Genomic DNA, 55,156 nt, shown 5'->3' on the forward strand with positions numbered 1-55,156 from the left:
TTGCCGGGTAGCTATGGTCGGACGGGATAACCGCTGAAAGCATCTAAGCGGGAAGCCCCCTTCAAGATGAGACATCCCTGAGGCCTAGAGCCTCCTGAAGGGCCCAGCGAGACCAGCTGGTGGATAGGCACGGTGTGGAAGCGCTGCAAGGCGTTGAGCTAACGTGTACTAATGGCCCGTGAGGCTTGACCCTATAACACCCAAGGGGTCTGGTCGTGATGATAACGTGAAGAAAGTTGAGTAAGCTCAACGAAATGCCGGATATGCAGCGTGTGGCCCAAACAACAGCGAGGGCGGCAGGCAATGAGACGATCACAAAACAGCATGATATACATTACCCGTTACGCCTGACGACCATAGCATGCGTGAACCACCTGATCCCTTGCCGAACTCAGAAGTGAAACCGCTTAGCGCCGATGGTAGTGTGGGGTCTCCCCATGCGAGAGTAGGTCATCGTCAGGCACTTATTTAACAAGAAACCCAGCCACCCGGCTGGGTTTTTTGTGTGCGTGAAAGAAAATAAATAGAGCTGAATAAATGCTATGATGCGCCCCAATTAATTAGGCAGCCCTCACCGTTTGTGATGGGCGGAATCGAGGTGAAGTGGTGAGCGAAACGGTACCTACGTCATGGTTAGTTTATTGCCGTCCAGGGTTTGAAAATGATGCGTTAGCTGAAATGCAGCATCATGCAGCATTAAACGACGTAGCCTGTGAGGCATCTTACGGCGAGGGGTGGGTAAGCTTAACGCGTCTCGATGGCGAGCCGGTGAATGAGTTACATCGTCAAGCAGCCTTTAAAAAGCTAATTTTTGCACGCCAAAGCTTAGCGGCGTTGCCCGCTCTCACTCTTTCACGAGATGATCGCCTTACCGCTATTTTGGAGCAGGTAAAGGCTAGTCGATGGAACTTTGAGGAAATTTGGCACGAAACGCCGGATACCAATGATGGCAAAGCACTGGCTGGGCTGATTAAGGCGCTTACCAAGCCGCTGGAAAGTATGTTGAAAAAGCGGGGTGCGTTAAGGCGCAGCGCGGGCGCACGACGTTTACATATTTTCTGGACTGACGGTGATCAAGTGCAGCTAGCGATGAGCTTTCCAGGCAATCGTAGCGATTTGATTAATGGTATTCGTCGGTTGCGTTTTCCCTCTCGTGCGCCTAGCCGCTCAACGCTAAAGCTGGAAGAGGCATGGCATGAGTTTATTCCTAGAGATGAGTGGGATGAACGGTTAGCACCGCATATGCAAGCAGCTGATTTAGGTGCCGCCCCAGGTGGCTGGACATGGCAACTGGTTCAGCGCGGCATGTACGTTTATGCCATTGATAATGGCCCCATGGAATCGCAGTTGATGAAGACCGGCCAGATTGATCATCTCAAAGAGGATGGTTTTACCTGGGAGCCACCACAGCGCTTAGACTGGCTGGTCTGCGATATTGTCGATAAACCAGTGCGAGTGCTAGCCATGGTGGAACGTTGGCTGATCCGTAAATGGTGCAAGGAGGCAATCTTCAACCTCAAGTTACCCATGAAAAAGCGCTGGGATGAGGTAACACGTTGTCTAACGGCGTTGGAAGAGTCGCTGGAAAAAGCGGGCGTGCATGCGAACGTATCATGCCGTCACCTCTATCATGATCGGGAAGAGGTAACGGTGCATGTAAGGCTTAGGGATTAATACGAGTGAAATCTCAGGCTTAATAGCCAGGTTCGTAAATCCGGATAGTTTCATCTTCGGTTAATAGCGGTAAAATACGCTGCATGGCCATTGCCCGCGCTTCGCTTGAGTGCCACTCCTTCCAAGCGCGGAGGTCACGCCATTTGGTAATCATCAGTCGACGATCGGTATGACCAAGTTCTACCAGTGTTTCACCACCGATGAAGCCCCTTACGCCTAGGGAAACGCGCATTGCCTCCCGCGCTGCTTGCTCAAATTCTTCTTCAAGACCAGGCATAATTCGCCGTTCGATGATAACTTTAATCATACTTTCTGTTTCCTACATCGAGGATATTAATGGCTGATAATACGGGTACGTTACCCAGCTTTGACGTGGTATTGGACACCTCAGGACTCTACTGCCCAGAGCCGATTATGCTAATGCATAACAAAGTGCGCGACATGACATCAGGCCAAGTGCTCAAAGTGATTGCCACCGATCCCGCCACTACACGAGATGTGCCCAAGTTTTGTCAGTTTTTAGGGCACGAACTGCTTGAGCAGGACACCGCCTCTGAGAGTAACTACCTCTACTTTATTCGCTTAGCATAACCCTTAGAGATAGCGCGGGAACCCAAGCGAGGCTCAAATCAACATCATTGATGTTGGCCTCGCTCACAAGGCAGCACTAAGGCACTCGGCTAATCGCTTGCCACGACCATCATGGCTAGCGCCTCAAGCGTTGCCGGATCTTCTTCCAATATACGATTGGCGATATGGCGCTGGAAAAAGTAAACGGTTTGATGGCGAGCGTGAGCGCTGTAAAGGCACTTGTCCCCTAACAAAATCGGTGTCATCGCCGCTTTGTTCTCGTCGGCAAGGAGCGCGTCAAGGCTACCGTCGCTGTAGAGACGCCAGCCGTAAACAGGCTTCATATGCCAGGGTGAGTTGGGATGATTCATGCACAGCGCGTGGGTGCCCAGAGTATCGGGTATTTGCTGAATGAGAGTTACTTCTCCAGAAGCCTCATAATCAAAATATTCAGCAGCGGCGACTAGCTCATGGTACTTATGGTCCGGTGGTGAATCGAAAATTTCTTCCGTTTCAGGATCACGGTAACCCACGAAGTAGCCATTCTCCTGGCTGTTCAGATCATGGCAGGCCGCCAACGTTTCCATCCACGGCACCATGCCAAAGACGCTACCATCTTCTCTTAGCCCCCAGGCCAAAATAGGCATGCCGTAGTAAGTGTCGGGACTCGCAGCGAGTTGGTACACCATCTCTAGTCCATCTAGCTCCGGAGCTAAACGAACTAGGCACTTTTGCGCCTGCTGACGCTGACGCACAGTTTCCAGGTCGATGACCTGGGCAGAGCGGGGTGACAGGGATGCGCCCATTATGTCCCTCCTTATGCTGCGTGGTCATGACATTGGCGAAGCAAGTTTGGCTTGCTTCATTGTTATCCTTGCTTATCCAACTTACCTATCAACCAATAGCACAAGTTGCTCATAAGGTTAAGGGTTCTGCGCTTTTTAATTATCTTAACAAGTTGGAAAGCGAGCTCGTAGCGCTTGATGCTCGGTGAGCGCTTGCTGAAACTGGCCCCAGGGCGCTTGGGCGTTTTCCAGCGAAAGCCAGCGTGCCTGATAGCGCTGAATCGCTATTGGCTTGTCTACCGGCTGCACGTCAATTAAGCGGTTGATCGCTGTTAGCCACTGCTGGGCAGTGTTTGCCAAGCGTTCAAGCGACTGTGGCTCCCAGCGGCTCAAGCAACTTGTGGCATCTTTCTGCTGAGCTAATAATGCGTTCGCTTCGGTTAAGCGTTGAGTGGCGAGTAGCAGGGCGCGCAACACTTCGGCGGTCAATGGCTGCTCTTGTAGGGTTTTTAAATGATTTTCGAGGGCAGAGGAGTCTTGCTGCCAATCGAGGTCAAACTGGTGATCCGTCATTTGTTGAAGATAATTAATGGCTTCAAGCTGCCTTGCAATAGTGTTTTCATCGACGTTAGCTAAAGGCTGGCTTGCGCGCGCAAAGCTTTTCACCCATTCGCTGGAATCAAAAATAGCGTTCCAACTGACGGCGGGTAACTGAGCCGTTTTAGTGATCGTCAGCTGTTGAAGGCGCGTTCGGTCTTCATCGCTTAACTGTTCGGGAACATCGCTGTTCCAGCAGGTGCTAAGCCGTTGCCATAGTGTTCGCTCATATAACCACTGCTGGCTAGGAAGTGCTACTCGGCCGAGTTGATTGTTACGTGCCGCTATAAGAGAAGTAATTCGACATTCGCGTAATGCATAAATATTCAGCATGCTATCCCTTGTTTCGGGGATGTCAATAAGCCGAGCAGAGCGCTCAGGGAAATCGCCAATATTCATGGGGTCAGCTCGCTCAATGCCTGTCTGGTCGAGGTCATTCGCAAGCTGCTGATGGTAGGAGTGCCACTGCTGCTCAGCAGGGTGATCGCCACAGCCAGCCAGTAAGGTACTTAGGGTTAGTGTTATAAAAAGATTGCCCCACCAAGCCATGTTTACCCCTTAACGCTGATACGCCGCAAACGCCAGGCAAGTAGCAGGGCCGCAGTGCTCAAGCCCGCAATCAAACCCATCCAATAGCCATGAACCCCAAGTGGAGCAACCATGCTGCCCACGCCACGGGAACCCAGCCAGTGGCCGCCGCCCAAGCCTACAATCCAGTAGGAGAGTACCGTTATCACCATCACGATGCGGGTATCTTTATAGCCGCGTAAAGCGCCTGCCAGATTGACTTGTAGCGAGTCAGAGAGTTGGAAGATAACGGCCAAGGCAATGATGGAAAGTGCCAGCGACTGTATCTCACTGTTCGAGGTATAAAGCGCAATGACAGGAATTGCGCTAAACCACAGCAAGAGGCTGTTGATAATTGCGACGATCACACTGATAACAATGCCGTTCCAGGCGACCTGCCGGGCTAAGGTCAAACGCTGCTGGCCAAGCGTGTTACCCACCCGTACGGTCAGCGCCATACTCAGCGACATGGGCAGCATAAACAGAATGGAGGTGAAGCTGAGTGCTATTTGGTGAGCCCCCACCGTGACTTCACCAAAGCTGGCAATAAAGAGTGCAATGAGCGTGAACAGGGTCACTTCGACAAAAATAGCCACACCAATGGGAACGCCCACCACCACTAATTCACGTATGCCTAGCCATTGGGGCGGTGTCATTTTTTGCCAAATCGCAACGCTTTTATAAGTGCTTCCCCTGCGCGTGTAGTAGGCCATCGCGAGTGCCATCGTCCACATGGAGAGCGCCGTCGCAATGCCGCAGCCAAAAGCGCCTAAGGCAGGCAGCTGTTGCAAGCTAGTGGGAATCCAGCCGCCAAATAAATCAACCAAGCCATCGCCGCCGTAGATCAAGAGGTAGTTGGCAGGAATATTCACGCTTAAGCCGACCAAGCTTATCCATAGCGCCGGGCGGGTGTGATTCATGCCATCGGAAAACGCTCTAAGCGCCTGAAAAAGGGCGATCCCCGGCATACCAAAGGCGACAGCTGACAGATAGGCGGCAGACTGGCTGGCAACGGCAGGGGGCACATTCATTAATTCAAATATCGGCATGACGGTCGACCAGAGCAGTAAGGCCGCGACAACACCTAGCAGCAGGGCAACCCAGAGCGCCTGGTGCACTGCTGGGCGAATAGCGGTTTGGCGCTGTCCACCCAGCAAATGTGCCACAATTGGTGTGAGCCCCATCAGGGTGCCCGTCATAAACAGCATCAATGGCATCCAGAGACTGGATCCTACCGAGACGGCAGCGAGTGACGTTGCATCATGTCGGCCTGTCATCATGACATCAACAACACTCATCCCTGCTTGAGCCAGCTGAGCTCCGCAAATGGGTAATGCCAAGTAGACCAGAGCGCGAGTTTCTGGCCAATACACCGATTTAACTTGTTGAGTGAAATCGCCCAATGAGAAGGCTCCTGATCGACGAATTAAGCTATAAAAAAGCGGTAGGTTAGCAGGGAAGCCTATGCCTTGCTGCCCTGTATTTAGTTTGCCTCTGTGAGGCAGTTATACTTTCTCAAACGGCAATGATAAACGAGGTCAATTTGAATCACGTGCAGGATCGATGGACGCTGGCTGATATTACCGCGCTCTTTGATGGCATTTTTGCAGAGCATTATCAAACACGCCTAATTCGGGGGGACGATGAACCCCTCTATCGGCCTGCTGATAGCGAAACACCGTACCATCAAGTTATTTTTGCGCGGGGCTATTATGCCAGTGCGTTACACGAAATTAGCCACTGGTGTATTGCGGGAGAAAAGCGTCGTCAATTAGAAGATTACGGCTATTGGTATTCGCCGGATGGGCGTAATGCTGGGCAACAAGCTGCTTTTGAGAGCGCAGAGGTTGCTCCCCAAGCGTTAGAGTACCTATTTGCCCAGGCGTGTGGCCGTCATTTCCATGTCAGCGTGGACAATCTGGGCGGCGATACAGACGTGGATCGGGAAGCTTTCCAACAGCGCGTTATGGTTCGGGCAGCGCGCTACCAAGATGAAGGCTTACCCCTACGTGCCAAAGCCTTTTGCCATGCATTGAACGCTTACTATCAACAAGGGCTGAAGCTTGAAACAGCCATTGTTCAAGGACTTGATAGGTTGCTATGCACACGACTATGTTGAAGTTGTCTACTATGTAGGGGTTACGAATCATAAGGAGGGAATCTCATGACTCAGCACAATACAAACGGATCAGCCAAGGATGTGGTTGATATCCTAACCACAGATCATCAGGAAATGATGGCGCTGGCAGGCCAAATTAAAGGCTCAAATGACCCACAGTGGCGTAGAGATACGGCGGATACCTTGATCGCTGAGGTAATGCGCCATGCCATTGCCGAGGAAATGTACGTTTATCCGGCAATAGAAAAATACATACCGAATGGAACCGAAGAGGTTGAGCATGACAAACAAGAGCACGATGAAATTGTTCAAGTAATGAAACAGCTGGAAGATTGTAATGCTGTCGATCCGGTTTTCATGACGCAGCTCGAAAAGTTAGAAGGATTGTTAAGTCACCATGCAGACGACGAGGAGTCACAGCAATTTCCTAAGATGCGCACCCGTATGTCCGGTGACCAACTCATTGAACTAGGTGAAAAATTAGAACAGGCCAAAACACTGGCGCCGACTCGTCCACATCCCAACGCTCCTCATTCAGAACTCTTCCATAAGAGTGTGGGGGCGGGTGTAGGCATGGTTGACAGGCTTAGAGACAAGCTCACGGGGCGGAAAATGAAGTAAATACAAGCTTAATTTAGGTGCTGGTGACCGCAGACAGTTTTTTAGACGGCTTTTGCTAGATAGTTTTCCTGAAAAGGTAAAGGGTAGCAATGCGCCACTTAGTGGCGCTTTAGTTTACCTGCTTCAACTCGTGGGTAATGTCAGTCATGCTGTGGTAGTGATGGTCGCTAAACTGCTTCAGCAGTTGTATTTCCTGCTTACTCGCATTTCGATAGGCATGATTGATTAGCTGCTCACGCGTGGCTGGAAAGCTTATTCCATCGAACAGGCTAGCAAAGCGAGCTGCGGATGGGGCTTGCATGGCACGCTGGCCGCCAGTCTTGCTTGGCTGGTTGTGGGGCACGTCATCATGAGTACGCAGTTCTCCGAAGGCACGCGCGACCTCGGCAGCATCGCGATACTCCTGGTCGGGTAATTGCCGCACGATGTCATACACCTCTTGCTCATCGTCACTCAGTGCATCGACGAGTTCGCTGCGTGTTTTCGGGAATTCAATCCCTTTCAGCGCTTTTTCAATATCAGCCGCAGAGACCGCCTGTTTTGGGTGAGAAGTGAGCATATGCCGCTCGTAAAGTGATTTTTGCTCGAACTCAGCCCCGCATATTTCGCAAGTAAACTGTGCCATCAGCGTATCTCCCCCAGCGCTTTTTGGATATCTGCCATCGTTGCGTACTTTCGGCTGGGAAATTCCTTTAATACGTCAATAACGTCATCTGTGGCATGGTTGGTTTTGGCCTGTTTAATCAGGTCCGCCTTGCTGCTCGGTAAATCGATGCCCTTGAGTGCCTTGGTAATGCCAGCCGCCGATGCCGAATCAGTGGCTGTCTTGCCACCGCGCTCACCGCCTGTGCTGCGATCGCCTTCGGGTTCCTTGGCTTCTGGCTGCATGTGCGGCTCGGTGAGCTCGCCACCTTCCAGCGCTTCATTGGGCCACTCGCGCTTTTTCAGCCCTAACGTCTTGAATAGGGCTGCCTTGCCGGTGATGGAAATTTGCTCTTCGGCGAGGTTGTCATGCGCTCCGATGAGCAGAAGTTGAGCATCTTCGTAGTCGAGCAGCCTGCTATCGTCAATATCCAGCCAGCGTTTGTCGGCGAATTTCTCTATTAAGCGCTTGGGGTAGTTCGGTTTAGCGTCTGGAAAACCGGGGACATCAAGGGAGGGGTTGCGCACCGAGATGATATAACTTGCCTCGGCAAGAATCCCCAGTTCCGCCTGCGCTTTGCCGGGTTTCGTGGGGTTGGTGAGCCGATAAGCCAAACGCGAACTGTTGTGACGCTCAAAGATAGCGTAGCGCCCCTCTCCAACGGGAATGGCTTCGCCCTGTTCCTGCTCGCCACGGGTTTTGGTAGCGTACTCGAGCGGCGCTAGCGCCTCGCCAATGATTGTTGGCTTGCCTATCATGTCGTTCATCATCCACTCTCGTGCGGTAGACGATGGCTTGCCATGGCTAATCTTAGGCATGCGCTTTTTGCCCACCAGGAATAATCGAGCGGTGTCTTTATCGTCTGGCGTTAGCACTAAGTAAAGGCGCTGAACGTCTTCAATGTTTTCGACCCGCGGTGTATTGACCTTGGGCCGATAGAAAAAATAGATATCTCCCTTTTCAACATAATCCTTCATCTGTCACCTCCTGTGTAGAAATGGCTATGTCGTTAAGATGGAGTCCTCAAAAGCGTGTCCTACAGCTACCTTTCTAAACAAAGCCTCATTATGGGTTAGCAGAGGATTTTCCTTCGTGCAAACGTATCCTAGGCTATTGGTAGCTAATGCCTAGTCCTCTTCAGTAAGGCGCTGGTGCATCGAGAGCATAACCTCAAGCTCATGTTCTGGACGCATCGGCTCTAAGCCCAGCTCGCTGAACGTTTCACGCCGCTGGCGATGCCATTCGCCAGGAGTGATTGAAGGGTAGAGCACCGATGCCGGGGCTAGCTCTACGAAAGGATCCAGCCCATAGGTATCAAACAGCCGTGCCAGTGCCGCTTCGTCGTCGCCGTTGTCGCTGGTATACAGCGTGGCGGAGAAGTGGTCGTTCTCAAGTTCGCGAATCACTTCCAGAGGACTAACCCCCAGGCTCTCCAGCTCTTCCATGCTGTAGGCGCCCAGGGCATTGGTGTCTTCCTTGATCCAGCTATCATCCGGCTGAATTAATGTTTGCTTCACTCGGCCATCGGGCAGCGACCAAGCAATGGCGAGCGGTAAGCCATCGTCTTCGCCCGTTTCAATGGCAATAAACCCAGGATAATCGGCCACGCTAGTACTCCTATTATGATTCTGCGGGAAGACGGAAAAAACGCTTGGCAGTTTGGGTGGTGGCGTTGCCTAGTTCAGTTTCGTTGATGCCGTGCCACTGAGCAATCTCGCGCACTATCCAAGGTAACAAAGCGGGTTCATGGCGGCGCCCTTTGAGTTTTGTAGGCAAGTTACGGGGTAACAAATAAGGGCAGTCGGTTTCAACCATTAAACGTTCAAGAGGAATATCACTCACCAATGATCGCAGGTGATGACCGCGCCGCTCATCGCAAATCCAGCCCGTTAACCCTATATGCAAGTCTAGGTCGAGATAACCAAATAGCGTATCGCGGTCAGCAGTGAAACAGTGAACCACCGCGTGGCTGATGTCGTCTCGCCACGTATGCAGAATTTCGCGCATCCGCTGGCCTGCATCGCGCTCGTGTAAAAACAGCGGCAACCCGCTTTCGACCGCGAGCGCCAGCTGCGCTTCAAACGCACGCTCCTGCTCCTGGGGCGTCGAGAAGTTGCGATTAAAATCCAGCCCACACTCGCCCACAGCCACTACTTCCGGTAAGGCATGCAGGGCCGCCATGGCGCGCTCAAGACCTGCATCCCACTGGCTGGCGTCATGAGGGTGTACACCCGCCGTGGCGTACAGGCCAGGATACTGTTTGGCCAACTCGACGGCTTGCTCGGCGTGGGCAAGATCGGTACCGGTAACGATCATGCTCGTTACCTGCGCTGCCAGGGCACGTTGTATAACCGCCTCAAGATCACGTCCAAAGCTTTCGTGGGTTAAGTTAGCGCCGATATCCACCAAAGGGGTACTAGGCCGAAACTGTAGTGCTTCGGGTAAAAAATCATCGGCATACGCAGTGGTCAAAGGTGTCTCCCATTCAATATGCAAAGGCACCATTGTAACGGTATGCGCGAGCATCGACTAATGCATCAACGTTCCCCTACCAGCGCGCTCATGCGTTACACTGTGCGCCTCACGATTAAGGAGGACACCGCGTGACCCTGTTACGACTCGAACAGCTGCAACTCGCCTACGGCACCCATGTACTACTCAATCGCGCCGACCTGACGGTTGAAAAAGGCGAGCGGCTGGCGCTGGTCGGGCGCAATGGCACCGGCAAGTCCACTCTGCTGAAGCTGGTAGCGGGGGATATCCTGCCCGACGATGGCTCCATCTGGCGCGCACCTGGTCTCAAGATTGGCGTGTTGGCTCAGGAGTTACCCGAGTCATCTGGCTTGACCATTTTCGATATGGTCGCCCAAGGGCTTCCAGAAGCCGGAGAGCTGCTCTCCGAGTACGACCATCTGATCAATGATCCCGACCCTGATATGGATCGCATGGCGACCCTGCAAACGCGCCTGGAAGCCATTGATGGCTGGTCGTATCACCAGCGTATCGATACGGTGCTCACGCGCTTAGGCTTGCCCCCTGAGGCTGAAATGAGCTCGCTCTCCGGTGGCTGGCGCCGCCGAGTAGCGCTGGCGCGCGCTCTGGTTGCTGAGCCCGACCTGCTGCTGCTTGATGAGCCTACCAACCATTTGGACTTAGACACCATTGCCTGGTTGGAAGAGCAACTGCTGGCCTTTAATGGCGCAGTACTGCTGATTACGCACGATAGGGCGTTTCTTTCCAAGCTAGCGACCAATATTCTGGAGCTGGACCGTGGCCAGCTAGGGCGCTACCCCGGCAAGTACGAAGAGTATCAGGCCCGTAAGCAGCATGAGCTTGAAGTGGAAGCACGGGAGAACGCTGAATTCGATAAAAAACTCGCTCAAGAGGAAGCCTGGATTCGTCAGGGCGTTAAAGCACGGCGTACCCGCAACGAAGGCCGGGTTCGTGCGCTGGAAGCGATGCGTAACGAACGCAGCCAGCGCCGTGAACGCCAGGGTAATGCCAACTTAACGGTGGATCGCGGCGAGCGCACCGGTAAGCGCGTTGTGGAGCTGCAAGGCGTCACCCAGCGCTTTGGCGATGACGTAATACTGCGTGATATTAACCTTGAAGTACTGCGCGGCGACCGTATCGGTTTCCTGGGGCGCAACGGCGCGGGCAAGACAACCCTATTGAAAATCCTGCTGGGCGAGCTGGAACCCACTGAAGGCAAGGTGCAGATGGGCACCAATCTAAAAGTGGCCTATTTCGATCAGCTGCGTGCCGGGCTGGAGCTTGATAAAACCGTGTATGACAACGTTGCTCAGGGCAGTGATCGCGTCAGCGTGGGCGGTAAAGATCGCCATGTGATGAGTTACCTGCAGGACTTTCTGTTCACACCTGAGCGGGTACGCCAACCGGTGAAAGCGCTCTCTGGTGGTGAGTCCAACCGCCTGCTGCTTGCCAAGTTGTTTACTCAGCCAGCTAACGTGCTGGTACTCGATGAGCCGACCAACGACCTCGACATGGAAACTTTGGAGTTGCTTGAAGAGCTGCTTCTCGATTTCGATGGCACGCTACTGCTGGTTTCCCACGACCGTACCTTTATGGATAACGTGGTAACCAGCATGCTCGCCTTTGAAGGCGATGGCGTGGTGCGTGAATACGTGGGCGGCTATACCGATTGGATTCGCCAGGGCGGCAAGTTACCTCCAGCGCCTTGGGAAGGGGCGGCGCGTCAGCGTACTGAACCCACCTCAGAAACGCCTAAAAAGGTGGCCGAAGCTCCTGCTGCCCCGGCTAAGAAAAGCGTTAAGCTCTCCTACAACTTGCAGCGTGAGTTAGATGCGCTGCCCGCTGAAATAGAACGCCTTGAGAGTGAAGTAGAGGCGCTAGAGAGCGAGATTGGTGACCCAGCGTTTTATCAGCAAGAAGCAGAAGCCGTTACGGCTAAACTTCAGTCCCTTGAGAAAGTGCAGAAAACGCTAGAAGTAGCCATGGAGCGTTGGATGGAGCTGGAAGCGATGGCCGCTGGGGAATAGATGTAGCAACGATAAAAGGCGCCGAATGGGCGCCTTTTTCGTAGCGATATAAAGAAAGGGTCTACTCGTCGCTTTTTTCGCCTTTTTTGCCCACGCGTACCGCAAGAACATCGCACTGAGCGCCGTGCAGCACGCCGGTAGAGGTTGAACCTAGCAGTAACGCAAAACCATGGCGACCGTGGGAGCCCACTACGATCAAGTCCACATCATGCTCTTCGGCAAACCGGTGGATTTCGGTATCGGGCATACCCACGACAACATGCTGGTCAGCCTCAGCAATATGCGGCGCGGCAATTTCGGCTAAGCGTTTTTTGGCATGTTCATCCAACTGGTCTTGGATGCTGGTCAAATCCATCGGTATATCACCACCATAGGCAAACCCAAGCGGTTCCAGGGTATGCATAATGGAGATTTTGGCTTGATCGTTGCGGGCTGCGATTGCCACGGCACGTTCCAGGATCTTGTGGGAGTCTTTGGTTAAGTCAACGGCAACTAAAATGTGGTGATAGCTCATGGCATATCTCCTTAGCGTGGGTAACACTAGTTCACAAAGAATAATGGAGGCTCTTTGTTCAATGACCGTTACTTTAGATGGCGTGCCTTATTTTAACAATGATCCGTGTTTTAACCATGACGTGTATCAAAACAACGACCTGAGTCATGATGGTTAGAATAGCTTATACAGTGTGGCTCACGTTAAAGGAAATGTAGAGATGGAATGGCTAATTATTATAGCAATTTTGATGTTTGTCATCGCACCGGTGATGTGGCTAAAGCCCAGTCCACGCCAGAGGCGCCAGCAGACGTTGCGCACGCAAATTGCCAAGCAAGGCGTAACTATCAAACTGGAAAAACCACCGCTTCACCACTTTAAAGGGACGATGCCTGCCTACCGGTGGCACTATCCTCAGTCAGCACCTGGGCCGGATTTCCTTTTGGTCAGAGACAGCAATGCGAGTGAAGCTTTAGCACCGTATCATGCGGGCTGGCGGTGGCGCATAGCCCCTTTGCGGCCGCTTCCCGATAATGCCGAGATACCGTTAAAAGCACTGCTTGAGCGTTTGCCACAAGACGCGCTGGTGATACAGTCGACTCCCTACGCGCTGACCCTATGGTGGTGGGAGTCGCAAACCGCTGAACGATTCACGACATATTTGCCTGAGTTTAAGCAACTGATTGATACTCTTCAGGGCCATGTCGATCGGCCCAACGGTCAACCGCTCAAAGGGACAGAGCAGACTGCGCCAACCTCAAAGAATGATCATGAGGCTGGGCCGTCTTGATCCCGGGCCTGAATGGCTAACCCGTTGGCTTCAATCACCGCCAGCCATTCATTGAGCTGTTCAAGGTTCTCCTCGCTCAAGCCTGCAAACATCTCCTTACGCGCCTGCTGGGCAACACTGTCGATTTTTTCCAACAATGGCATAGCGGCTGGCGTCAGATAGATACGTTTGCTACGGCGGTCATTGTCACAGGCACGGCGTTCCACCAAACCTTGCTCTTCAAGCTGGCCGAGAGTGCGCACCAAGGACGGTGCCTCAACACCAATGGCGCGGGCAAGATCGCACTGTGGGTGCCCCTCGCCCATACGCCACAAGTGATAGAGCGTGACCCAACGCGTTTGCGTTAAGCCTAAGGGGGCAAGTCGTCGATCTAGAATTGAACGCCATAGATGCGGCAAGCGTGCGATACGAAAACCAATCGTTGAAGCCATAAGTAACTAGCTACCAATAAATGTGAGTAAGCGAATTGTCATAAGCTGCGCCACTGAATGCAAGGCGATTAACAATTCAGTCATCCGGTTGCGCCTCTGCATCATTAGTGCGGCCCGGTACAAAGCGCCGTAAGTTCAATCCGCTTAAGCCACTGGCATGTATTTCTCCATCGGCTAGTGAAGCCTGCTGGCTATCCTCTGCCACCTCAAAGCGTATTAATCCTAAGCGCTGCCCAGTGCTTGTCATAATGTCGATGCGCCACTGCCCGGTTGGATCTTCTGGGAAGTTTTGTTTGTGACTCCATGCGCGGTATCCCTGCTCGCGTCCGCCGTTGATGTTAAGTTCCACTACGTCCATCGGCTCACCATTATGATGCCAAGCATGGGTAATGGTTTCACTCAGTCCACGCGGTGCCCGTATAGCGGTGTATACATAAAGGCCATTTTCGCTGATGGCTTGGGGCGTTAGCGTCATAGAACCCTGAGGAAGGCGCTGCTCAACGTCGAACCCAGGAGAAAGAGCACTGCTGGTCATCCATAGGCTGGCAGGTGGCACCCAAATACGCCCAAGCCAAGCGCCGTAGGCTAAGAACAGCGTTAATCCAAAAAAAGCAAACCAGCGTTTGAGAGAGCTTTGCTTTAATAGGTGCCAAAAGCTGGGTAAGGCCACCAGAACCGTGATTCCTAGAGCCAGCAGCAGACTCTGACCGGTGGCAAGATGCACCATAATGGGCAGCGTCACCAGCAATACTAGGAACACGCACATCGCGTGGAATAAAAAGTAAAGACTGCGCCACCGCTCGGCAATTTTAAAATAGATGGGATCGATGATAGACAGAAGCGCCATGATGCCCACCAGAAGCGCAAACAGCGTTTGGCCGCTATTCCATACCGTGGTGACTAAAATAAACGGCAATGTGAAAAAAAGCGTTTCCTGATGAATCATCTGGGCAATAAATGTCGTTACGCCTCTTGGCGGAGTAGGGTGGCCACGACGTTTTAACCAGCGACTGATTAACCCTTCGGAAAGCAGTAGCGTCCAGGCGAACAATAGCCCTAATGCCAGCGCAGCTCCCAACCACTGCTGACGATCGACCAGAAAGAAACTGCCTAACCCGGCAGTAAATGCCATGGGCGGCCATAGCCAGCTCCATGGCTTTAGTCGCTCGACAATGCTTTCTATATGCCGCTGAACGGTGGCAATGCGGGATGGCGTGAGCAGTGCGCCCATAGACAGTTAACCTGCAAAATAATTGGAAGCGTGATCCTAGCAGCATGAACGCCCGCAGGGGAGTGCTGGTCTCAGTAGATGGATAAATTAGCCAAAAGTCAGGGCTTGACGAACACAGGCAACTCAACCAAGCTAAAGCAATCAAACGGCCGTATGAAATCGATTGGGTTGTGTTGACCGTATATTTCTATTGGTCGAATAAAAGTGTGGCGGGTTCCTTTTATGGAACCAACCCGAATTGTGGAGAGAGCGCGGATGATCTACCAAGGCAACGCCATCACGGTGGCACGTCGTGACACCCCGAGTGGCAATGACATCGCTATGCTCACTTTTGATCTGAAAGGTGAGTCCGTCAACAAACTATCCAGCGCAGTGGTGGCAGAGCTGGGTGAAGCCGTCAAAGCAATCCAAGCTGAAAATAGTTTAAAAGGCTTATTGATTGCTAGTGGTAAAGAAGTGTTTATCGTCGGTGCAGATATTACTGAGTTTCACAACCTCTTTGATAAAGGTGAAGAGTACCTAGTTGAGATGAATCTCAAGGTACACGATATTTTCAATGCCATCGAAGACCTGCCTTTCCCCACCGTTACCGCGATTAACGGGTTGGCCCTAGGGGGCGGCTGTGAAGTATTGCTAACCACCGATTTTCGCGTGATGAGCGAGAAAGCCAAGATTGGGCTGCCGGAAACTAAGCTCGGCATTCTGCCCGGTTGGGGCGGCTGTGTGCGCCTCCCACGTATTATCGGCGCTGATAACGCTATCGAATGGATTGCTGGTGGCACGGAAAACCGCGCTGATGCTGCTCTGAAGATGAGCGCTGTGGATGCCGTGGTCAGCGCCGAGCAGTTGGAAGATGCCGCGCTGGATATCCTTGATCGCGCCAATGCCGGTGAGCTGGATTATCAGGCGCGTCGTGCTGAAAAGACCAGCCCGCTGAAGCTCAACCCGATTGAGCAGATGATGGCGTTTGAAACCGCCAAAGGCTATGTCGCTGGTAAGGCTGGGCCGCACTATCCCGCGCCGGTTGAAGCGATCAAAGTGATACAGAAAGGCGCTGGTGAAGAGCGCGGCCGTGCCCAGGCAATTGAAGCCAAAGCGTTCGCCAAGCTAGCGCTAAGCAGCGTAGCGTTCAACCTGGTCGGCCTGTTCCTCAATGATCAAGTGGTCAAAAAGAAGGCCAGCAACTACGAGAAGCAAGCTCAGCCGGTGAAGCAAACGGCGGTGCTGGGTGCTGGCATTATGGGTGGCGGTATCGCGTATCAGAGTGCCTCTAAAGGCACGCCGATCCTGATGAAAGACATTAAGGACGACGCGATAGAGTTAGGTCTGAAAGAAGCCCGTAAACTGTTTGCCAAACAGGTAGAGCGTAAGAAGCTGACTACCGAGCAAATGGCTGAAAAGCTCACCAACATCCGCCCGACGCTCTCTTACGGTGATTTTGATAACGTTGACCTTGTTGTCGAAGCCGTTGTTGAGAATCCCAAGGTCAAAGACGCCGTACTTACCGAAGTGGAAGGCGTGGTGGGCGAGAACACTATTCTCACCTCCAATACCTCAACCATCTCGATCAACCGTTTGGCGCAAAACCTAAAGCGGCCGGAAAACTTTTGCGGTATGCACTTCTTTAACCCTGTGCACCGCATGCCGCTGGTGGAAGTTATCCGTGGTGAGAAAACCTCGGACGCCGCCGTTGCTGCCACCGTGGCCTACGCTCGCGCCATGGGCAAAACGCCGATTGTAGTTAACGACTGCCCCGGCTTCTTGGTCAACCGTGTGCTGTTCCCCTACTTTGGTGGCTTTAGCTTCCTGGTGGAGCAGGGCGCTGACTTCCAGCGCGTTGATAAAGTGATGGAGAAGTTTGGCTGGCCCATGGGCCCGGCCTACTTGCTGGATGTGGTCGGTTTAGACACTGCCGTTCATGCCAATGACGTCATGGCCGAAGGCTTCCCTGATCGTATGGCCCGAGATGGCAAAACCGCCATTCAGGTCATGTACGACAATGACCGTTTGGGTCAGAAGAACGACAAGGGTTTTTATGCCTACGAAGAGGACAAGAAGGGTAAGCCGAAGAAAGTGATCGACGAAGCGGCTTACGCATTGGTCAAAGAGGTGGTGAAGGAGCATAAAGAGTTTTCCGACGAAGACATCATCGCGCGCATGATGGTGCCGCTCTGCTTGGAAACCGTACGCTGTTTGGAAGATGGCATTGTCGCGACGCCGGCTGAAGCCGATATGGCGTTGATCTATGGCATCGGCTTCCCACCATTCCGCGGTGGCGCTCTGCGCTACATCGATGCGATGGGCGTGGCTGAGTTTGTGAAACTTGCGGAAGGGCTAGCCGAAGAGCTGGGGCCGCTATACGCGCCCACCGATAAGCTGCGTCAGATGGCTCAAAATGGCGAGTTATTTTATTCCAACGATAAGTCTGACAACCAAGCCTAACCACCACGCATAGGAGATAAGAGATGAGTTTGAGTCCGAGAGATATTGTGGTGGTTGACGGTGTCCGTACCGCCATGGCGAAAGCCAAGAATGGTGCTTTTCGTAACGTTCGCGCTGAGAACCTCTCCGCTGCGGCCATGCAGGCACTATTTACTCGTAACCCAAACCTAGACCCGTCGGAAGTTGATGATGTGATCTGGGGCTGTGTGAATCAGACGCTTGAGCAATCAATGAATATTGCTCGCAACGCGGCGATTATGACCGGTATTCCCCGTTCGGTACCTGCGCAAACGGTCAACCGGTTGTGCGGTTCTTCGATGACGGCGTTGCATATCGCGGCGGCCAACATCAAAGCGGGCATGGGTGATTTCTTTATCATCGGTGGCGTGGAGCATATGGAGCACGTACCCATGGCCCACGGCGTTGACGTCAACCCTGCAGCCAGCAAATACGCGGCCAAAGCGGCGATGATGATGGGGCTCACCGCTGAACTGCTGGGCAAAATGCACGGCGTTTCCCGAGAAGAGCAGGACAAGTTTGGCGTGCGTTCCCACCAGCGCGCTCAAGCGGCGATGGAGAAGGGCTACTTCGATAATGAAATTATCGGTGTTGAAGGCCACGATCAGCGCGGCTTCAGGGTGATGGTTCAGCGCGATGAGGTTATTCGCCCCGACTCTACCCTGGAGTCTATGGCGAGCCTCAAGCCGGTATTTGATCCGCGCAACGGTACCGTGACTGCGGGTACGTCCTCGGCGCTTTCTGTCGGCGCCTCGGCAATGGCAGTGATGAGCTACGAGCGCGCTCAAGCACTGGGCTTAGAGCCCATCGCGAGAGTGCTTTCGACCGGCGTGGCAGGTTGCGATGCGTCCATCATGGGCTATGGTCCGGTACCTGCGTCCAAGAAAGCGCTTAAAGCCGCTGGCCTGTCAGCCGCGGATATTCAAACCGTTGAGCTCAACGAAGCTTTCGCCGCTCAGGGTATCCCAGTGTTGAAAGATTTAGGATTCCTGGATGCTCTGGACGATAAGGTTAACCTCAACGGTGGTGCCATTGCCCTTGGACACCCGCTGGGCTGCTCGGGCTCGCGTATCTGCACCACGCTGTTGAACGTAATGCAGCAGCGCGATACCACCCTGGGCTTGGCGACCATGTGTATCGGCATGGGGCAGGGCGTTGCAACGGTGTTTGAACGACTGAAATAACCATAGCGCTTAGGTACTTAAACGGCATCCTTCGAGGTGCCGTTTTTATTTGTCAGGTTTTTGTTCAGAAAAGCACTATTCAGGTTCAGATTGAAAAGCCGTGCGGTGAAAATCCGCTGCGGCTTGAACTTCCGCAATACCGCAGGTATCGGGTACCGGTACTGTGTTGCCCGCCAGAACCGCGAGCACCGCCCTTGTACCGTTGGCCAGTGACTCAAGGTTGTAGCCGCCCTCTAATACGAATACCAAACGGCCCTCGCAGTGCTGTTCGGCCAGCTGTTGCATAAAGCCGGTTAGCGCGCCAAATCCTTCGTAGGAGACGTTGAGCGCCAAGTCATGCCAGTGGGGGTCAAAGCCTGCTGATACTAAAATGATATCAGGTTTAAACCAGGCAGCTGCTGGCGCCAGGATGTCGCGAAAGGCTTTCAAATACGCTTCATCACCGGCGCCAGCAGGTAGTGGTACGTTGATGGTGGTGCCTTCCCCCAAACCGGCGCCTACTTCTTCCAGGTGGCCAGAACCGGGGTAGAAGGGGGCGGCGCGGTGAATATCAAAAAACATCACGTCGGGCTCTGCCCAGAAAATATCCTGAGTACCATTGCCGTGGTGGGCGTCCCAATCAACAATGAGCACTCTTTCGCAACCTAGCGCGCTGCGGGCATGGGCTGCCGCTACAGCTACATTGTTAAACAAGCAAAAGCCGCGGGCGCGAACGGGTTCTGCGTGGTGCCCTGGCGGGCGCACAAGAGCAAAGGCGCTTTTAGTGCGTTTTTCCATCACTGCTTCCACTGCGGCAATAGCCGTTCCAGCGGCGACTTCAGCGGCATCAACGCTACCCGGTGAAACCGCGGTGGTGTCCACATCCAGCCAGGCATTTTTACCGCGCAGGCTGAAAATGTCGCTTAGATAGGAAGTAGTATGCACACGCGCTAACTGCTCATGGGTAGCCGCTTTACCCCCTTCAATTTTTAAACCTTCAATGGGGGCTCTCTCAAGCAGCTGTTGAATAGCGGTTAATCGCCCAGGGTGCTCAGGATATTTCCAAGGCACAGGTAAGCCAGCAAGCAGATGGCGAATACGCTTATCGATTCGCTGAGGTAGAAAATCGGCATCAATGTTGGGTTCGTGAGCGAGTACGCGATCATCATAAAAGGCAATGACGTTGTGCATAATGGCTACCTAAGAATCGTGCGTTGATTACTCTCAATCGCACTGAATGCACGAAGTGCTTACCTGCAGTAAGGCAGGCTGCGCGTTTTTATACAATGCCGCTTTCAACACTAAATGCTAAGGTCATGCTAATTTCTTCTACTTGATCTGCAAACGTTGGCTGCCATTCACCGCGTAAAATGAGAGGGGGCTGTACCCAGCGCCAGCGTAAGCCAGTCACGATGCTTTCTACTGCGCGCTGAGTGCCCGTGCCGTCATGGCCTGCACGGATATAGAGCGCACAGGGCAATCCTTGCTTTTTTTCTAGAACAGAATAGTAGGTGCGGTCAAAGAAATCTTTTAGCGCGCCACTCATATAGCCCAGATTCTCCGTGGTACCGAGCAAGATGGCATCGCAGGCTAGTACATCCTCTGGGCCTGCCTCTAAAGGCGCTTTCACTACGCACTGCACCTGCTCAAGATCAGGATGACTAGCGCTCCGCGCGGCCGCTTCGCGCAGAAGGCGGGTGTTCGCCGACGGGGCATGAGCAATCACTAACAGTTGTTTACTAAATTCATTACTCAATTCAGCATTCATAGCAAAGACCTAATTGAAACGTGGGGCAGCAAGGGGTTGCGCCACATATTGAAAATGCCACACTGCTTAAGAGTCTTAAAGTTGAGAAGCAATATGTCCAGTAAGACATTGATCAATGTCTATTACGATGCCCAGTGCCCTCTTTGTCGACAAGAGCGTCGGCGCTATGAGCGCTGGTCGGGGCGCCATGCAAAAGATATCGGTTGGCTTGATGTGGGCGAACATGAGCAAGCCCTACGTGCAAAGGGTGTTGACCCTGCAGTAGCGCTACGCTCTCTGCATGTCGAAACCGAGCAAGGTCAATTAATAGAAGGTATTGACGCCTACCGTTTGTTGATGAAGCGTGTTCCGTTACTGGTCCCGGTCGCTTGGCTGATTGGCTTGCCTGGGATTAAACCAGCACTGCGAACCCTTTATGATGTGTGGGTAAAGCGTCGCCTAAAGAAACAGGGCCGATGGCCTCTTTAATGTCTAGCAAAGGAAGCCTGACAATGCAGCGAAGTGCGCTATATCTAAGGGTGGTAGGGGTAGGTGTAAGCTTATTGCTCGCGGGCTGTGCCGGTGGACAGCATCCTTCGCCCACCCCTAGCCAGACAGCGGCTGATGCACCGTTAGCCAGCCCGCAACCCGCGCCTGCCGCCACGACAGCGCCGGAGGCCGCCACGGCGCGTGACTGGGTGCCGCCGCTATTTATCAGTCCCGAAGAGGAAGCGTCCTACTATGTTAGCCGTTTGGCAGATCGGCGTTTTGTGACCAGCTACGGTGATCGTGACAACCGTCGTCCCTGGTACATTGCCGCTGAGCAATTAGGCGAAATAGGGCTTCCTGCTGTTCCACTGCTGTTTGCTCGGTTGAACACCAGCGATGCGTATGAACAAATGCTGGTTCTCTACGCGCTTCAGCTAGCCACTCAAGATCCTCAGCTAATGGTTCGAACAGGTGGCGATTACGTTCAGTTAGGGGTAGTACTTGACCCCACACATAATGCTGAGAATGTGGCGTCTGCTCAGCAGTGGTGGCAACAACACGCTGAGCAGGTGACCCGCTGATTAATAGCCTTCACACTCAGCAGCGGCTCATCAGATAAATCAAGGCATTAGATAAACCAAGGCCCATCAGATAGACCGAGGAGAAAAGCATGGCATTTGCACTTTCATCAATGCAGGTTACCAGCCCAGCGTTTGCTGATCATCAAGCGATTCCTTCCAAGCACACTGGTGAGGGGGAAAATGTTTCGCCTGCCCTAGCTTGGAAAGATGCCCCTGAGGGAACCCAGGGTTTCGCTGTTATCTGTCACGATCCAGATGCTCCTTTGGTCAAGGATGGCAGCTACGGCTTTGTACATTGGGTGCTCTATAACTTGCCCGCTGATACCCATGAGTTAACTGAAAAGAGTGTTGTGGGCACTGCTGGCGCCAATGATAAAGGCGAAGTTGGTTACTTTGGTCCGATGCCCCCTGAAGGGCATGGTAAACATCTTTACTATTTCTGGGTGTTAGCGCTGGACCATCAAACGTCGTTGCCTGAAGGGCTGACGCTTGCCGAGCTTCTCAAAGAAATAGAGCCTAATCTGCTAGGCATGAATCGTTTGGTAGGCACGTATCAGCGTGATTGATCGCATCCGCAAAAGTAGACAAGCGGAATAATCCGTGTAGGCTCCATCGCTTTCTTAGACCTTGAACCAGACTTTTCTTTTAGCCAAGCGATGGAGCCTTCCTATGAGTGATCTGCCTAACTGTCCTGCCTGCGCTTCCGAATTTAGCTACGATGATGGGCTTCAATACGTCTGCCCAGAGTGTGGCCACGAGTGGTCAAAGGTAGCAGAGGAGAGCGCTGAAGAAGCTTCAGGCGTGCGCGATGCTAACGGCAACATGTTGGTCGACGGCGATAGTGTCACGGTGATCAAGGATTTGAAGGTTAAAGGCAGTTCACTGGTGGTTAAAGTAGGCACCAAAGTGAAGAGTATCCGGTTGGTGGGCGGCGATCACGATATCGACTGTAAAATAGACGGCATCGGCCCGATGAAGCTTAAATCTGAATTTGTTAAGAAAGCCTAGTGTTAAACCAGACAGTCAAAAAAATAGCCCTCTGATGTCAGGGGGCTATTGATTTATCAGCCCTCGACTTTTACGCAGTAGTATTAATTTGCGTACCGACGCTTCCACTTGTGGCCAGCTGTGGCGCCTGGGCAACGCTGTCCATTAGCGCAGTAATATGCGTTGCTTGTCCGTCTAACGCCTCTTTAAAAACGTTAAACTGGGCCTGCTGGACTACTTGCACCTGCTGCATCGCCATTGAGGCGCTGACCATATTGTTGACTGCTGAATCCATCTTTTAATCCTCGAATAGCAAGCCGCCATCCAGAGCGATGGCACTCAATACTCAATCGAAATTACCAGACGCTGTTCATACATGCAAAGCGATAGCCAGCAGCAGTATAAAGCTAATAGCTTTTTTAAATGATAATGATTGTTGTTTTTGATGCGATTAGCGTCGATCGTGCTGTTATTTTGCTCAAATTGCTAACCATTTGGCTCAAGGGCTTCACATCAAATTTATACAGGACTAAAATGGTACTCAATTGATGCAGCCAACGAGTTGATTGACTGCGTACCAAGCACATAAAAGGGGAGTCGACATGCTCAAGCTTTCTCGGCTGACAGATTATGCCGCTGTAGTGATGGCACAAATTGCCCGTCACTCCCAAGCATCACATGCAGCGGCCGACTTGGCTGAGGCTGTGCAGCTGCCACACCCCACGGTAAGTAAAACACTTAAAATGTTGGCACGTGCGGGGCTGTTGGTTTCCCAGCGTGGTGCTCAAGGCGGTTATCGCTTGGCGCGGCCAGCATCACAGATTACGGCAGCCGACATTATTGCGGCGATTGAAGGCCCTGTTGCCATGACCGAGTGTAGCCAAGCGGAAGGCGATTGCGAACTTGTGGCTACCTGTGGTGTGGCTGACAACTGGCAGCGGGTTTCATTGGCGATGCGAACGCTGCTTGAAAGCGTGACCTTAGCGCATTTAGCCGATACAGCGCCGATTAAATTGCCGGTGCAATTGCCAATTCAAACGATCAGCCTGTCGGCAGCGTCTGCCTAACAGCGGCGCAAGTACAGCAGGCCTACTTTATTATTAAAGGCGATGATCTCGCCACCCAACTGCCCGGAGGGTATCACCATGGCAAGCGAAGAAATGGAACAGTTGGTTCGTCGCGAATACAAAGACGGCTTCGTAACCGATATTGAAAGCGACACCCTGCCACCTGGCCTGGATGAAAACACCATCGCCTTTATTTCCAAGAAGAAGGGCGAACCCGAGTGGATGCTGGAGTGGCGCCTGGATGCCTATCGTCAGTGGTTGAAGATGGAAGCGCCATCTTGGGCGCATCTTGATTATCCACCGATCGATTACCAATCGATTTCCTATTTCAGTGCGCCGAAGCGCCCGGAAGACGGCCCGCAGAGCCTGGATGAAGTCGACCCCAAGCTGCTGGAAACCTATGAGAAGTTGGGCATTCCGCTGCACGAACGTGCGGCGCTGGCAGGCGTGGCAGTAGACGCAGTATTCGACTCGGTGTCGGTTGCGACCACTTTCAAAAAACAGCTGGGTGAGGCAGGCGTGATTTTCTGCTCCATCTCCGAAGCTATCCGCGACTACCCAGAGCTGATCAAACAGTATCTGGGCACCGTGGTGCCCGTGGCAGATAACTACTTTGCGGCGCTGAACTCAGCGGTGTTCACCGACGGCTCCTTCGTGTTCGTTCCAGAAGGTGTGACCTGCCCGATGGAGCTGTCCACTTACTTCCGCATTAACGCGGCCAACACCGGCCAGTTTGAGCGCACGCTGATTATTTGCGAAAGCCGCGCCCAGGTTTCCTACCTGGAGGGCTGTACCGCGCCAATGCGCGATGAAAACCAGCTGCACGCCGCGGTGGTAGAGCTTGTCGCCCTAGACGACGCCTATATCAAATACTCCACGGTACAGAACTGGTATCCCGGTGATGAGAATGGCAAGGGCGGTATCTACAACTTTGTAACCAAGCGCGGCGATTGTCGTGGCGACCGCTCGCGGATTAGCTGGACTCAAGTTGAAACTGGCTCGGCGATTACCTGGAAATATCCTTCCTGCGTACTGCGCGGCAAAGACAGTATCGGCGAGTTTTACTCTGTCGCCGTGACTAACGGACGCCAACAGGCCGATACCGGCACCAAGATGATTCACATTGGCGAAGGTACCCGTTCGTATATCGTTGCTAAAGGTATCTCTGCCGGTCGCAGCAATCAGTCGTATCGCGGCTTGGTGAAAATCGGCCCGCGCGCCAAAGGGGCACGTAACTTTACCCAGTGTGACTCTTTGCTAATTGGCGATAAGTGCGGTGCGCACACCTTCCCTTATCAAGAAATTGGCAACAGTACGGCGACCATTGAGCACGAAGCGACCACTTCTAAAATCGGTGAAGACCAGCTGTTCTACTGCCAGAGCCGCGGTATCTCGGAAGAAGACGCGGTCAGCATGATTGTGAATGGCTTCTGTAAAGACGTCTTCCAAGAGCTGCCGATGGAGTTTGCCGTAGAAGCGGAAGCGCTGCTTAACGTCACCCTGGAAGGCGCAGTAGGTTAAGTCCTAGCCGTTCAGTCACTCATTTTATTAGTGTCGCCGTAGCGACTCGCCAGAATTAGAAGGTAATCAATATGTTGCAAGTGAATGATTTACACGTCACCGTCGAAGGCAATGAAATCCTGAAAGGCCTCACCCTGACTATCAACGCGGGTGAAGTGCACGCCATCATGGGGCCGAACGGCGCGGGTAAATCGACGCTATCGGCGGTCATCGCTGGTAAGGATGGCTATGAAGTTACCCAGGGCACCATTACCTTTGAAGGCAAAGACGTGCTCGAAATGGAAATTGAAGAGCGCGCCCAGGCTGGTTTGCTGCTGGGTTTCCAGTACCCGGTTGAGATCCCTGGGGTTAAAAACATCTACCTACTGAAGTCGGCGCTTAATGCCCAGCGCGTAGCGCGTGGCGAGGGCGAAATGCCAGCGCCGGAGTTTATGAAGCTGGTGAAAGAGAAGCTTGGTTACATGAAAATGGACGCCAGCTTCCTACAGCGCGCCGTTAACGAAGGCTTCTCTGGCGGTGAGAAAAAGCGTAACGAGATCCTGCAAATGCTAGTGCTTCAGCCGAAGCTTGCCATGCTCGACGAGATCGACTCCGGCCTGGATATCGACGCCATGAAAGTGGTCGCCGATGGTGTCAACAGCCTGCGCGCTGAAGACCGCGCTATCCTGCTGGTGACTCACTACCAGCGTCTGCTCGACTACATTATTCCGGACAAAGTCCACGTCTTGGTCGATGGCCGTATCGTGAAAACTGGCGACGCGGAACTAGCCAAGCAACTGGAAGCCAATGGGTACGAAGGTATCGAGGAGTCTGTGGCATGAGCGATACGCAAACCTTTTTAGACACGCTGAAGGCGCGCAGCTCGAGCTACACGGCAGAGCCCACCTGGATTGCCGCTCGGCGCCAAGCGGGTGCTGCACGTTTTGAAGCGCTGGGTTTCCCCACTAGGCGTGATGAAGAGTGGAAGTACACCGATGTGCGCTCGATCGCCCAGGGCAACTTTGCGCTCGCCGACAACGCCGAGTTCTCTCAGGCCAGTGCCGCGGCACTGACGCTGCCCATTGATGCTTATCGCCTGACGTTTGTAGATGGCGTTTTCTCGTCGGCGCTCTCGGATGTGGACTCGCTCCCGTCAAGTGTCCAGGTATTACCGCTCTCTAAAGCGTTAGCAGAGAATCACGAAGCGGTTGGTGGCCCGCTGGGGCGCTTAACCGGGGTGGATTTCTCACCGTTTGCGGCGCTGAATACGGCGTTTATGGAAGAGGGCGCTGTGGTTCGCATTGCACCGGGAACAGTCGTTGAGAAACCTATCCTGCTGCAGTTTCTGTCCCGCGCTGGCCAGCCGGTGATGTGCCACCCGCGCGTACTGGTGGAAGCAGGTAGCCGCAGCGAAGCCACGCTGATTGAACACTACACCGGCGAAAGCGAAGCGACCAACTTCACCAACGTCGTGGGTGAACTGATGCTTGATCGTGGGGCGATACTGGCTCACTACAAGCTGCAGGAAGCACCGTTGGGCGATATGCACGTGGCGAGCATTCATGTCGAGCAGAGCCGCGATACGCGCTATACCTCGTACAACCTGAGCCTGGGTGGCGCACTGGTGCGCAACGACTTGATCAGTGATTTGAACGGCCAGGGCGCTGAAACTAATTTTCTGGGCCTGTTCTTTGGTCAAGGACGCCAACACGTCGATAACCACACCAAGGTCAACCACAACGCACCGCTGACGTTCTCCAATGAGAACTACAAGGGCATTCTGGATGACCGCGCTCACGGCGTGTTTAACGGCAAGGTCTACGTCAAGCGCGATAGTCAGAAGATTGAAGGGTTTCAGAGCAATCAAAACCTACTGCTGTCGGATCGTGCCCACATCGATGCCAAGCCTGAGCTTGAAATCTACGCCGATGATGTTAAGTGCTCACACGGCACCACTACCGGCCAGCTGGACGAAGAGGCGATCTATGCCCTGCGCACGCGCGGTATCGATGAAGCCACCGCACGAGGCCTGCTAACCCTCGCCTTTGCGGGAGAGGTGTTGGATAAAGTTAGCCTGGATGCGATTGCCGAGCGCGTTGAACTCGCGGTTGCGGGTAAGTTGCCGGAGCGCTTTAATCTTGCTGGGCTTGTTGAAGCGGCAGCCGCAATTAACGACTAGCTCTTTAAGACCCGCTTTTAAAGGCCCGCTTTTAAAGACTAGCTTCAAGGGCTCAACGAGGAGTGATTGATGCCAAATACCGTTATTGAGCAGGCGCCCGCGCAAGTGCAAGCACCCTTTGATGTCGCCCGTCTGCGTCAGGATTTTCCGGTGCTTGCCCGTGAAGTGCACGGCAAACCGTTAATCTACTTAGACAATGCGGCGACTAGCCAGACGCCTCAACAGGTGATTGACGTTTTTAGCGATTACTACTCGCGCTATAACGCCAATATTCACCGTGGGCTACATACCCTCGCCGATGAGGCGACGGCGGCGTTCGAAGGCACGCGTCACAAGGTTCGGGCTTTTCTCAACGCGGAAGATGCGCGTCAGATCATCTTTACCCGTGGCACTACGGAAGCCATTAACTTAGTCGCTCAAAGCTGGGGGCGTAAAAACCTTGCCCCTGGCGATGAAGTGCTGATTTCCATGTTGGAGCACCACTCCAATATCGTGCCCTGGCAACTGTTAGCCGCCGAGATCGGGTTTACCATTAAAGTGATTCCCGTTGAGGCCAATGGCGCATTGGATATGGCTGCTTATCGTGGGCTGCTGAGTGAGCGTACTAAGCTGGTAGCGGTCAATCATGTCTCTAATGCGCTAGGGACTATTAATCCTGTGCAGGAAATGGCGGCGCTTGCTCACCAGCACGGCGCCTTGATTCTGATTGATGGCGCCCAAGCTGCCCCTCATCAGATAGTCGATGTGCAGGCGATTGATGCCGACTTCTATGCGTTCTCGGGCCACAAAGTGTATGGGCCTACTGGCGTAGGCGTGCTGTATGGCAAGCAGGCTTTGCTGGCAGCGATGCCGCCTTGGCAGGGCGGCGGTGAGATGATTAAAACCGTCTCTTTCGGTGCAGGCACCACCTTCGCCGATATTCCGCACAAGTTTGAAGCCGGAACGCCCGCCATTGCGGAAGTCATTGCGCTGGGGCGTGCACTTGAGTGGGTAGAAAGCGTTGGTGTTAATGCCATCGGCAAGTGGGAAGGGCAGTTGCTTGACCGCGCGACGCAAGCGGCTGGACGAATCGATGGGCTGCGTATTTTAGGCACCGCACCGCAAAAAGCAGGCGTGCTGTCGTTTGTGGTGGAAGGGGCGCATTCGCAAGACATCGGCTTATTGATAGATCAACTCGGTGTTGCTATTCGTACCGGCCACCACTGCGCGCAGCCCTTGCTGCATCATTTCGGAGTCGATGCGACGTGCCGTGCTTCATTTGCTGCGTATAATACGCTTGAAGAAGTGGATAGCTTTATTGAAGCGCTCAACCGTGTCATTGGTATGGTGCGTTAAGGTCGGTTCTTTAAGGCCAGCTCTTTGAAGAACGTTTTTAAGGACAGATATGGATCTTGAGCAAGTAGCCAGTCTCGAACGGGGTCAACAGTTGCCGCTCCAGCGCGATGTGGAGGCTATTGCCATTCCGTTTGGAAGTACGGAAACGCTCGTCGAAGATAGCGTAGTCAGCGTCATGCAGGCTAAAGGTAGCTCGGTGAGCGTCGGTTTTGAGGGGCGACTTTTCTTGATTGAGGGGAGTAACCTTGATGCGCTGGGGCTTGAGTCGTTGCCCCGCCCTACGCTGCCTGAAACTGCGAGTGAAGAGGAAATCGAGCAGTTTGTGTGGGATCAGTTACGCACCTGCTTCGATCCAGAGATCCCCGTCAATATTGTTGATTTGGGCCTAGTTTACGGCTGCCGCATTGAGCGCCTGATCAGCGGCGAGCGCATTGCGACTATTCGTATGACGCTAACCGCCCCGGGATGCGGTATGGGCGATGTTATTGCAGCGGATGCGCGCAATAAGATTCTTGGTGCACCGCAGATCAGCAAAGTACACACCGAGATAGTCTTCAGTCCCCCCTGGAGCCGTGACATGATGAGTGACGAGGCCAAGCTTGAACTCGGCATGTTCTAACCCCAGCTGGGGAACTGGATGCATAACCTCTTGTTGAAATGGTTAAAGCGCTTACTAATGTCGCTAGGAGCACTGTCGCTGCTGGCGACATTGCTGTTTATAGGTGGCAATTTTTGGGTGCTCGCGACGACAGCTGCTTATATCGAACGTCAGCCGCAGCAGTGCCGTCCCGCTAGAGTTGGAGTCGTCTTCGGTACATCTCACTGGACGCGCAGCGGCGTTCGGAATCCGCACTTTCATGCGCGGATGCGTACTGCGGCCACCTTGATTGAACAGTCCCAGGTCGAGCACCTGTTGCTGTCTGGCGATAATCGTACCCAAGCGTATAACGAGCCACGAGCGATGTGGCGCGAGCTTTATCGGCGCGGCGTCGCATCAGAGCAATTGACCATGGATTTTGCGGGCTTTAGCACTTATGACACCCTTGCGCGGGCGCGGGATGTGTTTCAGTTGGATAAAGCGCTACTGATTACCCAGAGCTGGCACCTTCCCCGTGCGGTGTACATTGGACGTGCGTTGGGGATGGATGTTACCGGCTGTGTGGCGGATGATGCCAAGGTGGAAGTCGAGTGGCGGTTAAAACTGCGCGAGTGGGCAGCGCGTGTGGCTACCCTGGGCGATCTGTATCTATGGGGTAGGGAGCCCTATTTCCTCGGCACTCCAGAGCCCATAGAGTTTAAGAAACGTGCGCCCATCGAGCTAATTCTGCCGTCACTCAACGAACGCTTTACGGCACCCTAGCGGTGCGTGTTGCGCTTTTGCAGCGCATAGAGTTCGCGAATCAGTTTACGGCACCCCCGCATACATTCCTCTACCACCGGTTCGATAGGATCAGGTAACGGATGGGTAAAGAGCGAAGAGAGCGCCTGCATCAATACACGCTCTTGCTCTAATAACTCATTGATCAATACTTGACTATCGTTACCCACGAAGCTTTTTAGACGGCTCCAAAGCCATAAAAAGTCATCGCGTTCAACATCTGCATCCCGAGGCAGCATTTTCAAATGCGCACGGGCAAGCTCCTGCAATTTACGCATCTGCTTAAGCCGCTCAGTATAATGCGGCTTTAAAGCGTCGCGCAGTGAGGGGCGCAGGCGTTCGATATTGTCTTGGAAATAATCAATGCTATCGGCCAGCGCTTCCAATACGCTGTCCATCGCCACTTGGCGATTATCGAGAAACATGAGCGTCTACCTCCTTCGGTGACGCAGATTGTGGGGGGGACAGCGTCGATTTGCCACCCCCGAATCGGATTATTTTAAGATTTTGCCTTAGCCTTTAGGCTTGGGCGGCGCTTTACGAGCTGGAGCGGCATTTCTTTCAATGTGTTCAATGATCATGCCCGCAATATCCTTGCCGGTGGCGTTCTCAATGCCCTGCAAACCAGGCGAAGAGTTAACCTCCATAATCACCGGACCGTGATTTGAGCGTAGCAAGTCGACACCGGCAACGCGCAGGCCCATGGCCTTGGCTGCACGAATCGCCGTTGAACGCTCTTCAGGAGTGATCCGGATCACGCTGGCGGAGCCTCCGCGGTGTAGGTTCGAGCGGAATTCACCATCCGCCGCCTGACGTTTCATCGAAGCCACGACTTTATCGCCGATCACTAAGCAGCGAATATCAGCGCCGCGTGCTTCCTTAATGTACTCCTGAACCATAATATTGGCTTTCATACCCATGAAGGCCTGAATCACTGATTCCGCCGCCTGGTTCGTTTCCGCTAACACCACGCCAATTCCCTGGGTGCCTTCAAGCAGCTTAATCACCAGCGGGGCGCCTTTGACCATGGTGATCAAGTCAGGAATATCGTCTGGAGAGTGCGCAAAGCCGGTAATCGGTAGCCCCAGCCCTTTGCGTGACAATAGCTGAAGTGAGCGTAGTTTGTCCCGCGAGCGAGTAATAGACACGTTATCGTTGATAACGTAGGTGCCCATCATCTCGAACTGGCGTAACAGCGCGCACCCATAAAAGGTCACCGACGCACCAATGCGGGGGATGACCGCATCAAAGTGCTCAATTTCTTGACCTTTATAGTGAATCGAAGGGTGGTGGGAAGTAATACTCATATAGCAGCGCAGCGTGTCCACCACACGAGCGGTATGCCCACGCTGCTCTGCAGCTTCAACCAGGCGGCGTGTAGAGTACAAATTACGGTTGCGCGATAGCAGAGCGATATGCATGTAGGAGACTCCGAGTCTAAATAAAGGCGGCTAATAAAAGGGGTTAAGGCTCACCGTGCAAAAATGCCGCACCGGGTGCAATTAGCAGGCGGCGCATGGCGCGGCGTCCTAATAGCATTGGGTGGCGCATATTGCTGCGGTCAGTCAGGGTCAGTTCAACCGGAAAATTCAAATCGCCCATTTGCATTGGGGTACGTATTACATAGCGCCACTCGCTATGTCCGTTTGAGCTGGTGACTCGGCGTCGATCATGTAAATGTAGATTGTAGCGATGGGCGGGTGTTGTTGGCCCAGCGCTGTGGGTAATAAAACTTACCCATAGTTGACCATGTTCATCTTCATGTGTCTCTATCTCTTCTGCATGCAGGGCGGAAGTACGCGCACCCGTGTCCGCTTTACAGCATAGGTGAAGCCCTAGCTCAGGTAGCGTCACCATTTCACGGCGTCCAATGACCGCCTTGGCCTGATAGGGTAATTCCTTCACGGCTCACTCCTTGCAATTAAAAATGACAACATCAAATCAAGCCTTTCTCTGCGACATCATCATGCTCAAACGGTGTTGAATAGAAGAACCTTCGGGCGCATCACGCATGGCCATCATGACCGGTAAGCGTAGCCGTGGGATGAGTGCAAGATCACGCACTACCGCGGCAAAATCAGTACGCTCATCTTCCGCCAAACGCTGTAGAAAAAGAGGTAAGCGCTCAGCGTCTTCAAGATACACCCAGCCACGCCCGGCAATGGCAGCCAGCACATCCGGCCCACAAACTGTGGTTTCTTTAAGTAAGGCGGAGTACCAATTACCCACCGCTGATGCATCCGTATTACCCACAGCGCGCAGACAAGCACACAACGTTTCAATGTCGCCCGCTTGTGCGGCGGCTTCGCCGCGACGTTGCAGCGCGACGACTAATGCCTGTGGCAATGGCTGGTGCTCTAAACAGTAGCACACGGAGTTAATAACGGCGGTAGGTAGGTCAGGCAGTCTCAGCGCTAACGTGTCAGCATCGGGCGACTCCATACGAACGACGTAATCGGCAATTCCCTGTAATCCTAATGCCTGCCAATCAATCGCCTGCTGGCCGCTCAAGTAATCCTCAACCGGCTCAAAATGCTGGCTGGCAGGTAGCCCTACGTCATAAGTTGCACGGGCATTGAGCATCGCTTGAAAGGTAATGCTGGGCGTAAAGGCGAGGGGATTATCCTTCATTAAGTGGTCCACGTCCGCTGTTTCTTCACGTCCCACCTGAGAAACAGCTCGACCTAATGTTTCCAGCAGACGATTTAAAAACGCATCACGCTGAGCTGGGGCAAGTATCCCCTGTTCATCGAGTGGCAGAGCTAAAAACCAAATGGCAGGTTCGGGCATATCCCCCAAACGGAATAGAATGGCTAAACGTGCTTGGCCTTGCCAAGGTTCTGGCCACGCCAGTTCGCCACGCTCAAAGGCGGCGAGGGACTCCCGTGGGCAGGCGACCACATGGCGGCCCATATGGTAAAGGGAAACCTCTGCGCCGCTGCGGGTAAAAAACTCATCAAGGGTTTGAATCGGTTGCATGACATCCTTCCGCGTTGCAAGCCTGCACTCTACCTTGATGATGGGTCACTGTCAGCCGCAGAGGCGGATAAATACCGACCAATGGGGATGCCTTACATGACAGTGTGGTTAAAAAGTAAACAACTGTGCGAAAGCCCCATGAGAGCAAGCGCTGCGACACCTTTCCATAGTTTATCCACAGGCTCGTGCAGGTTTTCTGTGAGTTTATGGATCACTCTTCACAAGTGGCCACGATTGGCAAGCAGCCAGCCAAATGGGGATAATGGTAATAAGATACGATTTTCATTTTACGAGGTAGTTACAAACGACGTTATGAGTACTTTTCAACCGCTACAGACAGCACTCCTAGAACTTGAAGCCGCGATGAAAGCCGCCGATCTATGGCGTATGCCGACACCTGACGCTGATGCATTCGCCAGCCAGCAGCCGTTTTGCATTGATACAATGTCGCTGCCTCAATGGGTGCGCTTTGTATTCATTGCTCGCTTAAACGCCTTGATTGAGGCCCGTGCCGCCATGCCAGCCAAGTGTGAGGTGGCCCCCGCTGTAGCCGCTTATTTACAGCAAGAGAAAACACCTGCCCATCATCAACTGCTTGTTGTACGCGCGGTAGAAAAAGTCGACCAGTTAGTTACTGAAAGCTGAACGGTATTTAAAGATTGAAGCGATTTAACAGACAAAGCCTGCCGCAAGGCAGGCTTTGTAAATTACATCTGTCATAACGCTTTTGAAGGCGGCTTAGAAGCGGTAGCTGAGGCCAGCCATTACCACTACTGGGTCGATCTCAACAGTGCCCGCCTCTGCGCCGCCCACTTTGGCATCGGAATCGATATCGATGTACCACGCCGCAGCATTTAACGCCCAATGTTCATCAATCAGCAGATCGACACCTACTTGACCCGCTGCGCCCCAGGAGTCGTCAAGCTCCAATGACGCGCCGATATCGGTTTTTTCGTCTGAAAAACGGGTGTAGTTAATACCTGCGCCTACATAAGGCTGAACACGGGCCTCGGTACCCCCTAACGGGTAGTACTGTAGTGTGAGGGTAGGTGGCAAGTGCTTGGTAGAGCCATCGGTCACGCCTTCCACCTGCAGGTCGTGTTTGAAGGGTAGTGCGGCCAGCAGCTCGACGCCCATCTTGTCATGGAAGCGATAGCCTAGCGTGAAGGCAAAATTCGTCTCCGCATCGACATTAACATCGGCGCCTAATATCTCACCGTTATTGCTTGTCGGGTCCACTTTCGCAACACCCACGCGGGTAAAAAAGTCACCCGCGCCATAGGCGAATACCTGGCTGCTGGTCATCAAAGCCGCAGCGGCAATACTGGAAACGAGTAGGGTGGAAAGGGCGGCTTTACGCATGAGTTGACTCCTAGTGGCATTGCTAAGCGACTATGGATAAGCCGCTTCATGATGTTTAAGAGTCTAATAAAGAGGTGGTCACTGGTTATTGATCTAGGGCAAGGGTTGGCTGCCTTAACGCCAGATTCGTTATTCAAAACATGAACGGCAGGCATAAAAAGGCCACCCGAAGGTGGCCCGTTCACATACAGCGCAGAGGGGCTGTAATGTAGCGACCTTCCTGTTGTCGATATATCTGACACGCAAAGGTCGCATGAACAACTTATTGGTTAGCGAGTGATGTGCTGATATTCACCCGCATCGGCCGTCATACTGCTCACTACCAGGATGGCAATAAAGGAAGCGATGAAGCCGGGAATGATCTCATACACGCCGGGACCTCCCATAAACTCACCGTTCCAGCCCAATGCAATCCAGATCATGACGGTAGCGGCACCCACTACCATGCCAGCGATAGCGCCAGCACCGTTCGTGCGTGACCACATCAGCGACAAGATAATCAGCGGACCAAACGCGGCACCAAAGCCTGCCCAGGCATTACTGACTAGCCCAAGCACCTGTGAATCCGGGTCTGACGCGATAACGGCCGCCACCAAGCCAACCAGTACGACACTGATCCGGCCTACGCCCACACACTCTTTATCGGTCGCTTCTTTACGAAAGAACAGGCGATAGAAGTCCTCAGTCAGTGATGAAGAGGCCACCAGCAGTTGGCTGGAAATGGTACTCATGACCGCCGCCAGCAGAGCAGCATAGAGGAAGCCAGTGATCAGCGGATGGAACAGCAGCTCGGCTAGGATAATAAAGATCGTTTCCGGATCTTCTACGTCCATGCCATTACGGACCGCGTAGGCACGGCCAAACACGCCCAGAGAGACTGCGCCAATCAGCGAGATGGCCATCCAGCTCATGCCGATATTGCGGGCAATAGGTACATCCTTCAGCGTTCGGATAGCCATGAAGCGCACGATGATATGTGGTTGGCCGAAATAACCCAGGCCCCAGGTAACGGCAGAGAGCCAGCCGATAAAGGTCAATCCTTCTGTCCATGAAAGTAGCGTGGGATCGACCTCATTGAGTGTCTGTGACGCTTGGGTGAAACCACCGCCACCTTCGCCAAACAGGACCACCGCCGGCATGATCACCAAGGCCAGCATCATGATGCAGCCTTGCACGAAGTCCGTCATGCTCACGGCCAGGAAACCGCCGACCACGGTATAGACCAGTACCACACCCAGCGTAATGATGATGCCCGTAGCGTAATCGCTCAGGCCACCAATGTTGATGACGCCAGCAAAGGCGCTTTCGAACAGCTTACCGCCTGCCACTAAGCCTGACGCCGTGTATACCGCGAAAAAGATAACGATGACGATGGCGGAGACCGTTCTCAGCGACATTGATCGAGTGGGGAACCGGTTGGCCAAGAAGGCTGGAATCGTAATCGCATTGCCATAGTGCACCGTCTGTTCACGCAAGCGCGGTGCCACCAGCACCCAGTTAAAGAAGGCACCCACGAACAGGCCGATACCGATCCAGGCTGAGCCCAAGCCGGATACGAACATCGCCCCAGGTAACCCCAGCAGCAACCACCCGCTCATGTCTGAAGCGCCAGCCGACAGGGCCGCCACCTTTGGGCTAAGGGTGCGGCCACCTAGCATGTAATCTTCAGAGGTGGATGTGGATTTGCGCATAGCATAAAGGCCGATGCCAATCATGAGCGCAAAGTAAGCAAAAAGGCTGATCCAAACGCCAATAGCCATAAAAAAGTCTCCTGTTTCTTAGTTATTAAGTCGGACGTAGCGCCGACAGGTTAGTGCGCTTACCGAGAAGAATGGGTTGTGGCGCAGTCTTGTTGTTGTTAATGGCTGTTATTCCCTTTTCCTGTTCACTTGACGTACCCCAGCAAATGTCAGGCTGGGGTGGGGTCGGAGAAATTTTCGGGCGTGATGAGCGGCTCACTCATCACCCAGCGCCAGTAGTGACGCGTTCCCGCCTAAGGCAGCGGTGTTATTAGTAATCGTTTTTTCAGTTACAAAGCGCTGCAGGTAGTGAAGACCGCCGGCTTTTGGCCCTGTGCCAGAAAGCCCTTGACCACCAAACGGTTGAACGCCCACCACAGCCCCAATAATATTACGGTTGATGTACACATTTCCTACGCGCATTTTCTGCGCTATTTCAGCGGCGAATGATTCGTTACGGCTATGTACGCCAAATGTCAGGCCGTAATTGCGGCCGTTAATGTCATTGATAACTTTATCAAGCTCGCTGGCTTTGTAACGCACGATATGCAGTATGGGCCCGAACTGCTCGCGCGTGAGTGAATCGATGCTATCAATCGTGAAGGCGACAGGCGCCACGAACGTGCCATCTTGAGTATGCTCAGCAGCCATCGGTGTTTCGGCGACCAGGCGATTTTCGGCTTTGAGTTTTTTGATGTGCTCCATTAAGCCTTTACGCGCCTCTTCATCGATTACCGGCCCCACATCAGTGCCTAAATCGCGAGGGTCGCCAATGCGCAGTTCATTCATCGCGCCTTTGAGGATTTCAATGACCCGGTCGGCAACATCGTCTTGTAGATACAGTACCCGCAGCGCCGAGCAGCGCTGCCCAGCGCTTTGAAAGGCCGACTGAATCACATCTACTACTACCTGTTCAGGCAGAGCAGTAGAATCGACAATCATGGCGTTCATGCCGCCGGTTTCCGCAATCAGAGTGGCCAGCGGGGCATTTTCTCGTGCCGCCAAAGCGCGGTTGATAATTTGTGCGGTGTCGGTGCCACCTGTGAAGACTACCCCGGTGATCCGCGGGTCGGAGGTCAGCACGCTACCTACTGTGGGGCCGTCACCGGGCAGTAGTTGGACGACATCACGGGGCATGCCCGCTTCGTGGAGCAGCTCAATAACACGATGCGCGACGATAGACGTCTGTTCCGCCGGTTTGGCCAGTACCGTGTTACCTGCTACCGCCGCTGCGACAATTTGGCCGCAGAAGATCGCGACAGGGAAGTTCCAGGGGCTGATGGCTGCGAATACGCCCTTGCCACCCATAAATAAACGATTGGATTCGCCAGTGGGGCCAGGGAGCTCGATAACTTGGCCGAAGTCCTCTTCAGCGCGCATGGCGTAGAAACGGCAGAAGTCGACGGCTTCTCTAATTTCATCGACGCCATCGGTAAGCAGTTTACCGCCTTCACGCGAGCACAATGCCATTAGCTCTGGCATATGCTCTTCCATCAAATCCCCCAAGCGACGGACAATAGCCGCCCGTTCGGCCACCGGCGTGGCGTCCCAACGAGGGAAAGCGTCCCAGGCAGCATCCAGCGCCTGGGTGGCCTGCTCTTTGCTCGTCCACTGAACGCTACCGACGGTTTTTTGGCGGTCGTATGGGCTGGTAACGCTATGTGTATTGGCGGCGTCGTCCGCGACATCAAAAGCGAGCAGCGGCTTCGTTGGGTATTGCTGATCCATAAACGCAGCCATCTTCTCCATGAGCGGATAGTAGTGGCTGCGTATATTCAGATTCACCCCACGTGAATTGCGCCGCTTGGGCCCGTAAATGTCTTTGGGTAACGGAATGTTCATATTGGCCAGGTGTTTCTGCTGGCGCAGAGTTTCAATCGGGTGCTGACACAGCCACTCGACCGGTACGTCAGGATCAACCAACTGGTGAACAAACGAGGAGTTGGCACCATTTTCAAGCAGGCGCCGCACTAAGTAGGGCAGCAGGTCTTTATGCGCACCCACCGGGGCGTAAATACGGCAGTAGGTACCTTTCGGGGCACGCTCAAGAGCAGCGTCATAAAGCGCTTCACCCATGCCATGCAGACGCTGAAACTCAAAAGGACGGCTATCGCGATTAGCAAATTCTAAAATAGTCGTCACAGTGTGGGCATTGTGGGTAGCAAACTGCGGAAAAATACGCCCATTGGTGTCGCTAGAGAGCAGGAACTGCGCGCAGGCGAGATAGGCTACATCGGTACCCGCTTTACGTGTAAATACCGGGTAGCCGTCGACCCCAAGCTGCTGGGACTCTTTAATTTCGGTATCCCAATAAGCGCCTTTGACCAAGCGCAGTGGAATCTCGTCGCCTTGCTGGTCGGCCAAACGGTTGATGTAGTGCAACACTGGCAGCGCGCGCTTGGAGTAGGCTTGAACCACTAAACCGAAGTGCCCCCAGCCCTTGGCGGCTTCACTTTCGTAAACCGCACGGAAGACTTCCAGAGAAATCTCCAGGCGATCGATCTCTTCAGCGTCAATAGTAACCGCAACATCCAGTGCACGCGCCTTGCTGACCAGCTTGATGACTGTGTCGACAAGCTCGGCAAGCACTTGCTCGCGGCGGCCAAACTCATAGCGTGGGTGAAGGGCTGAGAGCTTAATGGAGACCGACGGCGCCGGGGTTTTATCGCTTAACGTTTTGCAAGTCTTGCCGACTTGCTCAATGGCCCGTGCGTAGTCATCAAAATAGCGCTGTGCATCGTCACGGGTACGGGCGGCTTCGCCCAGCATGTCATAGGAGTAGGTATAGCCTTTATTGAACAGCGGCTTTGAGCGCTTCAGCGCTTCATTGATATCGCGACCCAGCACGAACTGTTTGCCCATAATCTTCATCGCTTCGTACATGGCGCGGCGGATCACCGGCTCACCCATACGATTAACCATGCGATTGATGAAGTTGGCGGGCTGCCCCTCTTTAGGGTGGTCTAGCTTGAGTACGCGCCCGGTCATTAACAGGCCCCAGGTAGAGGCGTTGACCATCCACGAGTCGCTCTTGCCCACGTGAGACTGCCAGTCGGCGGGGCCGAGCTTGTCTTCAATCAGGGCATCGGCGGTAGCTTTGTCGGGAATGCGCAGCATGGCTTCCGCTAGGCACATCAGCATCAAGCCTTCATGAGTATCCAGGCTGTACTGCTGTAGTAGCTCATCAATAGTATCGACGGCCGTGTCCATTTTTCGGACATCCTGAACCAATGCGGCTGTATTGGCTTCAATGCGGGCAAAGTCGTCGCGGTCAGCATCCAGCACCTTGATCAGTTCGCTGACATAGGCGCTTTCATCCACTAGATAGTGGTCGCTAACGCGCGCCATGAGAGTGTCGAGATCAGTTTGCCAGATGGCAGGGTCACGCATTTTCTTGGCATTGAGCATTGAAGCCCCCGAAAGTCTGAACAGAACGAATGGGTAACAGGGCGTTACGCCCAAGCTAGTCAGCGAATGTAGAGTGCGGCTAACTCAGGTGTATGCTGATTTCACGGTAAAACATGTCAATTCCGCGGCAAGCACAGTAACTTTACGACTTTAGTATAGTTTTTGCTGGCCAGCTAGCGGCCCTAACGCAGCGTTTGAGGCACTGAGCGCAATGGGTGACGCATCACCCTGGCGTAGTTTACGCGGCGACAAACCATAGCTACGCCGGAAAGCATGAGAAAGTGCGCTTTGGTTGGCAAAGCCGGTTTGAATGGCAATGTCGGTGAGCGGAAGTCGGCTTTGCAAAATCAGTTGGCGGGCCGCATTTAGCCGTTGCCGCTTGACGTATTGCCAGGGTGAAAGCCCGGTTTGGGCGCGGAAACAGTCGGAAAAATGTGCTTCGCTCAAACAAGCCAGCCGCGCTAGGTCGGCGACACGAAGCTCCTCAGCGAGGTGCTGGCGAATAAAATGATTAATTCGCGTCAAGTCCAGCCGACGTTGGTTTGAAGTGGTAGCAGAGCCCAATCTCGCTTTAAGGGAACCTAAAAGGGTGGCCGCTAAGCGGTCTTGCTGAAAGGAGTTGGTAGAGGTATCAAACCCTTGAGCAAGTTCGCTCTCCATAAAGGCTAAGTAGTGGCGCAGTGCGTTGTCTAAACCAAAGAAACGGGGGGCATCAAATAGCGCTACTAATTCGTGATTTTCACCTGTCAAAGCGGGCGCGTCCTCGGGCAGGTCGAGAATCAATTGTCGATTATGGCCATTGCCCGAATAGTAGTGCTCGTGATTGGCGGGCACGATACAGCCTGAAAAGGCATTGACGCGCCCACCCAACCCTTCAATTTCAAACTCTGACGAGCCACACATGGTGATGACTATTTGATGAAAATCATGAGCATGATGTTGCGTGGCGCTGGCTAGAGGTATTTGTCGAATGGTGCTCGGCATAGCAGGTCTCCTGGACCGCACCAGCTACTGCTGGCGGAGGGCTGTATGGGCGGACAAATGATCGCGAAGGGCCTTAAGTTCAGCCTGGCCCTCTTGATTGAGCAATGGTTTACCTTGGGCTACCATCCAGCGTCGGCCATGCTGCTCCATTAAATGCGCGGCACGGCGACGAATGCCATCCAAATACTCATTATGCCGAATAGGGTAGCCGATGATAGCGTTCCACTCGGTTTCGCTTACCTGGCTGTTGAGCGCTTTATCAAACAGCGCCAGTAAATCCTTAGGTTCAGTGCGGTAGCGCGGCGTGCTTGAGGTCATCAACACCAGCATTACCGCGCCAATCACCAGCAAGCACACCCCAAATACCAATAAATACAGCGCCATTCGCTGGGCTCCTAGGCGTCATCAGTTCACAAATTGTCGTTTAATTATACGCTTGACGCCGCCAAGGTCGAAAATTTTACTATTTTGCGAACTTTTTCAGCGCGGCGTGTCTGAGTATGTACAGACAACAGCGCGATAGCAGTCGCTAAAGTTGTTGTTCTGGCTCTTTGTTTTGATCCCTTGCTTCCGCTACTCCTTGAGTAGCGGTTTTTTTTGCCTGATGCTTGCCTGTTATATCGCCGCTTAAAGAAAGCGTAGCCAGCATAACGGCACGGCTAATGGCGGCGAATCATTAGCAGCGCAATTAGGATATCACGTCGTGTCACGATGCCTATTAACCGCTGTTGCTCCACGACCGGGTATACCTTGGGTTTCGCTGACCGCATTTCCTGTGCCAAGTCGGTAATGCTCTTATTCGGTGATACGCTGAGTACTTCGTGGCGCATCAACTCTTTAACGAGCGGCGCCTCATCATCGTGATAGATACTATCAAGCACACGGCCCAATACATCCTGCTCCGAAATAAAGCCGATTAAGCGGTCGGCGGCATCAACCACCGGTGCGCCTGGCAAGCGGTGCAGTGCCAGGCCCTTGGCTAATGTGGTGATGGATGCGTCGGGTGAAACACGGTAGCAATCGCGGGACATGATGTCGCGAACGATGTTGGGTGCTGCTCTACTCATCATGGACACTCCTCGATCATCGTATTCAGCGCTGTGACAATAATAAAGCTGTCGCAGGCAGTGCGTTGTGATTGTTCGTTGTTGTAGGCGCTAAGGGAGAATCAACTCTTTCACTGTAGGTGATTTGTTCATGGCGTGCGTCCTGCAAGCTATCTTTATTCAACGCTATAAGTACTGAATTTTCTGTGTTGTTAATTTTCTAATGGCATCACCTGACCGTTAATTAAGGCATCAAGGAGCCTTCCATGGATGCACGTGAATATTTAAACCGCAAAGGCGTGGGGAGTGAACGTGACCCGGATCGACCCAATACGTTAGAAGAGAAAGCCTGGGAACGGGCGAGGGGCTCTGGTCATCAACGGCCTAAATCGGGCACACCCCATGATTGGGAAGACTGGGAGCGCCATCACGATGACTTGGCTGAAGGGGCTGAAACCCTTGAGCAGAAAATCGATAAAGAAGCCCATCGTCTTGCCCAGGAGCGGGCGGCTCAGGCTGCTAAAGAGCCAGCTCCTGGCGCCGTAGAACACTTCACGCCACCGCCCAAGGCGGCGCTAGACGCGACCTCGGCTGCATCATCCAAAACGGCATCAGTAAGCCAGGCAGAACCAGCGACACCCGAGCCCGCCGCGTTGAAGTTCGCCTATTATGCCCTGGCGATGTGCCTGCCACCCCTCGCCATCGGCTTAACACAGGGCGGCCAAAAGCGAGTGATTATTGCGTTGGTGTTGACACTGGCGGGTTGGTTGCCCGGTGTGGTGTATGCGGCTTGGTGGTTGCAGCGGCGTTAACCAACGATTGTTATTACGTTTACGACTTGGCAGCTTCACCCATGTGCGTATAATCCGCGTAAACTAATTTATAAGCCGGGGTTTACGATGGGTTATCTAATGGGCGTTACCGCCCTGTGGGCATTTTCCTTTTCGTTGATAGGGGTTTATCTGGCAGGGCAGGTCGACAGCTACTTTGCGGTGCTGCTACGAGTAACGCTTGCCATGCTGGTGTTCCTGCCGTTTTTACGCCCCGGCCTGTTGCGCGGTAAGCAGCGGCTCGCCCTCATGGGATTGGGTGCCATCCAATTGGGGGTGATGTACACCTTCTTCTACCAATCCTTTTTGCTGTTATCGGTGCCTGAAGTACTGCTGTTCACGATCTTTACGCCTATCTATATCGCACTGCTGGATGACCTGCTGTTTGGCCGCTTTACCCCCATCTATCTCGTGACGGCACTGCTTGCAGTTCTCGGGGCAGGCGTCATCCGCTATGACGGTGTCGATAGCGGCTTCTGGATGGGCTTTCTAGTGGTGCAAGGGGCAAACCTTTGCTTTGCTATTGGACAGGTAGGTTATCGTCGATTAGCGGCTGATTTGCCGCCTACGCTGGCGTGGCACAATGTGTTTGGCTGGTTCTTCATTGGCGCAATGGTAGTGGCATTACCCGCTTATTTACTTTTCGGCAACAGCGCTGCATTACCGACCACTTCGCTGCAGTGGGGCGTATTGGCCTGGCTGGGGTTAGTGGCGTCTGGCGTTGGCTACTTTGCCTGGAATCAGGGCGCCACTAAAGTGGATGCTGGCACGCTAGCGATTATGAACAATGCGCTGGTGCCAGCAGGGCTTATCGTTAACCTGGTGATTTGGAACCGCGATGCGGATATCCCGCGCTTGCTGCTAGGTGCGCTTATAATCGCGGCCTCGCTGTGGCTCAACCATTGGTGGTGCCAGCGTCGTCAAGTGGCCGTTAGCTAAGCCTATTTGCCCGATACCTCCGGTGTCTCCATAATGGCGGCTTCTGTTAGCGAGAGTCGGCCCATGAGCAACACCTTACCGCCAGATGCCAAATCTTCAGAGGCTAGCTCGCTCTCCAGCGATCAATCAGGCAGGCCCTTTAAAACCATCGGGCTGATTGGTCGGTTGGGTAGCGATAAAGTAATCGATTCTCTGCAGCGCCTGGTGACCTATCTCGTCGCCCATGAGTATTCGGTGCTGGTGGAAGACCGCACGGCTACTGCCTTGCCGCACCATGGTCAACCGGAAGCAAGCCGCCGCATGTTGGGGGAGCTGTGCGATCTGGTGATCGTGGTGGGAGGCGATGGCAGCTTGCTTGGTGCGGCGCGTACGCTCTGCCGAAGCGGAACGCTTATTTTAGGGGTCAATCGTGGCCGCTTAGGGTTTCTTACTGACATTTCGCCAGATGAGCTGGAAACTCGTGTTAGTGAAGTGCTCGCGGGCGAATTTGAGATTGAACAGCGTTTCCTGTTAGACGCCGTGCTCTACCGTAACGGTGTTGCGGTGGGCAACGGCGATGCCTTGAATGAAGTCGTTCTGCACCCCGGCAAAGCGGTGCGCATGATTGAGTTTGAATTGTTTATTGATGGTCAGTTTGTTTATAGCCAGCGCAGCGATGGCTTAATTGTCGCCACGCCTACCGGCTCTACGGCTTATGCACTCTCGGGTGGTGGGCCGATCATGCACCCCAAACTTGATGTAGTGACGCTGGTGCCGATGTTTCCCCATACGCTGTCGAGTCGGCCAATCGTGATTGATGCCGCCAGCGAAATCCGTATTCATATTGGCGAAACTAACCAAACCTATCCGCATATAAGCTGCGATGGGCAAACGCGGGCGGTAGCGAAGCCTAACGATGTGTTGGTGATTACCCGTAAGCCTGAACGCGTTCAACTGGTGCACCCCATCGGACATAATTTCTACGAAGTGCTGCGCAGCAAATTAGGCTGGAGCCACCGGTTGGGGGATTAAGCATGCAGCGTGAAACGCAAGGCAGGCCTCAGCTGGAAGGATATGACCTGATTGGTGATGTCCACGGCTGTGGCGCTACGTTAGCCGCATTACTCGAAAAGCTGGGTTATCATCAGCGCAGCGGTGTATACCGCCACCCACACCGCAAGGTGATTTTCCTTGGCGACCTGATTGATCGCGGGCCGCGTATTCGCTTGGCTGTGACCATTGCCCGGCGGATGGTAGAGCAGGGCGAGGCCTACATTGTGATGGGTAACCATGAGTACAACGCCCTGGCGTATACCCATCCAGGGCCTGAAGGTAGCCACAAGCGCTGGCTGCGTGAGCATACTCCTCGGCATAATCGCATTATTCAAGACACCCTAGAGCAGTATCGCGACTACACCAACGAGTGGGAAGATACGTTGGCGTGGTTTAAAACTATCCCGCTCTGCCTTGAGATAGATGGGATTCGGGTGGTGCATGCCTGCTGGGATCAGACGCTGATTGACGAGCTAAAGCAGCGACGTCCTGATCAATGTATGGACACCGAGTTTTTGGTTGAATCCACCGACCCCACTACCCAAGCGTATCAAATACTAGATCGCCTCACTCGAGGCCCGCATGTCTCGCTGCCTGAAGGGATTGCGATACACTCTGGCGATGGCTTTACGCGGAAAAGTTTCCGCGCCCACTTTTGGGCTCAAGACCCACAACAGTGGGGTGATGTGGTCTTCCAACCGGATAACCTGCCCGGCGATCTTGAAACCCGCGAACTCACGGCCGAAGAGCGGCAGCAATTGAGTTATTATGGGCCAGAACAGCCGCCGTTATTTATTGGTCACTACTGGTGCGAAGGGATACCGTCGCTTCCCGCTCGCAATATCGCCTGTTTAGACTACAGCGCGGTCAAATATGGCCGGTTAGTCGCTTATCGCTGGAGCGGGGAGGCGACGCTAAATGCCGACCACTTTGTATGGATTAAGGTGCCGAAAGAGGAGCGGGCATTGCCGAAACCATGGGAAATTGATTTTGATTAGGTGATTATTTCTTTGGTTACTTTTTTTTACATAATTTTTGCAAAACGGCTGAACTAACGCTGCTGTCGGCTATCAGAGTAAGTGTTCCCTTGAATGATCCCTTGCTTTTATTCTCCGGCGGTCCCCACCGCCGGTTTTTTTTGCCTGCTTGTTGGCAGCCGATAGCTCGCCCAATACCTACTCGCTGCGGTCAGCGTGCCGTTAGCGCATTGATTAGAGGGATGTTATGCATCCAGTGATGCTTTTGCCCGATCACGCGGATACAAGCGAACTGCGCAAGGCACTTTGGCGCCACCGCATTGGTCACCGCATTACCGACGAGGCCGACGGCCAGCTGCTATGGATTGCTGACCCTCGTCAGCACGATGAATTAAAAGCACTGGTAGAGCGCTGGACACAGGGGGAACCCCTGGAGCTTCAGCACTCAGCCAAGCGTTCACGCAACATGACTGCTTCCCTGACTTCTCTCAAACAAGTGCCGGTGACGGCCTTGATGATTGTGATAAGTGTGGTGGTGTTTGCCCTGATAGAGGTGTTCGGTGACCAACTGATCGTGACGTTGACCATCGTGCCCATCGGTATTTCAGGGGGTGAGCTGGTGTTCGGTCAGCTGTCGCAAACGCTCTCGTCAGGGCAGGTGTGGCGCTTACTATCGCCTGCATTTCTGCACTTTGGCTGGATGCATTTGATATTTAATCTGATGTGGGTGTGGTACTTCGGCCGTCAGATTGAAGCGCTGCAGGGCAGCCGCACTATGCTACTGCTGCTTGTTGTGGCGGGCATAGGGGCCAACATCGCTCAGTACCTGACCGGTACCGTATTGTTTGGCGGTATGTCCGGTGTGGTTTATGCACTGCTGGCCCACGTTTGGTTGATGTCCCGGCGGGTGCCCAGAAGTGGTTTCTTTGTGCCACAAATGTTGGTGGTCTTCATGCTGGGGTGGATGGTGTTCACCATGACCGATATGGCGGGCAGCGTTGGTTTTGGTAATGTCGCTAATGAAGCGCATTTGGGTGGCCTACTCGTGGGGCTGGTCACAGGCTGGTATTATTCATCCCGCCGTTTGAAAAAACATTAAGAGGCCGCAATGAGCGAAATGACGTTCGAGAAAATGATTAACCAGATGACCCCAGCGATCTATGAGAGCCTGAAACAGGCGGTATCGCTGCGCAAATGGCCTGATGGTCGTCGCTTAACGCCCGAACAGACTGAGCTCTGTTTGGAAGCCGTGATGCGCTATGAAGCCGAGAACAATGTGCCGGAAGAGAGCCGCGTAGGCTATTTAGAGCAGCGTACCTGTGGGGCAGCTGCCAGCGGCGCTGATGTAACACCAGAAATGGCCGGCTTGGCACGGGATGCCACGCGTGATTGAAGCGGCAGTGCAAGGTTGTTTAAGCAAAATGGCGGCAGCGCTGCCTGATCGTCAGCATGAGCAGGTAACCTACCATTTGCGTGCAGGGGAGCATCGTGTCGCGCTTAATGAGCGTATCGGTGAGCCGCTTAGTTTGCGTTGGACAGGCGCGATTGCCTGTACCCACTGTGGGCGGGCGACCAAGAAGAGCTTTGCCCAAGGCCACTGTTACCCTTGCTTTAAGCGGTTAGCACAATGCGATACCTGCATTATGAAACCAGAAACCTGCCACTTTTTCCAAGGCACCTGCCGTGAGCCGGAGTGGGGAGAGAAGCACTGTTTTCAGCCTCACATCGTTTACCTGGCTAACTCTTCTGGCTTAAAAGTGGGTATTACGCGCAAAACCCAAATGCCGACCCGTTGGTTGGATCAAGGTGCGATACAGGCGCTGCCGATTCTGGAAGTCAATACCCGGCAGCAATCGGGGTTTGTCGAAATGCTGTTCAAAGAGCAGGTGGCCGATCGCACCAACTGGCGGGCCATGCTTAAAGGTGATGTTACAGCAATGGATTTAGCCGCTGAGCGTGACCGGCTGCTGAGCCTGTTAGCTGGCGGGCTGAATCAACTCCGCGAGACTCATGGGGCAGATGCCATTCGCACCTTGGAGCAGCCCGCACAAGAATTTCACTACCCGGTCAGCGTCTTCCCAAAAAAAGTGGTGTCGCATAATTTTGATAAGCAACCGGTGGTGGAAGGCGTGCTGCAAGGCGTCAAAGGCCAGTATTTGCTCCTTGATAGCGGCGTTATTAATCTCCGCAAATTCACAGGTTACGAGATCCAGGTGAGTTAATCGGCTAGCCAGAGTGCGGTGAGTTGGCTAAGGTTAGGGGGTAGCATTATCTCGCCTTAAGCAATGCAAGGAAGCCCCGATGCCCTGGCTTAAACTGCTTCACATTGCCGCGCTAGTGATCTGGTGCGGCTCGCTGTTGTATTTGCCCGCTTTGCTCAGCCAAACGCTGCAGCTACGTAAAGACTCGGGCTTTGCACAGGGTACGCCGCCAATGCCGCGGTTTTTTTATATCTCTTTTGCTACCCCTGCCGCCTTAGTGGCGATTGCGTCGGGTACGCTGTTGTTTCTTATCCATGGCATATTGGGCGGCTGGTTAATCTTAAAGCTTGGCGCCGTGGTGGCGATGGTGGCCGCTCATGGCTGTTTTGGCTGGTTAATACTGCGCCTTGAGCAGGGCCACTACCGTTGGGTGAAGCCCGCCAACTGGACAGCGCTATGCGTTGCGTTAGTGGCCATTCTCAGTGTGCTAGGCTTTGTATTAGCAAAACCGCTGGATTGGAGCTAACACTGTGGCTCTAGTCCTCAACGTCGACACCGACCGCATGTTCATACACCAGTTGGCCGCCCAGCAGGCCCGCCACGGCGATCAAGCCAGCGGTGATCAGCGATACGGCCAATCCCCAGGGCAAAATCGCGCTGGCGTCGTTAAAGCGCAGCAGCCAGTTCAGCGACGCCAGCGAGAGCATTACGACCGCTACGATGGCATGACTCCAACCGGTAATCAGGCGGCGAATACGCGGCACGGTGACCAAGTCAATAATCCCCGCCGTACTGGCAATCCAGCCGCCAAACGCACCGACGCCAGCCAGCCACAAGCTGGCGCGCAGCCAGAATTCATCACCACTCAGCAAAAAGCCGATATCGCTGGCCACCAGCGCCAACAGTGCAGCGACCGGGAAATGAATCATCACTGGATGCAATGGGTGGCCGGCGATAGAGGCGCGGCTTACGATCGAGAGTTGGCGAGTTTTTGCCATGGTCACTTCCTGTGGGCAGAAAAAGGAATTCAGGGATGAGGCTTAGACTTCAATGTTTAACACGTATCCAGCGCTTAACAAGTATTCAACGCTTAACCCAGCAGAGGGTCAACCGGCTGGGCATTCTGCTCGCCCTGTTAGCTGGATTACTGCTAACCGGCTGCGCGGGCGATAAGTCTATTCTAGACCCGGCAGGCCAAGCTGCGCGAGATGTGGTGATGATTTGGTGGGTGATGCTAGGCTTTGGCACCGTCGTATTGGTCATGGTCACCGTTTTTTGGCTGTATACCTTTAAGCGTAAAGAGGTGGCACGCACACCGGTAGAAGAGCGCCGGGTGGCACGGCGTTGGATTGTCGGCGGCGGGATAATACTGCCAGTCGCCAGTATTATCGCGCTGTTAACTTTTGGTGTGCCGACGGGGCAACGTATGTTAACGCTGCCTTTAAGTGATCCACCGGAAGTGATTGAAGTCATCGGCCATCAGTGGTGGTGGGAAGTGCGCTACCCAGGAGCGGAAGGCGGCGAAGTGGTGACTGCTAATCAACTCATCATGCCGGCGGGTGAGCCCATTGATTTTCATGTCACCGGTGCCGATGTGATCCATGCCTTTTGGGTGCCGCGGTTAGGTGGCAAGATTGATATGGTTCCAGGGCGCATCAATAAAATACGCTTGGAAGCGGATGAGCCAGCGGTATTTGGCGCTCAATGCGCCGAGTTCTGCGGCGCCCAGCATGCCCAGATGCAGCTCTATGTAGAAGCTGTCGAGCGCGACGAGTACGACGCTTGGTTGGCTGACCGTCAAACGGATGAATTGTCGTCGCTAGCGACAAACGACCAACAGCATGAACCTGCCAGGGAGGCATTTATGACCCATTGCGCGAGCTGCCACCGGGTAGCCGGGCTCTCAACGGCTGGAGAAGGGCCTGACCTTTCTGATTTAGGCAGCCGTACCAGCTTAGGAGCGGGCATTATGGCCATGGAAGAGGGCGCGGTGACCCACTGGCTGCAACACCATCAACGTTTAAAACCAGGCAATAAAATGCCGCCCCACGATGATATTGACACCGCTACCTTGGCGTCCCTGGGTGCTTGGCTGGAGAGCTTGACACCATGACGACCATTAATCGTGAAGTGACGCCACCGGGCGATTTACCCGAAAATCCTAAGCGGTTGCACAACGATCTGCATGAGATCTGGGGAAATCCGCGCGGCTTAAAAGCACTGACCATTGTAAACCACACCACCCTTGGCCTGAGGTTCATGGTCACTGGGATGGTGTTTTTCTTGATTGGCGGCCTGTTGGCCATGCTGGTACGCACCCAGCTGGCGCTTTCTGATCAAGATTTCATGACACCGGATATCTATAACCAGGTCACCACCATGCATGGCACGGTGATGATGTTCCTGTTCGCTATTCCTATGCTCGAAGGGCTGGCGATTTACATGATTCCTAAGATGATCGGTGCCCGCGATCTGGTCTGCCCACGGCTGACATCGCTGGGCTACTGGTGCTATCTATTCGGCGGGATCATCTTAACGTTTAGTTTGGTGTTAGAGATGGCGCCGGACAGCGGCTGGTTCATGTATACCCCGCTCAGTAGTAGCGAGTATTCACCTGGTTTAGGTTCGGATTTTTGGCTATTGGGGATCACCTTTGTTGAAATCTCCGCCCTCTCTGCGGGTGTAGAACTGGTGGTTTCAATACTGCGTACGCGTACCCAAGGAATGGCGCTGCATAAAATGCCGCTGTTTGCCTGGTACATTCTCGCGATGGCTTTAATGATTGTGGTCGGTTTCCCGCCGCTGATTCTGGGCAGTATTTTACTTGAGCTTGAGCGTGCCGCGGGGATGCCTTTTTTTGACGCGGCCGGGGGCGGTGACCCCATTCTTTGGCAGCATCTCTTCTGGCTGTTCGGTCACCCTGAGGTTTACATCATCTTTTTACCGGCGGCGGGGATAGTGTCTACGCTGATACCGGTGTTCGCTGGCCGTCCGATTGTGGGCTATGGCTGGGTGGTTTTTGCCATTGTCACCACCGGCTTTATCAGCTTTGGGTTATGGGTCCACCATATGTTTACCGTGGGGATTCCCCAGCTGGCCCAAGCCTTCTTTTCAGCCGCCAGTATGCTGGTCGCGGTACCCACGGCGATTCAGGTGTTTGTTTGGCTGGCGACGTTATGGCTGGGTAAGCCGAAGATGAAGCTGCCGATGCTGTGGATATTAGGCTTCTTGATTATTTTTGTATGCGGCGGCTTAACGGGGGTAATGCTGGCGCTAGTGCCGTTTAACTGGCAAGTGCACGATACCCACTTCGTGGTGGCACATATGCACTACGTGTTAGTCGGCGGCATGTTCTTCCCGCTGGTCGCGGGGCTTTATTACTGGCTGCCACTCTTCTCTGGGCGTATGCCTTCTGAAACGCTGGGTAAGTGGGGCTTCTGGCTGACGTTCATCGGTTTTAATACCACGTTCCTGATTATGCACTGGACCGGGCTGCTGGGTATGCCGCGCCGTGTTTACTCTTATGACGCGGGCATGGGTTGGGATGTTTTTAATCTAATTTCTTCAGTAGGCGGCTTCATTATGTCGGCGGGGATTGCCATGGTGCTACTGGATTTTGCCCTACACTTCCGTTTTGGCAAGCCCGCTAAGCCTAATCCATGGAATGCTGATGGCCTTGAGTGGGCCAATAGCATGCCGCCAAGCGCCTATAATTTTGTCAGTTTGCCAAAAATCGAGACACGTCACCCGCTTTGGGATGACCCTGATCTGCCGCGCACTATAGCGGAAGGCCAGCATAGTTTGGCGGTAGCGACTCATGGGCGACGTGAAATGTGGGGAACCGATCCGTTAACCGGCAAAGTGCGCGAAATTATTCACCTGCCGGGGAACTCGTGGTGGCCGCTTTTCGCTGCGATGGCGTTGGCAGTGGTGTGTTTAAGTCTGCTGACTCGCCTTTACCCGTTGGCCGTTATCGCCGTGGTGGTCGCTGGATTGTTTCTATTGCGCTGGTCATGGGAAAACGGTGCACATCCTAAAGCCGCTCCTGATGCACGGGTGGCTCCCGGCGATCCACCGCTGCACTCGCGCACCATGGATGGTCCCGGGCTATGGGCAATGTCGATAACCATGCTCGCTAATGGCTCATTCTTCCTTTCCTATTTGTTTGGCTGGTTCTACCTTTGGACGGTCTCGCCTGAATGGCGAATGCCTGAGGTTTCACCGCTCTCCCTGGTGGGCCTGCTGTTGGCTGGTGGAGCACTCACGGTAGGTGCAGGCATCCTCGAAAAACTGATAAGTGGGTTGCGTCAGCAGCGTGATGCTGGGCTGTCACTAGGCATGTTTAGTATTAGTGCGCTTGGGTTTTTGCAGGTGGGCATCACGCTTTGGGTACTGCTGAGCGCAGACCTTGCGGTTAACGAGAACTCTCATGATGCAATCATTATGGTGGGTCTAGCGTATGCACTGTTTCATGGGGGTTTGGGTGCTGTGCTAACGCTGCTTCAGGGCCTACGGGTGGGTTATGGCTATGTGGGCGCCCATGCACCTTTTGAGCCCGCTGTCGTTGCTCAATTGTGGCGTTATAACGTGGCGACGTTCTGGATCATCGTGGGCGCGCTTGCCGTGCTGCCCCGTGTCATAGGGAGTTAGGCGGATGACCATCGTGATGCAGCGCTTACACCTCACTCACCCATTACACTTTGTTATTGGCTTAACGCTTTGGAGTGCTTGGTTTGTAACAGTTTACGGTGGCCATGCTGTGGCCTGTGAAGTCATGCCCCCTGACCCAGAACAAGGTGTTTTTACCCTCGTTAATGCGTTGCTGCTTATGGTCAGTCTTGCTGCCGTTGCGCTATTAGCCGCGTTAACGATGGGGTGTTACCGCATTAGCAAACGTCATGCCGGGCGGCTGCGCTTTAATGCACGGGTTTCTGCCGGGCTCTATCTCTTTTCTACCTTCGGCGTATTGTTTGCAGCGATGCCCATCATCGGTATTCCGCCTTGCCTGTGAGTGGTATGACTGACACTAACGCAGACAAGCTCTATACCCTTCACGGTATGTGGTGCACCAGTTGCGCGTTGGCCGTGGAAGGCTCCCTCAAACGGAGTGATGGCGTGTACGACGTTAGCGTGCATTATCCCAGCGCCACGCTCTGTATAAGCGGCACGCCAGCCGCGACTCAGCTCTCAGTGCTTGCCTCAAAGGTTAAGCGACTAGGCTACCGGCTGACGGAACTTGAGCCGGTGGGCGATGCCCATGCGCGACTGGAAGAGGAGAGCCGCTACCTCACACTTAGACTGATGGTGGGTTCGCTATTTGGCATGTGGACTATGCTTGCCTCAGTTCTGATCTACGCATCCGCCTTGCCCAATGAACAGGTCGAGCAGGTAGTGGCATGGGTGTCGGGTGCTTTTTCACTTCCCGTGGTGCTGTTTGCGGGCGTGCCGTTTTACCGAGCGGGGTGGCGTACATTGCTAGCCAAACGCCCTGGAATGGATGTGCTCGTCAGCCTTGGTGTATTTGGCGCGGTGCTCGTCTCGATCGGGCTTTTATGGCGCGGTTCATCGGAAGTATATTTCGATACGGCGGTGATGCTGATTGTGCTATTGCTAGTCGGGCGGTTAGTGGAAACGCTGTGCCGTCACCGTGGGTTAAAAGCGTTGGACGCATTAACACTACCGAACGCGAACATAAACGTTTACCAACATGAACATTGGGTAATGGTTCCTGCCGATGAAGTGGCCGCAGGAATGCGCGCCGAGTTAGCGCCAGGTGAGCTGGTAGCGCTTGATGGCACTCTGGAGGCGCCTGGCTGGATCGATACCGCCTCGCTGACCGGTGAAAGCCTGCCGCGCCACTTTCATACAGGTCAGAAGGTCTATGCAGGCTGCCGCTACCTGGGGGCAGCGCCGCTGGTAATGCAGGTGAGCGCCGGGGTAGGCAAGCGCCGGTTAGACCGTCTATGCGACGAAATGCGCCGCTATCAGGCCAAAAAAGGCGAGCTGCAGAAGCTAGCTGACCGCTTTGCCGCTTGGCTAAGCCCCTTAGCGCTTGTGCTGGCGTTACTGACGCTGCCTGCTGCGCTGTTATTTGGAACGGGCTGGGAAGAGGCCTTTGTGCGGGCGCTTTCCGTACTGGTGGTGGCGTGCCCCTGTGCTGTGGGGCTTGCCGTGCCGTTGGCAAGCCTTGCCGGTAGCAGTCAGGCCATGCAGCAAGGTATTGCGCTACGCGACCCGGCAGCGCTTGAAACCTTGGCGCGCATTCGCTCGGTAGCACTGGATAAAACCGGCACCTTAACGATCGGCAATCTTTCCGTGCTGCATTGGCAGGCGCGGGAGGGCGTTGATAAGCATACTGTGCAGCGCAAATTAAGCGCCGCCGTCGTTGGAAGCGAACATCCGCTAGCGCACGCGTTAACCCACTGGTCGGATGATCAACGTGATCAGCACCCTGAGCAGAATCCGGATCAGAATATAGAAGTAAATGAATCGCCTGGGGAAGGGCGCCGAGTGCAGCTAAATAGCGGCGAGTGGCTAACGCTAGGCAGCGCTAATTGGCTAACTCGTCAGCAGATTGCGTTGCCATTTCAAGCTGAAGACCCCGCGCTGACGTTTGCTTCTCAAGTAATGTTGGCTGACGAAGCGGGCTGGCTGGCCACGTTCTATCTGGCTGATCAACCGGTGGGGGATGCCGCTCCAAGCATGAAGCGTCTGCTCGCATCAGGCTATGTGGTAGCGATGATTAGCGGCGACCGGCAGGGGGCCGTTAGCTGGCTGGGTGAGCAGATAGGGCTTGCCCGAGAAGCTTGCTATGCCCAGCGTTCGCCTGAAGCCAAAGCGAGGCTGTTGCAGGCGCTACCATCGCCAACGCTTTACGTGGGTGATGGCTTGAATGATACGTTGAGCTTGGCCGCGGCTGATGTGGGTATTGCCCCGCTAAGTGCCAGCGAAGCCGCCCGTGAAGGGGCTTCTGCACAGCTCATGACACCGGGAATGGGTGGTGTAGTGCAACTGCTTAGCATTGCTAAACGCACCCGGCGCATCATGGTGCAGAATCTGTTCTTCTCGGCACTTTATAATACGCTGGCACTAGGGCTGGTAGCTGTGATGGCCATTCCGCCACTGGTCGCGGTACTCGCCATGGCGGCAAGTTCGCTGAGTGTCACGCTCAATGCCGCACGGTTAGCGTGGGCCGAGCCGGAGGAAAACGATCAGAGGGTTCCGGAATAGCCGAGTGCCTGTTTAAGCCGCTCGGCATTCGTTGCCACCCAACGTGGGTCAATCGCCCCCCAGTCACGTATTTGGTAGCGGCCAATGTTGTGGCGCTCGCCTTCATCTTTCGTAAATACGCACTCGATATCTAATTCGGCAAGGGAGGCTATCGTATCCTGGGCGGTACGCCGTGGCATGCCGGTGGCTTCAATGAGTGCAGGCACGCTGGCAGCGCCATGTTCGATCAGATGGGCCACGTATAAACGTCGGTAAAAACTCGATTTCGTTTTGCTAAGCGCGGACATTAGGCTTCCTTAACAGCAAATTGATTAAAGCGCTGCTTAGCTTAAAGGAATAAGTCGCCCTGCGCCCGTGGTGGGCGGAAATCCCGCGTGTTCAAGCCCTGCTCGGTGCGATCCTGCATGTTCCACTGGCGGCTGGCGCGGGCAAAGCGCTGGGCAATTAAATCCGCGAATACCCCTTCACCACGAAAGCGCTTTCCAAATTGGGCATCATAGGC

59 protein-coding genes and 2 rRNA genes (1 of these 61 cut by a window edge) are annotated in these 55,156 nt (G+C 53.8%); 34 read left to right on the plus strand and 27 right to left on the minus strand.

Annotated features, from left to right (window positions below):
* The 3 genes from V8L70_RS17610 to rlmM form a co-directional block, all read left to right on the plus strand.
* Positions 1–193: ribosomal RNA gene (locus tag V8L70_RS17610) — 23S ribosomal RNA — on the plus strand; the annotation flags it as partial.
* A 153-nt stretch (positions 194–346) separates the two neighbouring features.
* Positions 347–462 (plus strand): 5S ribosomal RNA (rrf, locus tag V8L70_RS17615).
* Between the two features lie 141 nt (positions 463–603).
* Positions 604–1,674 (plus strand): 23S rRNA (cytidine(2498)-2'-O)-methyltransferase RlmM, encoded by a 1,071-nt coding sequence (gene rlmM / locus V8L70_RS17620; RefSeq protein ID WP_198555983.1) that lies wholly within the window; start codon positions 604–606, stop codon positions 1,672–1,674.
* 19 nt (positions 1,675–1,693) lie between these two features.
* Here rlmM and V8L70_RS17625 read toward each other — a convergent pair whose 3' ends face one another.
* Positions 1,694–1,981, minus strand: a complete 288-nt coding sequence (locus V8L70_RS17625; RefSeq protein WP_101145289.1) for an antibiotic biosynthesis monooxygenase family protein — start codon at positions 1,979–1,981, stop codon at positions 1,694–1,696.
* A gap of 29 nt (positions 1,982–2,010) precedes the next feature.
* On the opposite strand from V8L70_RS17625, the gene tusA reads away from it, so the two are divergent.
* Positions 2,011–2,265 (plus strand): sulfurtransferase TusA, encoded by a 255-nt coding sequence (gene tusA / locus V8L70_RS17630; protein WP_035556892.1) that lies wholly within the window; start codon positions 2,011–2,013, stop codon positions 2,263–2,265.
* 89 nt (positions 2,266–2,354) lie between these two features.
* Here tusA and V8L70_RS17635 read toward each other — a convergent pair whose 3' ends face one another.
* From V8L70_RS17635 to V8L70_RS17645, 3 genes are all read right to left on the minus strand, one after another.
* Entirely contained in the window at positions 2,355–3,050 is a 696-nt protein-coding gene (locus V8L70_RS17635) for a hypothetical protein (protein ID WP_101145288.1), read from the minus strand.
* Between the two features lie 144 nt (positions 3,051–3,194).
* The gene (locus V8L70_RS17640; protein ID WP_101145287.1) at positions 3,195–4,175 is read right to left on the minus strand and encodes a DUF3080 family protein; all 981 of its coding nucleotides are present in this window, start codon (positions 4,173–4,175) and stop codon (positions 3,195–3,197) included.
* 2 nt (positions 4,176–4,177) lie between these two features.
* Entirely contained in the window at positions 4,178–5,596 is a 1,419-nt protein-coding gene (locus V8L70_RS17645) for an MATE family efflux transporter (RefSeq protein ID WP_101145286.1), read from the minus strand.
* Between the two features lie 140 nt (positions 5,597–5,736).
* On the opposite strand from V8L70_RS17645, the gene V8L70_RS17650 reads away from it, so the two are divergent.
* Both V8L70_RS17650 and V8L70_RS17655 read left to right on the plus strand, forming a co-directional pair.
* Complete coding sequence (locus tag V8L70_RS17650; protein ID WP_101145285.1) at positions 5,737–6,312, plus strand: elongation factor P hydroxylase; 576 nt, start codon at positions 5,737–5,739, stop codon at positions 6,310–6,312.
* 45 nt (positions 6,313–6,357) lie between these two features.
* Positions 6,358–6,933, plus strand: a complete 576-nt coding sequence (locus V8L70_RS17655; protein WP_101145284.1) for a hemerythrin domain-containing protein — start codon at positions 6,358–6,360, stop codon at positions 6,931–6,933.
* Between the two features lie 109 nt (positions 6,934–7,042).
* Here V8L70_RS17655 and V8L70_RS17660 read toward each other — a convergent pair whose 3' ends face one another.
* The 4 genes from V8L70_RS17660 to V8L70_RS17675 form a co-directional block, all read right to left on the minus strand.
* Positions 7,043–7,558: a DUF2795 domain-containing protein gene (locus V8L70_RS17660; RefSeq protein WP_101145283.1), complete on the minus strand. Its 516-nt coding sequence runs from the start codon at positions 7,556–7,558 to the stop codon at positions 7,043–7,045.
* Positions 7,558–8,553, minus strand: coding sequence for a DUF2795 domain-containing protein (locus V8L70_RS17665; RefSeq protein WP_198555981.1), 996 nt, complete (start codon positions 8,551–8,553; stop codon positions 7,558–7,560). The genes V8L70_RS17660 and V8L70_RS17665 overlap by 1 nt, the downstream gene beginning before the upstream one ends.
* A 150-nt stretch (positions 8,554–8,703) precedes the next feature.
* Complete coding sequence (locus V8L70_RS17670; RefSeq protein WP_008959945.1) at positions 8,704–9,183, minus strand: hypothetical protein; 480 nt, start codon at positions 9,181–9,183, stop codon at positions 8,704–8,706.
* A 13-nt stretch (positions 9,184–9,196) separates the two neighbouring features.
* Positions 9,197–10,081: a TatD family hydrolase gene (locus V8L70_RS17675; RefSeq protein WP_431313230.1), complete on the minus strand. Its 885-nt coding sequence runs from the start codon at positions 10,079–10,081 to the stop codon at positions 9,197–9,199.
* Between the two features lie 98 nt (positions 10,082–10,179).
* Between V8L70_RS17675 and V8L70_RS17680 the strand changes: the two genes are divergently transcribed.
* Positions 10,180–12,096, plus strand: coding sequence for an ATP-binding cassette domain-containing protein (locus tag V8L70_RS17680; protein ID WP_101145282.1), 1,917 nt, complete (start codon positions 10,180–10,182; stop codon positions 12,094–12,096).
* Between the two features lie 61 nt (positions 12,097–12,157).
* Here V8L70_RS17680 and V8L70_RS17685 read toward each other — a convergent pair whose 3' ends face one another.
* On the minus strand, positions 12,158–12,610 hold the full coding sequence (locus V8L70_RS17685; RefSeq protein ID WP_008959936.1) for a universal stress protein: 453 nt from the start codon (positions 12,608–12,610) through the stop codon (positions 12,158–12,160).
* Between the two features lie 199 nt (positions 12,611–12,809).
* On the opposite strand from V8L70_RS17685, the gene V8L70_RS17690 reads away from it, so the two are divergent.
* Positions 12,810–13,379 carry a preprotein translocase subunit YajC gene (locus V8L70_RS17690; protein WP_101145281.1) on the plus strand — a complete coding sequence of 190 codons (570 nt, stop codon included), beginning with the start codon at positions 12,810–12,812 and terminating at the stop codon, positions 13,377–13,379.
* Here V8L70_RS17690 and slyA read toward each other — a convergent pair.
* Positions 13,358–13,810, minus strand: a complete 453-nt coding sequence (slyA, locus tag V8L70_RS17695) for a transcriptional regulator SlyA (protein WP_035556925.1) — start codon at positions 13,808–13,810, stop codon at positions 13,358–13,360. The two genes, V8L70_RS17690 and slyA, sit on opposite strands and share 22 nt — an antisense overlap.
* A 76-nt stretch (positions 13,811–13,886) precedes the next feature.
* Positions 13,887–15,041, minus strand: a complete 1,155-nt coding sequence (locus tag V8L70_RS17700) for a DUF5924 family protein (protein ID WP_101145280.1) — start codon at positions 15,039–15,041, stop codon at positions 13,887–13,889.
* A 255-nt stretch (positions 15,042–15,296) separates the two neighbouring features.
* Here V8L70_RS17700 and fadB point away from each other — a divergent pair, with 255 nt between their 5' ends.
* Complete coding sequence (fadB, locus tag V8L70_RS17705; RefSeq protein ID WP_101145279.1) at positions 15,297–17,483, plus strand: fatty acid oxidation complex subunit alpha FadB; 2,187 nt, start codon at positions 15,297–15,299, stop codon at positions 17,481–17,483.
* A gap of 23 nt (positions 17,484–17,506) precedes the next feature.
* Positions 17,507–18,685: an acetyl-CoA C-acyltransferase FadA gene (fadA, locus tag V8L70_RS17710; protein ID WP_008959931.1), complete on the plus strand. Its 1,179-nt coding sequence runs from the start codon at positions 17,507–17,509 to the stop codon at positions 18,683–18,685.
* 75 nt (positions 18,686–18,760) lie between these two features.
* Here the strand turns inward: fadA and V8L70_RS17715 are convergent, their stop codons facing one another.
* Both V8L70_RS17715 and V8L70_RS17720 read right to left on the minus strand, forming a co-directional pair.
* On the minus strand, positions 18,761–19,855 hold the full coding sequence (locus V8L70_RS17715) for a histone deacetylase family protein (RefSeq protein WP_101145278.1): 1,095 nt from the start codon (positions 19,853–19,855) through the stop codon (positions 18,761–18,763).
* An 88-nt stretch (positions 19,856–19,943) separates the two neighbouring features.
* Positions 19,944–20,432, minus strand: a complete 489-nt coding sequence (locus V8L70_RS17720) for a flavodoxin family protein (protein ID WP_101145277.1) — start codon at positions 20,430–20,432, stop codon at positions 19,944–19,946.
* Between the two features lie 93 nt (positions 20,433–20,525).
* On the opposite strand from V8L70_RS17720, the gene V8L70_RS17725 reads away from it, so the two are divergent.
* The 4 genes from V8L70_RS17725 (at position 20,526) to V8L70_RS17740 (ending at position 22,489) form a co-directional block, all read left to right on the plus strand.
* Positions 20,526–20,900 (plus strand): thiol-disulfide oxidoreductase DCC family protein, encoded by a 375-nt coding sequence (locus tag V8L70_RS17725; RefSeq protein ID WP_101145276.1) that lies wholly within the window; start codon positions 20,526–20,528, stop codon positions 20,898–20,900.
* 23 nt (positions 20,901–20,923) lie between these two features.
* Complete coding sequence (locus tag V8L70_RS17730) at positions 20,924–21,481, plus strand: hypothetical protein (protein WP_101145275.1); 558 nt, start codon at positions 20,924–20,926, stop codon at positions 21,479–21,481.
* A gap of 89 nt (positions 21,482–21,570) precedes the next feature.
* The gene (locus tag V8L70_RS17735; protein ID WP_101145274.1) at positions 21,571–22,047 is read left to right on the plus strand and encodes a YbhB/YbcL family Raf kinase inhibitor-like protein; all 477 of its coding nucleotides are present in this window, start codon (positions 21,571–21,573) and stop codon (positions 22,045–22,047) included.
* Positions 22,048–22,150: 103 nt separating this feature from the next.
* The gene (locus V8L70_RS17740) at positions 22,151–22,489 is read left to right on the plus strand and encodes a zinc ribbon domain-containing protein YjdM (RefSeq protein WP_101145273.1); all 339 of its coding nucleotides are present in this window, start codon (positions 22,151–22,153) and stop codon (positions 22,487–22,489) included.
* Between the two features lie 70 nt (positions 22,490–22,559).
* On the opposite strand, the gene V8L70_RS17745 is transcribed toward V8L70_RS17740, so the two are convergent.
* Complete coding sequence (locus V8L70_RS17745; RefSeq protein WP_101145272.1) at positions 22,560–22,763, minus strand: putative motility protein; 204 nt, start codon at positions 22,761–22,763, stop codon at positions 22,560–22,562.
* Between the two features lie 307 nt (positions 22,764–23,070).
* Between V8L70_RS17745 and V8L70_RS17750 the strand changes: the two genes are divergently transcribed.
* The 7 genes from V8L70_RS17750 to V8L70_RS17780 all read left to right on the plus strand — a co-directional run bounded on the left by V8L70_RS17750 (position 23,071) and on the right by V8L70_RS17780 (position 29,909).
* Entirely contained in the window at positions 23,071–23,535 is a 465-nt protein-coding gene (locus V8L70_RS17750; protein WP_008957030.1) for an SUF system Fe-S cluster assembly regulator, read from the plus strand.
* A gap of 78 nt (positions 23,536–23,613) precedes the next feature.
* Positions 23,614–25,056: a Fe-S cluster assembly protein SufB gene (gene sufB, locus V8L70_RS17755; protein ID WP_008957029.1), complete on the plus strand. Its 1,443-nt coding sequence runs from the start codon at positions 23,614–23,616 to the stop codon at positions 25,054–25,056.
* 71 nt (positions 25,057–25,127) lie between these two features.
* Positions 25,128–25,877 (plus strand): Fe-S cluster assembly ATPase SufC, encoded by a 750-nt coding sequence (gene sufC / locus V8L70_RS17760; RefSeq protein WP_008957028.1) that lies wholly within the window; start codon positions 25,128–25,130, stop codon positions 25,875–25,877.
* Entirely contained in the window at positions 25,874–27,214 is a 1,341-nt protein-coding gene (gene sufD, locus V8L70_RS17765) for a Fe-S cluster assembly protein SufD (RefSeq protein WP_008957027.1), read from the plus strand. The genes sufC and sufD overlap by 4 nt, the downstream gene beginning before the upstream one ends.
* A gap of 69 nt (positions 27,215–27,283) precedes the next feature.
* On the plus strand, positions 27,284–28,549 hold the full coding sequence (locus V8L70_RS17770; protein WP_101145271.1) for a cysteine desulfurase: 1,266 nt from the start codon (positions 27,284–27,286) through the stop codon (positions 28,547–28,549).
* A gap of 49 nt (positions 28,550–28,598) precedes the next feature.
* Complete coding sequence (gene sufT, locus V8L70_RS17775; RefSeq protein ID WP_101145270.1) at positions 28,599–29,168, plus strand: putative Fe-S cluster assembly protein SufT; 570 nt, start codon at positions 28,599–28,601, stop codon at positions 29,166–29,168.
* Between the two features lie 18 nt (positions 29,169–29,186).
* Positions 29,187–29,909 carry a SanA/YdcF family protein gene (locus V8L70_RS17780; protein WP_035586392.1) on the plus strand — a complete coding sequence of 241 codons (723 nt, stop codon included), beginning with the start codon at positions 29,187–29,189 and terminating at the stop codon, positions 29,907–29,909.
* Here V8L70_RS17780 and V8L70_RS17785 read toward each other — a convergent pair.
* The 4 genes from V8L70_RS17785 to V8L70_RS17800 all read right to left on the minus strand — a co-directional run bounded on the left by V8L70_RS17785 (position 29,906) and on the right by V8L70_RS17800 (position 32,906).
* On the minus strand, positions 29,906–30,352 hold the full coding sequence (locus V8L70_RS17785) for a hypothetical protein (RefSeq protein ID WP_008957023.1): 447 nt from the start codon (positions 30,350–30,352) through the stop codon (positions 29,906–29,908). The genes V8L70_RS17780 and V8L70_RS17785 overlap by 4 nt on opposite strands.
* 87 nt (positions 30,353–30,439) lie before the next feature.
* Positions 30,440–31,348, minus strand: coding sequence for a 30S ribosomal protein S6--L-glutamate ligase (rimK, locus tag V8L70_RS17790; RefSeq protein WP_008957022.1), 909 nt, complete (start codon positions 31,346–31,348; stop codon positions 30,440–30,442).
* 43 nt (positions 31,349–31,391) lie between these two features.
* Positions 31,392–31,832, minus strand: a complete 441-nt coding sequence (locus V8L70_RS17795; protein ID WP_008957021.1) for an ATP-dependent zinc protease family protein — start codon at positions 31,830–31,832, stop codon at positions 31,392–31,394.
* Between the two features lie 36 nt (positions 31,833–31,868).
* The gene (locus tag V8L70_RS17800; RefSeq protein ID WP_101145269.1) at positions 31,869–32,906 is read right to left on the minus strand and encodes a DUF3549 family protein; all 1,038 of its coding nucleotides are present in this window, start codon (positions 32,904–32,906) and stop codon (positions 31,869–31,871) included.
* Between the two features lie 312 nt (positions 32,907–33,218).
* On the opposite strand from V8L70_RS17800, the gene V8L70_RS17805 reads away from it, so the two are divergent.
* Complete coding sequence (locus V8L70_RS17805; protein ID WP_008957019.1) at positions 33,219–33,551, plus strand: YqcC family protein; 333 nt, start codon at positions 33,219–33,221, stop codon at positions 33,549–33,551.
* A 93-nt stretch (positions 33,552–33,644) separates the two neighbouring features.
* Here the strand turns inward: V8L70_RS17805 and V8L70_RS17810 are convergent, their stop codons facing one another.
* The 6 genes from V8L70_RS17810 to V8L70_RS17835 form a co-directional block, all read right to left on the minus strand.
* The gene (locus V8L70_RS17810) at positions 33,645–34,268 is read right to left on the minus strand and encodes an OmpW/AlkL family protein (protein ID WP_101145268.1); all 624 of its coding nucleotides are present in this window, start codon (positions 34,266–34,268) and stop codon (positions 33,645–33,647) included.
* 269 nt (positions 34,269–34,537) lie between these two features.
* The gene (gene putP, locus V8L70_RS17815; protein ID WP_008957017.1) at positions 34,538–36,028 is read right to left on the minus strand and encodes a sodium/proline symporter PutP; all 1,491 of its coding nucleotides are present in this window, start codon (positions 36,026–36,028) and stop codon (positions 34,538–34,540) included.
* A gap of 195 nt (positions 36,029–36,223) precedes the next feature.
* Positions 36,224–39,415 carry a bifunctional proline dehydrogenase/L-glutamate gamma-semialdehyde dehydrogenase PutA gene (putA, locus tag V8L70_RS17820; RefSeq protein ID WP_101145267.1) on the minus strand — a complete coding sequence of 1,064 codons (3,192 nt, stop codon included), beginning with the start codon at positions 39,413–39,415 and terminating at the stop codon, positions 36,224–36,226.
* A 150-nt stretch (positions 39,416–39,565) separates the two neighbouring features.
* A complete protein-coding gene (locus V8L70_RS17825; RefSeq protein ID WP_101145266.1) occupies positions 39,566–40,399 on the minus strand; it encodes an AraC family transcriptional regulator in 834 nt (277 codons plus the stop codon).
* A gap of 24 nt (positions 40,400–40,423) precedes the next feature.
* Complete coding sequence (locus V8L70_RS17830; protein ID WP_008957014.1) at positions 40,424–40,783, minus strand: hypothetical protein; 360 nt, start codon at positions 40,781–40,783, stop codon at positions 40,424–40,426.
* A 275-nt stretch (positions 40,784–41,058) separates the two neighbouring features.
* On the minus strand, positions 41,059–41,466 hold the full coding sequence (locus tag V8L70_RS17835; protein WP_035557597.1) for a CBS domain-containing protein: 408 nt from the start codon (positions 41,464–41,466) through the stop codon (positions 41,059–41,061).
* A gap of 245 nt (positions 41,467–41,711) precedes the next feature.
* Between V8L70_RS17835 and V8L70_RS17840 the strand changes: the two genes are divergently transcribed.
* The 8 genes from V8L70_RS17840 to V8L70_RS17875 all read left to right on the plus strand — a co-directional run bounded on the left by V8L70_RS17840 (position 41,712) and on the right by V8L70_RS17875 (position 47,950).
* Positions 41,712–42,257 (plus strand): YqaE/Pmp3 family membrane protein, encoded by a 546-nt coding sequence (locus tag V8L70_RS17840; protein ID WP_101145265.1) that lies wholly within the window; start codon positions 41,712–41,714, stop codon positions 42,255–42,257.
* An 87-nt stretch (positions 42,258–42,344) separates the two neighbouring features.
* Positions 42,345–43,214 (plus strand): carboxylate/amino acid/amine transporter, encoded by an 870-nt coding sequence (locus V8L70_RS17845; RefSeq protein WP_101145264.1) that lies wholly within the window; start codon positions 42,345–42,347, stop codon positions 43,212–43,214.
* Between the two features lie 63 nt (positions 43,215–43,277).
* Positions 43,278–44,225, plus strand: a complete 948-nt coding sequence (locus tag V8L70_RS17850) for an NAD(+) kinase (protein ID WP_101145263.1) — start codon at positions 43,278–43,280, stop codon at positions 44,223–44,225.
* 2 nt (positions 44,226–44,227) lie between these two features.
* A complete protein-coding gene (locus V8L70_RS17855) occupies positions 44,228–45,244 on the plus strand; it encodes a metallophosphoesterase (RefSeq protein ID WP_232774512.1) in 1,017 nt (338 codons plus the stop codon).
* A gap of 226 nt (positions 45,245–45,470) precedes the next feature.
* Positions 45,471–46,322 (plus strand): rhomboid family intramembrane serine protease, encoded by an 852-nt coding sequence (locus V8L70_RS17860; RefSeq protein ID WP_101145262.1) that lies wholly within the window; start codon positions 45,471–45,473, stop codon positions 46,320–46,322.
* A gap of 9 nt (positions 46,323–46,331) precedes the next feature.
* Positions 46,332–46,616, plus strand: coding sequence for a YeaC family protein (locus V8L70_RS17865; RefSeq protein WP_008957007.1), 285 nt, complete (start codon positions 46,332–46,334; stop codon positions 46,614–46,616).
* Positions 46,600–47,445, plus strand: a complete 846-nt coding sequence (locus V8L70_RS17870; protein ID WP_101145261.1) for a DUF2797 domain-containing protein — start codon at positions 46,600–46,602, stop codon at positions 47,443–47,445. Before V8L70_RS17865 ends, V8L70_RS17870 begins: the two co-directional genes overlap by 17 nt.
* 79 nt (positions 47,446–47,524) lie before the next feature.
* Positions 47,525–47,950: a CopD family protein gene (locus tag V8L70_RS17875; protein ID WP_008957005.1), complete on the plus strand. Its 426-nt coding sequence runs from the start codon at positions 47,525–47,527 to the stop codon at positions 47,948–47,950.
* A gap of 10 nt (positions 47,951–47,960) precedes the next feature.
* On the opposite strand, the gene V8L70_RS17880 is transcribed toward V8L70_RS17875, so the two are convergent.
* The gene (locus tag V8L70_RS17880; protein WP_008957004.1) at positions 47,961–48,422 is read right to left on the minus strand and encodes a DUF2231 domain-containing protein; all 462 of its coding nucleotides are present in this window, start codon (positions 48,420–48,422) and stop codon (positions 47,961–47,963) included.
* 35 nt (positions 48,423–48,457) lie between these two features.
* Here V8L70_RS17880 and coxB point away from each other — a divergent pair, with 35 nt between their 5' ends.
* From coxB to V8L70_RS17900, 4 genes are read left to right on the plus strand one after another with little or no spacing between them, the layout of a single operon-like run.
* Positions 48,458–49,537, plus strand: a complete 1,080-nt coding sequence (coxB, locus tag V8L70_RS17885; RefSeq protein WP_008957003.1) for a cytochrome c oxidase subunit II — start codon at positions 48,458–48,460, stop codon at positions 49,535–49,537.
* Complete coding sequence (gene ctaD, locus V8L70_RS17890) at positions 49,534–52,074, plus strand: cytochrome c oxidase subunit I (protein ID WP_101145260.1); 2,541 nt, start codon at positions 49,534–49,536, stop codon at positions 52,072–52,074. The genes coxB and ctaD overlap by 4 nt, the downstream gene beginning before the upstream one ends.
* Before the next feature lie 4 nt (positions 52,075–52,078).
* Positions 52,079–52,435, plus strand: a complete 357-nt coding sequence (locus tag V8L70_RS17895) for a hypothetical protein (protein ID WP_101145259.1) — start codon at positions 52,079–52,081, stop codon at positions 52,433–52,435.
* Between the two features lie 5 nt (positions 52,436–52,440).
* Complete coding sequence (locus V8L70_RS17900; RefSeq protein ID WP_198555980.1) at positions 52,441–54,654, plus strand: heavy metal translocating P-type ATPase; 2,214 nt, start codon at positions 52,441–52,443, stop codon at positions 54,652–54,654.
* Here V8L70_RS17900 and V8L70_RS17905 read toward each other — a convergent pair.
* Both V8L70_RS17905 and V8L70_RS17910 read right to left on the minus strand, forming a co-directional pair.
* Positions 54,636–54,941 carry a winged helix-turn-helix domain-containing protein gene (locus tag V8L70_RS17905; protein ID WP_008956999.1) on the minus strand — a complete coding sequence of 102 codons (306 nt, stop codon included), beginning with the start codon at positions 54,939–54,941 and terminating at the stop codon, positions 54,636–54,638. The two genes, V8L70_RS17900 and V8L70_RS17905, sit on opposite strands and share 19 nt — an antisense overlap.
* A gap of 41 nt (positions 54,942–54,982) precedes the next feature.
* On the minus strand, positions 54,983–55,156 hold the end of the coding sequence (locus tag V8L70_RS17910; RefSeq protein WP_008956998.1) for a PA0069 family radical SAM protein. It continues 909 nt past the right edge of the window; only the last 174 of its 1,083 coding nucleotides appear in the window; the start codon falls outside the window, past its right edge; its stop codon occupies positions 54,983–54,985.

This window comes from Vreelandella arctica, assembly GCF_037070215.1.
Lineage (GTDB): Bacteria > Pseudomonadota > Gammaproteobacteria > Pseudomonadales > Halomonadaceae > Vreelandella > Vreelandella arctica.

What these genes read in the sequence shown, in the direction of transcription:
- V8L70_RS17865 (WP_008957007.1), top strand. Translation starts at nt 46,332, where the DNA reads ATGAGCGAAATGACGTTCGAGAAAATGATTAACCAGATGACCCCAGCG.
- sufC (WP_008957028.1), top strand. Translation starts at nt 25,128, where the DNA reads ATGTTGCAAGTGAATGATTTACACGTCACCGTCGAAGGCAATGAAATC.
- V8L70_RS17835 (WP_035557597.1), bottom strand. Translation starts at nt 41,466, where the DNA reads ATGAGTAGAGCAGCACCCAACATCGTTCGCGACATCATGTCCCGCGAT.
- V8L70_RS17845 (WP_101145264.1), top strand. Translation starts at nt 42,345, where the DNA reads ATGGGTTATCTAATGGGCGTTACCGCCCTGTGGGCATTTTCCTTTTCG.
- V8L70_RS17720 (WP_101145277.1), bottom strand. Translation starts at nt 20,432, where the DNA reads ATGAATGCTGAATTGAGTAATGAATTTAGTAAACAACTGTTAGTGATT.
- V8L70_RS17870 (WP_101145261.1), top strand. Translation starts at nt 46,600, where the DNA reads ATGCCACGCGTGATTGAAGCGGCAGTGCAAGGTTGTTTAAGCAAAATG.
- tusA (WP_035556892.1), top strand. Translation starts at nt 2,011, where the DNA reads ATGGCTGATAATACGGGTACGTTACCCAGCTTTGACGTGGTATTGGAC.
- V8L70_RS17880 (WP_008957004.1), bottom strand. Translation starts at nt 48,422, where the DNA reads ATGGCAAAAACTCGCCAACTCTCGATCGTAAGCCGCGCCTCTATCGCC.
- V8L70_RS17830 (WP_008957014.1), bottom strand. Translation starts at nt 40,783, where the DNA reads ATGGCGCTGTATTTATTGGTATTTGGGGTGTGCTTGCTGGTGATTGGC.
- V8L70_RS17785 (WP_008957023.1), bottom strand. Translation starts at nt 30,352, where the DNA reads ATGTTTCTCGATAATCGCCAAGTGGCGATGGACAGCGTATTGGAAGCG.
- V8L70_RS17855 (WP_232774512.1), top strand. Translation starts at nt 44,228, where the DNA reads ATGCAGCGTGAAACGCAAGGCAGGCCTCAGCTGGAAGGATATGACCTG.
- V8L70_RS17770 (WP_101145271.1), top strand. Translation starts at nt 27,284, where the DNA reads ATGCCAAATACCGTTATTGAGCAGGCGCCCGCGCAAGTGCAAGCACCC.
- V8L70_RS17740 (WP_101145273.1), top strand. Translation starts at nt 22,151, where the DNA reads ATGAGTGATCTGCCTAACTGTCCTGCCTGCGCTTCCGAATTTAGCTAC.
- V8L70_RS17690 (WP_101145281.1), top strand. Translation starts at nt 12,810, where the DNA reads ATGGAATGGCTAATTATTATAGCAATTTTGATGTTTGTCATCGCACCG.
- V8L70_RS17635 (WP_101145288.1), bottom strand. Translation starts at nt 3,050, where the DNA reads ATGGGCGCATCCCTGTCACCCCGCTCTGCCCAGGTCATCGACCTGGAA.
- fadA (WP_008959931.1), top strand. Translation starts at nt 17,507, where the DNA reads ATGAGTTTGAGTCCGAGAGATATTGTGGTGGTTGACGGTGTCCGTACC.
- V8L70_RS17750 (WP_008957030.1), top strand. Translation starts at nt 23,071, where the DNA reads ATGCTCAAGCTTTCTCGGCTGACAGATTATGCCGCTGTAGTGATGGCA.
- slyA (WP_035556925.1), bottom strand. Translation starts at nt 13,810, where the DNA reads ATGGCTTCAACGATTGGTTTTCGTATCGCACGCTTGCCGCATCTATGG.
- V8L70_RS17900 (WP_198555980.1), top strand. Translation starts at nt 52,441, where the DNA reads ATGACTGACACTAACGCAGACAAGCTCTATACCCTTCACGGTATGTGG.
- sufB (WP_008957029.1), top strand. Translation starts at nt 23,614, where the DNA reads ATGGCAAGCGAAGAAATGGAACAGTTGGTTCGTCGCGAATACAAAGAC.
- rimK (WP_008957022.1), bottom strand. Translation starts at nt 31,348, where the DNA reads ATGCATATCGCTCTGCTATCGCGCAACCGTAATTTGTACTCTACACGC.
- V8L70_RS17725 (WP_101145276.1), top strand. Translation starts at nt 20,526, where the DNA reads ATGTCCAGTAAGACATTGATCAATGTCTATTACGATGCCCAGTGCCCT.
- sufT (WP_101145270.1), top strand. Translation starts at nt 28,599, where the DNA reads ATGGATCTTGAGCAAGTAGCCAGTCTCGAACGGGGTCAACAGTTGCCG.
- putA (WP_101145267.1), bottom strand. Translation starts at nt 39,415, where the DNA reads ATGCTCAATGCCAAGAAAATGCGTGACCCTGCCATCTGGCAAACTGAT.
- V8L70_RS17700 (WP_101145280.1), bottom strand. Translation starts at nt 15,041, where the DNA reads ATGGGCGCACTGCTCACGCCATCCCGCATTGCCACCGTTCAGCGGCAT.
- V8L70_RS17675 (WP_431313230.1), bottom strand. Translation starts at nt 10,081, where the DNA reads ATGGTGCCTTTGCATATTGAATGGGAGACACCTTTGACCACTGCGTAT.
- V8L70_RS17735 (WP_101145274.1), top strand. Translation starts at nt 21,571, where the DNA reads ATGGCATTTGCACTTTCATCAATGCAGGTTACCAGCCCAGCGTTTGCT.
- V8L70_RS17825 (WP_101145266.1), bottom strand. Translation starts at nt 40,399, where the DNA reads ATGCCGAGCACCATTCGACAAATACCTCTAGCCAGCGCCACGCAACAT.
- V8L70_RS17745 (WP_101145272.1), bottom strand. Translation starts at nt 22,763, where the DNA reads ATGGATTCAGCAGTCAACAATATGGTCAGCGCCTCAATGGCGATGCAG.
- V8L70_RS17780 (WP_035586392.1), top strand. Translation starts at nt 29,187, where the DNA reads ATGCATAACCTCTTGTTGAAATGGTTAAAGCGCTTACTAATGTCGCTA.
- V8L70_RS17640 (WP_101145287.1), bottom strand. Translation starts at nt 4,175, where the DNA reads ATGGCTTGGTGGGGCAATCTTTTTATAACACTAACCCTAAGTACCTTA.
- V8L70_RS17730 (WP_101145275.1), top strand. Translation starts at nt 20,924, where the DNA reads ATGCAGCGAAGTGCGCTATATCTAAGGGTGGTAGGGGTAGGTGTAAGC.
- V8L70_RS17655 (WP_101145284.1), top strand. Translation starts at nt 6,358, where the DNA reads ATGACTCAGCACAATACAAACGGATCAGCCAAGGATGTGGTTGATATC.
- V8L70_RS17840 (WP_101145265.1), top strand. Translation starts at nt 41,712, where the DNA reads ATGGATGCACGTGAATATTTAAACCGCAAAGGCGTGGGGAGTGAACGT.
- V8L70_RS17685 (WP_008959936.1), bottom strand. Translation starts at nt 12,610, where the DNA reads ATGAGCTATCACCACATTTTAGTTGCCGTTGACTTAACCAAAGACTCC.
- V8L70_RS17860 (WP_101145262.1), top strand. Translation starts at nt 45,471, where the DNA reads ATGCATCCAGTGATGCTTTTGCCCGATCACGCGGATACAAGCGAACTG.
- coxB (WP_008957003.1), top strand. Translation starts at nt 48,458, where the DNA reads ATGAGGCTTAGACTTCAATGTTTAACACGTATCCAGCGCTTAACAAGT.
- V8L70_RS17715 (WP_101145278.1), bottom strand. Translation starts at nt 19,855, where the DNA reads ATGCACAACGTCATTGCCTTTTATGATGATCGCGTACTCGCTCACGAA.
- V8L70_RS17905 (WP_008956999.1), bottom strand. Translation starts at nt 54,941, where the DNA reads ATGTCCGCGCTTAGCAAAACGAAATCGAGTTTTTACCGACGTTTATAC.
- fadB (WP_101145279.1), top strand. Translation starts at nt 15,297, where the DNA reads ATGATCTACCAAGGCAACGCCATCACGGTGGCACGTCGTGACACCCCG.
- V8L70_RS17850 (WP_101145263.1), top strand. Translation starts at nt 43,278, where the DNA reads ATGAGCAACACCTTACCGCCAGATGCCAAATCTTCAGAGGCTAGCTCG.
- V8L70_RS17800 (WP_101145269.1), bottom strand. Translation starts at nt 32,906, where the DNA reads ATGCAACCGATTCAAACCCTTGATGAGTTTTTTACCCGCAGCGGCGCA.
- V8L70_RS17895 (WP_101145259.1), top strand. Translation starts at nt 52,079, where the DNA reads ATGACCATCGTGATGCAGCGCTTACACCTCACTCACCCATTACACTTT.
- V8L70_RS17805 (WP_008957019.1), top strand. Translation starts at nt 33,219, where the DNA reads ATGAGTACTTTTCAACCGCTACAGACAGCACTCCTAGAACTTGAAGCC.
- putP (WP_008957017.1), bottom strand. Translation starts at nt 36,028, where the DNA reads ATGGCTATTGGCGTTTGGATCAGCCTTTTTGCTTACTTTGCGCTCATG.
- ctaD (WP_101145260.1), top strand. Translation starts at nt 49,534, where the DNA reads ATGACGACCATTAATCGTGAAGTGACGCCACCGGGCGATTTACCCGAA.
- V8L70_RS17810 (WP_101145268.1), bottom strand. Translation starts at nt 34,268, where the DNA reads ATGCGTAAAGCCGCCCTTTCCACCCTACTCGTTTCCAGTATTGCCGCT.
- V8L70_RS17660 (WP_101145283.1), bottom strand. Translation starts at nt 7,558, where the DNA reads ATGGCACAGTTTACTTGCGAAATATGCGGGGCTGAGTTCGAGCAAAAA.
- V8L70_RS17625 (WP_101145289.1), bottom strand. Translation starts at nt 1,981, where the DNA reads ATGATTAAAGTTATCATCGAACGGCGAATTATGCCTGGTCTTGAAGAA.
- V8L70_RS17875 (WP_008957005.1), top strand. Translation starts at nt 47,525, where the DNA reads ATGCCCTGGCTTAAACTGCTTCACATTGCCGCGCTAGTGATCTGGTGC.
- V8L70_RS17665 (WP_198555981.1), bottom strand. Translation starts at nt 8,553, where the DNA reads ATGAAGGATTATGTTGAAAAGGGAGATATCTATTTTTTCTATCGGCCC.
- sufD (WP_008957027.1), top strand. Translation starts at nt 25,874, where the DNA reads ATGAGCGATACGCAAACCTTTTTAGACACGCTGAAGGCGCGCAGCTCG.